This window comes from Nocardia carnea (assembly GCF_029868855.1).
Lineage (GTDB): Bacteria > Actinomycetota > Actinomycetes > Mycobacteriales > Mycobacteriaceae > Nocardia > Nocardia carnea_A.
In genome coordinates, this window is record NZ_JARWOV010000209.1 from 1 (window position 1) to 57188 (window position 57188).

A 57188-nucleotide genomic window follows, 5' to 3' on the forward strand; every position below is an offset into this window, starting at 1 on the left:
CCGGGCGCCCGGTCGGCTCCGCCCCCCCCGCCCCCCCGCCCCGGCGCGCCGGCGGGCCGCGGGGGCGCCCCGCCCCCCCCCCCCCCGCCGCATATACCGACGGCGACGCCGTCTTCGTCTCGGCGGGCCGATCCCGTGCCCGTCAGCGCAGCGAAATACTGGTGCAATGCGCTCTGCTCCGGGCGGGAAGTCTGGACCCACGGGTGGTCAAGGGGCTGCGGGGACGTCCGCGCGTCGCGCGCCGCTATCTGGCGCTCGAGGGCGGGCGGGCGCTTACCCAGCTCGGGCGCGACGTTCCGCTCGCCGCCGCACTCGTTCCGGACGGGTCGGCGACAACCGCCTCCGCCGACGAATCACTCGCCCTCGCCAGAAGTAAGGCGGTGGTAACCGATCCACCGGAGTGGTTCGGCGTCATCGACTCCGCACGATTACTGAAGTCCGGCACCGGGCCCAGTGCTCGCGCGACCGATAAAGACCTGCGGCTGGAATTCGATCTCCCCGGCGAGCTCGAATCCGAGGACGACGAGGACGGCAACGGGGATGGAGCCGGCACCAGCCGCATCCTGAAACTTTTCGAGAATCCGCTGACCAACTCGGAGAAGCTCGCCGATCTGCTGCGGAAACTGCTCGGCACCTCGCGTGCCCCCGGCGACAGCGACGCCGGTGCCCAGATGCGGGTTCGAGCCGCCCGGCGGGGCCGCACGGCCGGTGGCGATGCCCGGCCACTGCCCACCCCGATCGAATTCGTCGTCGACGGAAAACCCGGTGCCGTCACCGGAACAGGCGGAGCGTGGTATCCGGAATGGGACGTCCACGACAACCGGTACCGGCCCGAGTGGTGCCGGGTCGTGGACTTCCCGCTGACCACCGACGCCGATATCGCCGCCGCCGGTATCCCACCCGACGACGTGCTGCGGCGCCGCCTGGCCCGAGTCGGCCTGGGCCCCAAGGTCCTGCGCCGGCGTGCCGACGGAGACGAACTCGATATCGACGCCCTGCTCGATCTGGTCGTCGATATCCGGTCGGGCCACTCACCAGCGGAGAACGTGTACGCCGAATCCCGCAAAGTGGCCCGGAATCTCGGTGTCCTGATCCTGCTCGACGCGTCCGGTTCCGCCACCGATACCGATCCCGACGGCCTCGCCGTCCACGAACACCACCGCCGGGCGGCCGCCGTCCTCGCCACGGCGCTCGAGGAACTGGGCGACCGCGTCGCTGTCTACGCGTTCCGCTCCGACAGCCGCCACGCCGTGCACCTGCCGGCGATCAAAACGTTCGGCCGGCGGTTCGGTGCGGTCGAGCGGGCGCGACTCGCGCAGCTCGAGCCCTCCGGCTACACCAGGCTCGGCGCCGGTATCCGCGGCGCCGGCCGCATTCTCGACACCGAAGCGGGCACACCGTATCGCCTGCTGCTCGTCCTCACCGACGCCCTGCCGTACGACCACGGCTACGAAAGCCGCTACGCGGAAGCCGACACCCGCAAGGCGGTCGAGGAACTCCGCGCCGAAGGGATCGCGAGCCTCTGCCTGACCATCGGCGCGGCCACCACCACCGACACGCTCGAACGCGTCTTCGGTCCGGCCGGGTACGCGAACGCCGCGACATTGTCGGGCCTGAGCCCGCAGATGGACGAGTTGTTCTCGGCCGCGCTGCGCGAACTCAGCGCGCCGAAACCACGAGGCAGGTGAACAAGCACCAGTTCTCGCCCCTCGAAAGGAAAACAGCAGTGGACACAGCACACCCATCGACAGACTCCGGCCGGGAACGCAAGCTGTATCACTTCGACCGCCACACCCCGGAGTACCGGGGCCGGTTCGCCGCGATCACCCGCGAAATGCACGAGCGATGCCCGGTGGCCTGGACCGACACTCACGGCGGCCATTGGGTCGCCGCCGGCCACCGCGAAGTGTTCGAGCTCGCGCGGTGCCCGCATGTATCCAACGATCGCGACTACAAGAACGAGCGCCGGGGATATCTCGGTATCACCATTCCGTTCGCCGAGACCCCGATGCCCATGCGCAACGGAATCCTGGAAATGGACGATCCCGAGCACCGGCTGTTCCGGGCGGTCCTCAACCCCTACCTGTCGCCGAGTGCCGTGCGCCGGTGGGAGCCCTTCATCGACGAACTGGTGCGCGCGTGCCTCGACGAGAAGATCGAGTCCGGGCGGATCGACTTCGTCGACGATCTCGCCAATATCGTCCCCGCTGTCGTGACGCTGGGCATGCTCGGAATACCGCTGGCGAAGTGGGTCGTCTACAACGAACCCTCACACGCGGTGGTGTACACCCCACCGGATTCACCCGATCGGGAGCGGGTCCAGGAACTCAACATGGCGATGGGCCTGGACCTGCTGGCGAACCTGCACGAGATCCGCGAGAACCCGCGGCCCGGGCTGATCGACGGGCTGGCCCGACTGGAAATCGACGGTGAAAAGCCCGAGGACATCGATCTGCTCGGCATGCTGGGGCTGCTCATCGGCGGCGGGTTCGATACGACCACCGCGTTGACCGCGCACTCACTGGAATGGCTGTCCGAGCATCCCGCCGAGCGGGAAACCCTCAGTCGCGAACGCGATCTCCTGCTCAATTCCGCGACCGAGGAATTCCTGCGTTACTTCACCCCCGCGCCCGGCGACGGCCGCACGATCTCCGCGGACTGTGATATCGCCGGCCAGCACTTCGAGGAAGGTGAGCGGCTGTGGCTGTCCTGGGCGATGGCGAACCGGGACCCCGCAGTCTTCCCCGACCCCGACACCGTGGTCCTGGACCGTAAAGGCAATCGGCACACCAGTTTCGGGCTCGGCATCCACCGCTGTATCGGGTCCAATCTCGCGCGCACGGTATTCAAGCGGATGCTGATCGCAGTGCTGGACCGCATTCCGGACTTCCACTGCGACCCCGAAGGGACCGTCCACTACGACACCATCGGGGTGATCCAGGGGATGCGTAAACTGCCCGCGACATTCACCCCGGGCCGCCGTTCGGGGCCGGGCCTGGACGACACGCTCGTCGTACTGGAGCGGATGATCGACGAACAGGGACTCGCCGCCCCCGTTACTGCGGGATCGTGATCGCATACCCGGTTCGGTGCGCAACCGGCCGGGCCCTTGCTCGCCTCCCCGGGGGTCTCTTTTCGCCTGCCCGTGCTGATACCCGCCGATGCCATGGCGTGGCCGACGTAGCTGCTGTGCCGGCAAGGCGGCCGAGTGTCCGCTCGCAGCGGTATGACGCGGACCCGTACACCGGTTCTGCGGCGCCCGTCCCCGATTCCGGAGTGCGTCGCTCCCTTCTGACCGGCTCCTAATATGGGGCACTAGCGCAAAACGTCTCATATAAAGCAGACTGGGCAGAGACGGAGCGCCGGTAGTACGGCACCGGTGGCAGGACCGAGGAGAGGCGAATCGATGACTCGCGACGAAAATGACCTACCGGCCGAGTCGGGCGTCGCCGCCGGTATCGATATCGAGCGGGTCACCGCCTGGTTTGCCGAGCACATCCCCGGGACCACGCCTCCGCTGACGTTCGATCTGATCACCGGCGGCCGGTCCAACCTCACCTATCGCGTACACGACGGGTCGGGCGCGGGCTGGGTGCTTCGCCGGCCGCCCACCGGGAACATCCTCGCCTCCGCACACGATGTCGTACGCGAGTTCCGGATCCTCGACCTGCTCGCAGCGACCCGGGTCCCCGTACCCCCGGTTCTCGGATGCTGCACCGACCACGCCGTGACCGGCGCCGATTTCTACGTCATGGAGTATGTCGACGGCATCGTCCCCGACGACCCCGCGTCCGCCGCCGCGATTCCCCGGGCGAGCCGGGCCGCCGCCTCCCGCAATATCGTCGATACGCTCGCCGCCGTCCACGCCGTCGACACCACCACCGGACCGCTGGCCGAGCTGCGCAGACCCGGTAGCTATCTGGAACGCCAGCTGCGCCGGTGGCACCGACAGCTCACCGCCGGCGGCGTCGGACCCGGGCCCGTCTGGGAGGTTCATGAGCTGCTCACCCGGCGGATGCCCGGCGAGCGCTGGACCGGGATCACCCACGGCGACTTCCGTCCGGGCAATCTGCTGATCGGTACCGACGGAACCGTGCGAGCAGTACTGGACTGGGAGCTGTGGACCGTCGGCGATGTCATGGCCGATATCGGCTGGCTCACCACCGCCTGGACCTCGGCCGAGCCCTTCGGCTGGGCTCCGGACCCCGCCGAGGGCTACCTCGACATCGACGCAGTGCTTTCCCGCTACGCCGACACCACCGGCCGATCCCTCGACGACCTGCCCTACTACCGGGCCTTCGCGCTGTGGCGGCTGGCAGCCATCGCGGAGGGCGTGGCGGCGCGTTTCCGCGCCGGAGTGATGGGTGAGCAGGATATCGACGTGACGGACCTGTCGGAGCGGCCCGTCCGGCTCGCCGAATCCGCCCGCGCGGTACTGAACGGCTGAACGATCAGCGGGTCACGCCCGAGCCCGGCTTGTAGACATCCGGCCCCAGCAACGGGATGACTCACGAATCGCAGCTGCTCGAGCCGAAATATTCCGGCCCGGCCGCTATGAAACGCCGCAGTTCGGCGGCGACGTCCGGGCCGCTGGGTGTGTAGATGATTTCGCCGAAACCCCGCTCGGCGATCCGGCCCAGCCGCTGAGCGACCTGTCTGTCCTCGAGTGCTCTACGCCAGTTCTCGCCGCCCGGCAAGGCATCGACAGCCTCCTCGTCGCCCCATGTGTAGGCGTTGTGCCAGTCGATGACACGCCATGGGCCGATCGCTGCGCGGACACGGTCGGAGTCCGGGTCTTCGCCGGCAGCGAGCACAGTGCCGGAAACCAGTATCGCACTGGGTAACTCGGTACTCATCGCACCGATCACGCCGTCCGTGGGGGATGCGGCGAGGGCTGTTCCTCTGGGGCCGAACGCGCTCAGCCACAGCGGCACATCGACCGGTCGTGGGGCGGTGAGCCCGGCGGCGTGCAGCATCCGGACCGGCTTACCGTCCACGACGGCCGTCCGGCCGGCGAGAAGTGCGCGCAACGCCGTGAGGTAGTCGCCGAGTGCGGTAATCGTCATGGGGCGCTGCCCGATCGCGAGGCGGGCGGTGAAACCGGTGCCGAAACAGGGACGGAACCTCTGTCGTCAGGCGGGGGTTTGTGTGGAGGGTGTCTCGGTACCGGCTTCGTCGTGGTCGGGCAGGCCGAGGCGGAGGTGTTCACTGTGGTAGACGGCTTCGTCGAGTAGTTGAGCTACGTGGTTGTCGTAGAGGCCGTAGACGATGCTGCGGCCCGACCGGGTGCCGGTGACCAGGCCGAGGTTGCGCAGCAGTCGGAGCTGATGGGAAACGGCCGACTGTTCCATACCGACCGCTTCGGCGAGTTCGGAGACAGCGCGCGAGCCCTGGCGGAGCTCGGTGAGGATCAGCAGCCGGCTCGGGGTGGCGAGCGCTTGGAGTGTGGTCGCCACGCGCGCGGCGGACTCGGCGTCCAATCGCGCGGCGGGCCGGTCGCGGCCTTCGACCCCATGTCCCATGAGCGTGGAGTCTAGCTCATCGATTCTGAACAGATGAATAGGTGTTCATTTATTCTGTTATCGTGAGGCGGTCCTGCTCCGAGCTTTGGAGGTTTCTCGTGGTTGCGACCACTGTCACGCCCAGTCGACCGGCTGCCACGCTGCGTGCACCGCTGCGGCGGACCGGGGTGTTCGCACTCCCCGAGGCGCGCTGGGCCGGCGCGGCGCTGACGCTGTTCCTGCTCGGTCTGGTCGCGCAAGGGCTGGGGGCACCGGTATGGCTGTGGTGGGCGCTGTATCTGGCCTGTTACGCCACCGGCGGCTGGGAACCGGGCCTGGCCGGCCTGCGTGCCTTGCGGGAGAAGACCCTCGATGTCGATCTGCTGATGGTGGTCGCGGCGATCGGTGCCGCCGCGATCGGCCAGGTTCTCGACGGTGCGCTGCTGATCGTCATCTTCGCGACTTCCGGTGCCTTGGAAGCGCTGGCCACCGCGCGGACCGAGGATTCGCTGCGCGGTCTGCTGGACTTGGCCCCCGATACCGCCACCCGGCTCACCGGCGATGGTGGTGAGGAGACGGTCAGGGCCGCGGATCTGGCGATCGGCGATGTGATCCTGGCGCGGCCGGGTGACCGGATCGCCGCGGACGGGACGGTGACCGCCGGCGCCGGCGAGGTGGATCAGGCCACGATCACCGGTGAATCGATGCCGGTGGAGAAATCCACCGGCGACGAGGTGTACGCCGGAACCCTCAACGGCACCGGTGCCTTGCGGATCCGGGTGGACCGCCGCGCCGAGGACTCCGTCGTGGCGAGGATCGCCGGGCTGGTCGAAGAAGCCAGCCGTACCAAAGCGAAAACCCAGCTGTTCATCGAGAAGATCGAGCAGCGGTACTCGGTGGGCATGGTCGCGGTCACGCTCGCTGTTTTCGGTGTGCCGCTGCTGTTCGGCGCGGATGTGCAGTCAGCGCTGTTGCGCGCCATGACCTTCATGATCGTCGCTTCACCGTGCGCGGTGGTCCTCGCGACGATGCCGCCGCTGCTCGCGGCCATCGCCAACGCCGGGCGCCACGGGGTGCTGGTCAAATCCGCCGTGGTGATGGAACGGTTGGGCACCACCACTCGCGTCGCGTTCGACAAGACCGGCACGCTGACCCGCGGCGTCCCCGAACTCACCGAAATCCGGCCGCTGTCCGGGAGCCCGTACACCGAGGAGCAGATCCTGCGGCTGGCCGCCGCCGCCGAACACGGCAGCGAACATCCGCTGGCCGCCGCCGTCGTGCGTGCCGCGCGCCGCCGCCACTTGTCACTGCCTGCCGCCGATGAATTCAGTGCCCGACCCGGCCGGGGCGTATCGGCGCTCGTCGACGGTCGATTCGTCCAAGTCGGTTCGCCCGCCGCACTACTCGCCGCTCACGACCCGGCAGCGCCCGCCGCGGCCGGCATCGTCGACGAACTGCAACAGCGCGGGAACACCGCGGTGGTCGTCCTGTGCGAACGGAACCCCGTCGCCGTTCTCGGACTCACCGATCAACTGCGCCCCGAGGCTGCCGCCGCCGTCTCCCGAATCACCGGATCGACCGGAACCGCACCGGTTCTGCTGACCGGCGACAACGCGGCGACCGGTGAACAACTGGCTGCACAGGTAGCGATCACCGACGTGCGCGCCGGGCTGCTGCCCGAGGACAAGGTTGCCGCCATACGGGGGCTCGAGCGCGCCGGCGAGCGGATGACCGTCGTCGGGGACGGTGTGAACGACGCACCGGCCCTTGCCGCCGCGCACGTCGGAATAGCCATGGGCGGTGCCGGATCCGATCTGGCCCTGCAGACCGCCGACGCGGTCGTGGTTCGCGACGACCTGAACACCATTCCCACCGTGATCGCTCTGGCCCGGCGGGCCCGCCGCATCGTGCTCGCCAACCTCGCGATCGCCGCCACCTTCATCACCGTCCTGGTGCTGTGGGACCTGTTCGGCCACCTTCCGCTACCGCTGGGCGTGGCCGGCCACGAAGGTTCCACGGTGATCGTCGGACTCAACGGCCTGCGTCTGCTCACCCGCCGGGCCTGGAACCGGGCCGAACGGAGCGCCCGGGCGGGGGCCGCGGCGCCTGGCCGAAAGTCGTGACCACCGGCGCCGGCCGGTACGGTGGCAGTACCGATGTCCGCCGGTGGGCGCACTAGCTGCTGCCGGACGTGCCGAGATTCGCGACCAATCCGTCGATGATGTCACGAACGGCCTTCCCCGTGTCGTAGCTGTCTGCCACGGTGGTCCACTGCGGTACCAAGCGGGCGACGTACGGCAGATCGTCGAGTAGGTCCGGGGTGGTGGATTCGGTCCAGTGTGCCGGTGCCCGCCCGCGCCGGACGGCGGCGGAGCGTTCGTCGGCCGCCCGGCGGGCGCTGAGTTCACCGAGGGTGAAACGCCACATCACCGAGTACATGTACAGCGCCTGCGTATCTGTGGCACCCAAGGACGCGGCGGTGGCGACGAACTCGTCGAGGATCCACATCGCCGCCCGGCCGTAGGTTTCACCGGTGACGAGGATGTCGACCACCCAGGGCAGCTCGTACAGGGTGTCGATGAGGTAGGTGACGATCGCGGCCAGCCGGGCCCGCGGCTCCGCGGGGAGTTGCGGGCGCTGGAGTTCGTCCGCGCGGGCGTTGAGAACGGCGAAGAACAGCGCGCTTTTGGTGGGGAAGTGGTGGTAGATCGCGGCCGTGCTGACGCCGAGGTGACCGGCGAGACGTCGCATGCTGAACGTCTTCGCCCCGTCGGTGGTGAGCATCCGGTCGGTCGCGGCGAGGATTGTTTCGCGGTCGAGGCGAACCGGTCGGCCGCGTTTGCGGGGTTCGGGGTTCGGCACGATCATCCATTCTGCGTCGAGTGGTCTCGACCGCCTCGGCCGGGTGGGCCGGCCCATCGAGTCCACGGGTGCTTCGATCCTGATCCGCCACGTCGAGGTCATCCGGATGATCGCCGCCGATCGGCTCGGCGTTCCCATCGTAGGTCGGCACTGTCCCGTTGCCGGCGCGGGTTCGCAGGCAAGGGTTTTCACCGATGGCAGGAGCTCCTGTCCGCGGCCGCTCTCGACAAGGGGGTAAGGCTGTGCTAACCATATTAAAAACACACGTTACTAAATATGGAGTTCGTGGTGTCCGCCGCGCGGAACGGGGCATCACGACGCGCGTCCCGGCACCCGAAACGCAGCTCTGCGTCGACGGAAACCGCTGAGGTGCCGTCGATCCAGGATTGTGGAGAATAAGATGTCGCCGACGAACGAGCCGGCCGCGGTGCCGGTGACGAACAAGCCGGCCGCGGTATTGGCAACCGTGGTGATCGTGCAGTTCATGGTCTCCCTGGACCTGTCCGTCGTGAACGTGGCGCTCCCGGCGATCCGATCCGAGTTCGAGCTCTCGGCCGCCGCGCTGCAGTGGATCGTCAACGCCTACGCCGTGGTCTTCGGCGGCTTCCTGCTGCTGGGCGGACGGCTCGGCGATGTGATCGGCCGCCGTCGCACGATGCTGGCCGGACTGGCGATTTTCGGGATCGCCAGCCTCGCGGGTGGTCTGGCCACCGACCCGGCTCTGCTCGTTGCCGCCCGGGCGATACAAGGCTTGGGCGCCGCGGCACTGTCGCCGTTGTCGTTGGCGCTGATCACCGTGACCTTCGAAGAAGGTCCCGCGCGAACCAAAGCGGTGGGCCTGTGGGCCGCGGCGACCATGCTCGGTGGCGCACTCGGTGTGGTCGCCGGTGGTCTGCTCACCGACTTCGTGGACTGGCGCTGGGTTTTCCTGATCAATGTGCCGATCGTCGTCGCCGCTGCGTTCACGGCCGCGACCGGAATCGGCGGGGCGCGCCGAGGCGAGCGGCCCCGGCTCGATATCGCCGGTGCGCTCCTGGTCACGGCGGGGATGCTGTTGCTCATCCTCGGCGTCGTACGGACCGACGAGTACGGCTGGGCATCCGCCGTGACCATCGGGACCATCGCCGTCGCCGTGGCGCTGCTGGCCGCGTTCGTCGCGGTCGAAACACGGGTCCGCGAACCGCTGATGCGGTTGCGCTTGCTCGCCAACGGAAGTGTCGCGGGCGCCAACGTGTTCGGTTTCATGATCACCGCGGGCCAGTTGACCGCCTTCTACTTCGTCTCGCTGCATATGCAGACCGTGCTGGAGTTCTCACCCGCCGAGGCCGGTATCGCATTCGTTCCGTTCGCGCTCGGCGCCGTCGTGGGGATGCGCCTCGTAGCTGTTGTCGTGAACCGGTTCGGCCCCCGCGCCGCCCTGGTGACAGGGGGGCTTCTCGGCGCGCTGGGTATCGCCTGGTTCGGGCTGGGCGGGCCCGGCGGATCGTTCCTCACCGATATTCTCGGACCCTCCGTGGTGGCGAGTATCGGTATCGGCGCCAGCTTCGTGATCATGGGAACCATCGCCATGCAAGGAGTTCCGGCCGAGGACGCGGGGATGGCTTCCGGGCTGCTGAACAGCTCCCGCCAGCTCGGTGGCGCCCTCGGCCTGGCCGTCCTGGCGACGGCGGCTGCCGCGGCAACGGGAGACGACCGGTCGCCGGAAGCCCTCAGTGACGGCTATGCCACGGCCTTCCTGCTGGGTGCCGCACTCATCGCGGTCGGCACGGTGGTCGCGGGAATGCTGATCCCTGGATCGGGGAAGAAGGTCTGACCGCACGGGTCCCGGACCGCGATCGCGTCGGTATGCGCTGACCGTCACCGCATTTCATCTGTTCATCGAACCCACCGGGGCCTGCGCAGCGGTAAAACGCTGTTGCAGGGTGGCTGCGTAGTTGCCGGGTGAGTTCGGGCCGGTATCGAACGGGGCGCAGGCTGCGGCCTCGTTGCGCCCCCGGCCGAGGAGATACCGGCGAACTCGGAGCTGGGGCCCGCGGCGCACAGTTACCGGCGGCTTCGAAAATCTTTTGCCGTTTTGTCACACCCCCGCCCTATGTAGAATATGATTCTACCCAGTGCGCGACCATGAATCTCTATGAGAAGAATCCAATTCTCATCGTGGTTGCGTGAGCCCGCATCAGACCGTTAATCGCGAGCCGGGCGCCCCCCGGGCGCCGGGTCGTACGGTCGCGCGCTCCGGAAAGGCGAAGGTGGATGATGTTCTCCATCGTGAGGCGACTGGGCAGAGGTCTGCTGGTGGTCCTGCTGGTCACCCTGGCGGTCGTGGTGCTCCTGAGTTTCGCACCGGGATCGGTGGCGCAGGTCATCCTCGGTGACGCCGCCACACCGGAAGCCGTCGCCGCACTGAACAGCAAACTCGGGCTGGACGAACCACTATGGGTGCAATACCTCAACTGGGTCGCCAACGCCGCCCAAGGTGATCTGGGCACCTCACCGCTCACGGGACAATCGGTGACGACGGCGATTACGGAGCGGTTGCCGGTGACATTCCAACTGGCCGCGATGGCACTCGTCATCGCACTGGTCAGTGCGGTTTTTCTCGCCGTGATATCGGCGATGCGGCCGGGAAGTCCGGTCGACCGGGGGACCGCCGCGCTCTCCTCCGTATTTCTCTCGGTGCCCGCGTTCGTCGCCGGCCCGATACTCATCTACTTCTTCGCAGTAGAGCTGGGCTGGCTTCCGGTGACCGGATGGAACCGCATCGGCGACGGCATCGGGCTGAACCTGCAGTCTGCTCTGCTGCCCGCCATCGCGATGGCGCTCATGGAGATCGCCGCATTCCACCGGTTGCTGCGCACGGACCTGATCACCACGCTGCGTGAGGATTTCATCGGGGCGGCCCGCGCCAAAGGAATGAACGAGTGGTACGTGATGTTCCGGCATGCGCTGCGGCCGTCGTCGTTCTCCTTGATCACCTTGGCGGGAATCAATCTCGGGCGTTTGATCGGCGGGACGGTGATCGTCGAAACGCTGTTCTCGCTCCCCGGACTCGGCCAATTGCTCGCCTCCTCGATCGTGTCCCGGGATCTGATCATGGTGCAGGGAATCGTGGCATTCATGGCGGTCGTCTATGTCGTCATCAACATCCTGGTCGACTCGAGCTATGAGCTGATCGACCCCCGGGTCAGGAAGGTGGCCACGATATGACTCGAGCACAAGTCGAGATCGAGCGTAGGCAGCGGGTCGAGGCGCCGGAGAAACCGGTAGTCCCGCGGGTGCGCAAACCTCGCTCGATACTGGTGTACCTGTCCTACGCCTGGTTGGTCGTGATGATCTCGGCGGCGATCTTCGCCGATCTGCTGCCCTTGGCGTCGTATTCGATCCCCGTCGGCCCACCGCGGCAACCTCCGCAACTCGGATCGCTCGACCTTCTCGCCGGCACCGACAATCTGGGGCGGTCGATGTTGTCCCGGTGCGTGTACGGCGCCCAGGTGTCGTTGTTGATCGGTACGGTCGCGACCCTCATCGGGTCGGCGCTCGGGTCGAGTATCGGGATGCTGGGCGGCTATTTCCAGAAGCGGACGGACGCGGGGATCCGGTTGCTCAGCGATACGATGCTGGCCTTCCCGCCGCTGATCCTGCTGATGGCGCTGACCGCGGTCTTCACTCCGGGACTGCCCACCCTCATGGTCGGCCTCTCGCTGATCATCATCCCGTCGTTCATCAGGCTCGCCCGGGCGAACACGCTGACGTGGACGGCCCGGGAGTTCGTGCTCGCCGCCCGGAACATGGGTGCCGGGCACGGCCGGATCCTGGGCCGGGAAATCCTGCCGAATGTGCTGCCACCGTTGCTGGCCTATCTGCCGATCGTCATGGCGGCGCTCATCGTCGCGGAAGGCTCCCTGAGCTTTCTCGGGCTCGGCATCCCGCCCCCGACACCGAGCTGGGGAGGCATGATCTCCGACGGCAAGGACAGTCTGGCCACCGCACCGCATCTGGTTTTCGTGCCCGCCGCAGTTATCTTCTGCACCGTTTTCGCGTTGAACCAGGCGGGTGACCACCTGCGTGGCCGGTTCGATCGCACGATGCGTGACTGACGCCCGTCCACTCCCGAACTGCCATCCTGTGTCTGCACCGAGGTACCGAATGATGATCCGACGCTGTTGTCTGCTCGTCGCAGCTCTTGTCTGCCTGGCATCGCTGCTGACCGCGTGCAGCGGTGCGAACAGTGAAAAGCCGGCCGGCGACCTCCCGGTACCCGGCGGCACCGCCCGCATCGTCCAGATCACGGAGCCACGCGGCCTCGACCCGGCAACGCTGAGCAATCAGTGGGTGCTCAATGCCATGCTCGGCAACGCCTTGTTCGGAACATTGATGATCAACGATCCGGAGACCGGTGAACTGCGATTCACCATGGCGCAGAGTTTCGCCACCCGTGACGGGGGTGCCACGTTCGAGTTGACGTTGCGCCCGCATCTGCGGTTCTCCGACGGCGGCCCATTGGATGCGGCGGCCGTGAAATACAACTGGGACCGGATCAAGGACCCCGCCAACGGATCGGCCTACCTGCAGGAAGCATCGATGGTGGCCGCGACCGAGGTCGTCGACGACACCCGGCTGAGGGTAACGATGGCCGAGCCGGTGCCGAACTTCGCGGAGGCGGTATACGGGACCTCGCTGAATTGGATCGCTTCGCCCGCCGCGCTGGCGGCGGGCAGACAACAGTTCGACGCACATCCGGTCGGGGCCGGTCCTTTCACGCTGACGCGCTGGGCCCGCGGAGACGCCATCGAACTGGTGAAGAACCCCGCGTACTGGGATGCGCCCAAACCCTTTCTCGACGCGATCACCCTGCGCGCCAACGCCGATACCGCCCAGCGGATCAACACCTTGATCAGTGGGGGTGCCGATCTGGTGATCGAGACGAATCCGGCGAGCCTCTCCGAGGCGCGCGCGGCCGGATTCCCGACCGACACAGTGCCGTTGCACGGCGGCCAGACCCTGACCATGAACACGCGCAGGCCGCCCTTCTACGACGTGCGCGCACGCCGAGCGGTCGCCGCGGCGATCGACCTCGAGGCGATCAATGTCGCCGTCTACCACGGCGAAAGCCGGGTCCCGAAGACTCTGTTCGGCGAGTCTTCGCCGTTCCACACGGATCTGCCGCTCCCGCGGCCGGACCGAGAAACCGCGCAACGACTCTTCGATGAGCTGGCGGCCGAGGGTAAGCCGGTATCTTTCACCTTCACCAGCGGCCCCACCGCGGAGATCAGGGCACTCGCGGAGAACGTGCAGGCGCAACTCAGCGCGTTCGGCAATGTAGAGGTCGCGGTCGTGGTCGCGGATATCACCCAGGTAGTGGAACTGCGCCGGACGAACGACTTCGATATGACGACGAGCTCGGCGAACTTCACCGATCCGGAACCGGCGTTGTGGTCGGTGTTCCACCGGAACTCCCGGCGCAACTTGTCAGGGGTAGCCGACGCGGAGTTGAGCCGGGCACTGCAGGACGGCCGGACCGGAACAACGAGCCGGCAACGCGCGGACGCCTATCGACGGGTGCAGGAACGGCTGAATGCGCTTGTCCCGGTGATCTTCCAGGTCAGTAATGAACCCAGCGTCGTCACCCGCAGAAACGTCGGTGGTGTCGTGCAGTACGGCTACGGGTCGCTGCTACCGGAGGAACTCTGGGTCGAGAACTGACTGCCGCAAACCTTCCGGATACAGAAACCGCCACCGATTCACTTCTCGCTTCTCCTCTGAGAGGAACAATGATGTTCCGAGCATCGCTTTTTCGTTCGATCGCTGTGTGTTGCACCGCTCTCGCCCTGGCCGCCTGCGGCGGTACCGGAGCAGGAACGGGCACCGGCCCCGGTGGCGACCCGGTGGCCGGCGGTACCGCACAGATTCTCCAGATCAGTGAACCCCGCACCCTCGACCCGGTGGCCCTGGGAAACCAATGGGTGATCAACGCCGTCCTCGGCAACGCCTTGTACGGGACATTGATGGTCAACAACCCGGATAGCGGAGCGATCGAATACTCCATGGCGACCGGCTTCGCCACGCGAGACGGGGGTGCCACCTTCGACCTGACGCTGCGGCCGGATCTGCGGTTCTCCGACGGGACCCCGCTGGACGCGGCGGCCGTGAAATTCAACTGGGATCGTTTCGCCGACCCGGCCAACGGATCGTCCTATGTCGAGGATGCGGCGGTGATCGCGGCGACCGAGGTCGTGAACCCGACCACGCTCCGGGTGAAGATGCGGCACCCGGTACCGCATTTCGCCTACACCATCGTGGAGAGTTCGATGAACTGGATTGCCTCGCCCCAGGCGCTGCAACCGGGGCGCGCGGCCTTCGACGGCAACCCGGTGGGTGCGGGCCCGTTCACCCTCCAGCGATGGGCCCGGCAGGATGTGATCGAGCTGGTCAAGAACCCGCAGTACTGGGATGCGCCGAAACCGTATCTGGACCGGATCGAGCTACGTACCTCCGGTGACTCGGTTCAGGGCTACAACACGCTGGTCAGCGGTGGTTCGGATGTGATCATCAGCTCCAACTGGGGGAGTATCGAAAAGCTGGAGAATCAAGGTTTCCCGACGGCGGTGTCGCCGCTGCACGGTGGACAGCACCTGTCGATGAACACGCGGCGCGCGCCGTTCGACGATATCCGGGCCCGCCGGGCCGTGGCGGCCGCCCTCGATGTGAACGCGCTCAATCTGACCATCTACAACGGAAGCGGGGAACTCCCGACCACCCTGTTCCGCGAATCCTCCCCGTACTACGCGCCGGATCTGCCCTTGCACACGCACGATCCGGCGGCCGCGCAACGGTTGTTCGACGAGCTGGCGGCCGAGGGCAAGCCGGTGAAGTTCACTTACACCACCACCGCGCAGACGGAGAACCGGCTGCTGGCGGAGAGCGTCCAGGCGCAGCTGAGCGCGTTCGACAATGTCGACGTCGAAGTGCGGGTCATCGATATCATCGACCTGATCAAGCTCCGTTATACACACGATTTCGACGTGATGACGGGCGGCGCGTTCTTCGATGATCCCGAGCCGCGGCTGGGAACGGCCTTCCACGGGGATTCGAGTCGCAACACCGCCGGTATCGACGACGAGGCCCTGAACGAGGCACTCGACACCGGCCGGACGTCGACGGATGTGGAGCAGCGCAAGGCGGCCTACCGTGCGGTTCAGGAGCGGTTGATCGACCTCGTGCCCGCCGTCTTCTACACCCGCACTGTCGCGGGTGCCGCAACCGGGAAGAACGTCGGCGGCCTCACCATGTACGGCGCCGGCTCCGTCCGGCCCGAGGAGCTGTGGATCGCCGAGTAGCGGGCCGGACCGGAGGAGAGCTGAGACCATGAGTGCTGAACCGAATCTGCAGGTGCGAAACCTGCACACCTATATCAGTACCGAACGCGGTGTCGTACGAGCCGTGGACGATGTGTCCTTCGATGTGGACCGCGCTCAGGCCCTGGGCGTGGTGGGTGAATCGGGATCCGGCAAGTCGGTGATGGCCCGGGCGATCATGGGCCTGTTGCCGCCGCGCGCCGGATGTTCCGGTGAGGTGCTGTTCCGGGGCAGGAACATCCTCGCGCTCTCCAAGAAGGAGAAGCTCGACATCTGGGGAAAGCAGATCGCCATGGTCTTCCAGGACCCCGGACGGTCGCTCAATCCGGTCGTGCGTGTCGAACGCCAGCTCACCGAGGGCATGCGCAAACATCTGGGAACCGGCCGTTCCGAAGCGAGAACTCGCGCCCTCGAGCTCCTTCGCGAGGTCGGGGTCCCGGATCCGGAACGCCGGCTACGCAACTACCCGCACGAGATGTCCGGTGGGATGCGGCAACGAGTGATGATCGCCATCGCCCTGGCCTGCGAACCCGACCTGCTGATCGCCGACGAACCGACCACCGCTCTGGACGTGACGATCCAGCGGCAGATCCTCGATCTGCTGCGCCGCGTGCAGCGGGACCGGGGGATGTCGCTGATGTTGATCAGCCATGACCTGTCGGTGGTCGCCGGTCGCACCGACCGGGTCTCCGTCATGTACGCCGGGCGGCTCGCCGAATGTGGCGCGACCCGCCAGGTCTTCACCGCCCCTCGCCATCGCTACACGCGGGCCCTGATGGGCGCCACTCCGACGATCGAACACCAGCGGTACGCGCCACTGCGATTGATCGAGGGTGGTTTGCCGGATCCGGTCGCACCGCCTACGGGCTGCCGGTTCGCGCCCCGGTGCAGTCACGTCGCCGATGTGTGTCGTGAGGATCCCGGTCCAGCATTGATCGAAATCGCCGCCGACCACCTGGTGGCGTGCGCGCATCCTGCTCTCGAACCCGTAACAGCCCGTTCAGAATCCGGTGGTGATACCCATGGCAGGTAGCGGAACCGCGCATCTGCGCGACGAGGCGGCGCTGCTCAGTGTGCGCGACCTGGTGGTCGAGTACGAGACCGACGGCGGGACCGTTCAGGCGGTGTCCTCGGTCAGTTTCGATGTCCTACCCGGCGAGACCCTCGGAATCGTCGGGGAATCGGGATGCGGGAAGTCCACGACCGGCCGGGCCGTACTCCGCCTGGACCGGCTGACCTCCGGCCGGATCGCCTTTGCCGGCGAGCAGATCGACGAGGCCGACGGCCGCCGCATGCGTAGTCTGCGGCGGGAGATGCAGATGATCTTCCAGGATCCGGTGGCCTCGCTGAACCCGCGCAGGCCGGTCCGCGAGATCGTGGTCGAGGGCTTGGCCGTGGCCGGAAAGCCCGCGGCAGAACGCGAGTCGACGTCCGAGGAAGTGCTGGCGAAGGTCGGGATAGACGAGCGGCTCGCCGGCTCGCTACCGCGGCAACTGTCCGGTGGCCAGGCCCAGCGTGTCGCGATAGCGCGGGCGCTGGCGGTCGATCCCCGGCTGCTGATCTGCGATGAACCGGTATCCGCGCTCGATGTCTCGGTGCAGGCGCAGATCCTCAATCTCATTTCCGAGCTCAAGGCCGAATACGACCTGACCGTGGTGTTCATCAGCCATGATCTGGGTGTCGTGCGCACGATCAGCGATAACGTCATGGTCATGTACCTCGGCAAGGTGTGCGAATTCGGCGATGCCGTCGAGGTGTACGACCACCCGGCACATCCCTACACGAGGGCGCTACTCGATTCGGTACCGCTCGCCGACCCCGACGAGGGTTTCGCGGGTCCGGCACTGGCCGGCGATATTCCCTCACCACTCGCGCCACCCCGGGGCTGCCGGTTCCGGACCCGCTGTCCGCGCGCTCAGCAGCGATGTGCGGAGGAGGAACCCGAGGTCCGGGAAGTCCGGCCAGGACAGTACGCCGCCTGCCACTTCCCGCTGACCGAAGCCTGAGCCCGAAAGGCACGCAGTCTCACGCGGTGTGCTCCCATATGAGTTTCGAGAACCCTCCCGCGGAGCCTCACGAGGTCGTGGTCGAGACGTTGGAGCGGGCTCTGTGTGACCGCACGGCTGCGGGGGAGGCCGCGACTGTGCTGGTCGGAACCGCGTTGTACGACGACGACGTCGAGTTCGTCGAGCACTGGTGCGTGCAGGTCGGGACGCGGGCTGCGCCGGGTAGCCCTTTGCTGGGGCTGGCCGGCCTGTGCCTGGGGCACACCGCTCGGCGTTTCGGGCGACTCAGCGAAGAAGCTCTCGCACTGGCGACGTCGCTGGCGGCGCGTGCCGAGGCCGACCCGTCGGACGTGGACGGCCGGGCCGTCGACGGGTATGAGGACGTCCGGAGCTTCCTGCACCTGTGGTGAGAGGCCCCCGGTCCGGTCGGGTGGCGTTGCCTGCTGCGGCACCCGGCCGTGCGTGGCTACGACACGACCGAAAGAGGGCAGCCACCGCTCTCCCCACTTTCAGAACGCGGTCCGGGCGCGGCGGTCGTGCCTTCCGTCGACGATCACGCCGGCGGCCGCCTCGAGTGGTTTCACAATGGTGGTGAAATCGGAGTCCGGGCCCTCGGACGCTGTGGTCTCCTCCCATCGCTGGGCGACCGTTTCGGCGAGTTCGGTCGGAGTGTCGAGCTGCGCGGCCTCCTGCAGGTAGAGCCGGACGTCCTTGGTCATCAGTCCGGTGGCGAAGCCGAAGTCGAAGGTGCGGGGGAGCACCGCGCGAGGAAACTTGTCCCGGCTGGCGTGGGTGGCACCCGAGCCGGCGTTGAGTACATCGATCATCACGGTGGGGTCCAGGCCGGCCTTCACACCCATGACCATCACTTCGGCAGTGGCGGCCAGGGTGGTGGCGGCCATCAGATTGTTGATCAGCTTCATCGTCTGGCCGGCACCGGGCTCGGTGGCCACCAGAAACGGCCGGCCGAGTACCTCGAGAAGTGCTGTGCTGGAGGCGAACTCGTCCGCCGGCCCGGAAGCCATGATGGCAAGCGTGCCGTGACGAGCCCCCGCGACACCGCCGCTCACGGGACAGTCGAGCATGGCGATACCGCGATCGGCCAGCAGCGCCGACAGCTGCCGGGCAGCGTGCGGACCGATGGTGGAGAGTTCGACGACCCGGCGCACCCGGGAACCGTGGATGATGCCCTGGCGTCCGGTCGCGACCTCCAGCGATGCCTGCGGGGTCGGCAGGCTGGTCAGCACCGTCTCGGCGCGGTCGGCCACGTCCGCGGGGGAGGTCGCGGCCTCGGCGCCGAGCGCGACGGCCCGGCCGATCGACTCGGCGCGGGCGTCGAACACCACGAGCCGGTGGCCGGTTTCCCGCAGCCGCGCGGCCATCGGGAACCCCATATTGCCCAGGCCGATCAACCCGATATCCATGGTGCCCATTAGCCTTTGTCCGTTTCGGCGAGTACTTCCCGGGCGATCCGGAAACTGTCGACGGCAGCCGGGACACCGGCGTACACGGCGATCTGCAGCAACACCTCACGGATCTCGTCGCGGGTCACACCGTTGTTGAGCGCCCCTTTGACGTGGGTGCGCAATTCGTGCGGCCGGTTGAGTACCGAGAGCATGGCGAGGTTGAGCATGGAACGCGTTTTCGGCGACAGGCCGTCGCGACCCCATACCGCTCCCCAGCAGTACTCGGTGACGAGATCCTGTAGCGGCTGGGTGAAGTCGTCACCGGCGGCGTTGCGGACGTAGTCCGCGCCGAGCACCTGGGTGCGGATTCGGCGCCCCGTGTCGTAGGTGTCCTGGTTCATGGATGTTCTTCCTGCCTGTCGCGGGGCGGGTGGCCGTGGTCGGGGATCAGTTCCATGCCTCGTCGCCGGCGATGGTCGTGCGGTGCATGGTCCGCTCGGAGGCCGGATCGTAGGGCAGGGCCCGGTGCAGCATGCCGGTGTTGTCCCAGATCACCAGGTCACCGACCGACCATTCGTGGGTGTACCGGAAACGCTCCTGGGTGGACCACTCCAGCAGTTCGTCGAGTAGTTCGCGGCTGCTGTCCGGGTCCATGCCGACGATATGGTCCGCGGTGGCGCCGATGACGAGTGAGCGCCGGCCGTCCCGGCGCCGCCATACGAGCGCGCTCTCGTGGGTGGGGATCCGCCGCCACTGAGCGAGTTGCCGTTCGGTGGGATCGGGGTTCACCGCACGCTGCGCCGCCTCGAGGCTGTGGACCACACGCAGGTCCGCACAGCGTTTACGTTCGGGCTCCGGCAGATTCTCGTAGGCAGCGTAGGTGCTGGCGAATTCGGTACCGCCGCCGATCATTGCGACGTGCCGCGCGGTGAGCATGGTGGCCTTGGCCGGTATCCGGTTCGTGGTGTCGTCGATATGCCAGCAGAAGGTTCCCTTGAGGTACTCGGCCGTGGGATTCTTGCCGGGATCCAGCGACACGGTGAAGATTTCCCTGCCGCCGGGAGCCAGCACGGTACCCAGCTTGCGACTCAGCTCGAGCTGAGCGGAGTCGTCGAGATGGGCGCCGCGAATCAGCAGTACGCCGCGCCATTTGATCGCCTCCCGGATCCGGGCGACGGTGGCATCGGACAGCAGATCGTCGGCATCGATCAGTTCGGCTCCGAGTTCGGGACTCAAAGCGACTGTTTCCGTCATCGGAACATCTCCTGACATTGTTGTGTAGCGCGTCTCTCGCAGCGGCGGACGCGGCCGGTCGGTGCGCTGAGTGGTCCGGAGCCCGGCGGGGCGCTCACAGTTTCACCACAACGGTTTTGGTGGCCGTGACCGCATCGAGGGCGGCCAGGCCCTTCTCCCTGCCGTACCCGGATTTCCGGAAACCGCCGAACGGCAATTCGACACCGCCGCCGGCGCCGTAGGTGTTGACGTAGACCTGTCCGGCGACGACCTCGGCCGCCAGCCGGTGCGCGCGGGAGAGGTCCCGGGTCCACAGCGCCGCCAGCAGGGCGTACTCGGTGCCGTTGGCCAGGGCGACTGCTTGGTCTTCGTCGGCGAATGTGTTGACTGTGAGCACCGGTCCGAAGATCTCCTCCTGCGCGATGGTGGCCACCGGATCGACCCCGTCGATGAGCGTCGGTGGGAAGTAGCACCCCTCGGCCAGGTGGTCCCCGGTGGGAACCGCTCCGCCGCAGCGGATTTCTCCCCGAGTGAGCCCGGCCACCGATGTGGCGACCCTCGTCTGCTGCTTCCGGGAGATCAGTGGTCCCAGGCCGGGATCGTCCCGGCCCGGACCGATGGTGACCCGGGCGAACCGCTGGAGCACCTTGTCCACCAGCGCATCGTGCACCGATTCCTCGACCAGCAGCCGTGAACCCGCCGAACAGGTTTGTCCGGCGTTCTGCAGGATCGCCCGGGTGACGAATTCCGCCGCGGTATCCAGATCGGCGTCGGCGAAGACGATCTGCGGGGATTTGCCCCCTAATTCCAGGACCGCCGGAACCACGCGCTGTGCGGCGGCCGCGGCGACCTCCGAGCCGATACGGGTGGACCCGACGAAACCGAGGAAATCGACGCCGGGGTGAGCAGTCAGTGCGGCACCGGCCTCGGCGCCGATCCCGGTGACGACGTTGAAGACGCCCGCCGGCAGGCCGGATTCCACGGCGATCCGGGCGAGCGCCACCGCGGTGCGCGGTGTTTCGTCGGCGGGTTTGGCCACGACGGCATTACCCGCGGCGATCGCGGGCGCCACGGCGCGGGCAATGAGCTGGATCGGATAGTTCCACGCGACGATATGTCCGGTGACCCCCAGCGGTTCGCGGCGGGTGTAGACGTGCAGGTCATTGCTCAACGGGATGGTCTGCCCGTAGTAGGTGTCGATCGCGTGCGCGTAGAAGCGGAAATACCGGGCTGCGACGGTGACGTCGGTGCGGGCTTGACTCACGGGTTTGCCGGTGTCCTCGCACTCGTACCGGGCGAGCTCCGCATGATGGGTGTCGATCGCGTCGGCGATCCGGCCGAGCACGGCCGACCTGTGTTCGGGCGCGCTGGTTCGCCACCGGCGTTGTGCGCGCCGGGCCGCCCCGACCGCTCGGTCCACCTCGTCGGGTCCGCCGCGTGCCACCGGCCCGAGGGAACGGGACGTCGAGGGGTCGATGTTGTCGTACACCTCGGGAGAGGACACGGCGGCACCGTCGATGAACGATTCGGTAACGGACATGGGGATTCACCTCGCGACTCTGCGCTACGGCCAAGAGATCTGCGCGGCCGTCACCGTGCCGAGGCCTACGCTATAAGTATCCGTAGTCGTATATTTATGTCAAGTGCTGCGATTGCGCTCGATGAGCTGGCGGGCGATCACGGTGCGCTGAACCTCGTTCGTACCTTCGCCGACGATCATCAGCGGTGCGTCGCGGAAGTACCGCTCCACGTCGAATTCCGTGGAATAGCCGTACCCGCCGTGGATGCGCACCGCGTTCAGGGCGATCTTCATCGCGGTCTCGGAAGCGAACAGCTTGGCCATCCCCGCCTCCATATCGGCTCGTGCGCCGGAGTCGTAGCACCGCGCGGCATGGTGCACGAGCTGGCGAGCGGCCGTCAGTTCGGTGGCCATATCGGCCAGGTAGTTACCGATCGATTGGTGCTTCCAGATGGGTGTGCCGAAAGACTCGCGTTCCTGTGCGTACCGGATCGAGTCCGTCAACGCCGCGCGGCCCACCCCGAGGGCGCGCGAGGCCACTTGGATCCGCCCGATCTCGAGTCCGCGCATCATCTGCCCGAACCCGCGGCCCTCGATGCCCCCCAGCAGTGCGCCGGCGGGTACCCGGAAATCGTCGAAGGTGAGTTCGCAGCTTTCCACACCCTTGTATCCGAGCTTGGGCAGATCCCGGGACACCGTGAACCCCGGCCCGGGTTCCACCAGCAGGACGCTGATGCCGCGGTGGGCCGGGACCGCCGCCGGATCTGTTTTGCACAGCAATGCCACCAGGCCGGATCTGCGCGCATTGCTGATCCAGGTCTTCGACCCGTTCACCACGTAGCCGTCGCCCTTGCGGCGGGCCACGGTGCGGATGGCCTGCAGATCCGAACCGCCGCCCGGTTCCGTCAGCGCCATCGTCGCCCGCAGTTCGCCGGTCGCCAGCCGGGGCAGATAGCGATCGCGCTGTTCGGCGGTTCCGTAATCGAGCAGCAGTTTCGCCACGACCGTATGGCCGCCCATCGCCCCGGCCAGGCTCATCCAACCGCGCGAGAGTTCCTCGGTGACCAGCGAATAGCAGGTCGTGGAGACCTTGCCGTCGCCCCACGGCGGCGGGATCGCCAAACCGTATATGCCGATCCGCTTCATCTGCTCGATCAATTGCTCCGGATAGATATCGGCCTGTTCGAGCCGGTGTACCACCGGTTCGACCTCGCGGTCGACGAAATCCCGCACCACGGCGACGAATCCGGCCTCGTCTTCATCGATTCCGTAGCCGTGCACGGCCTCTCTCGTCATTTCACCGGCCAATCGGTGCGGACCAGATCGCGACCGTGCGGTGCGAACCGGGAGGTGATGCCGGTGCGGAAATTCTCGGTGGGTGCTACGGCCCCGGCCTCGCCGCGGACGACCCGCAGCGCCTGTTGTTTGAAGACACGGGCGGCGTGACTGAGCCGGTGTGTGGTGGATTCGGTTCGGTCACCGGCTTCCTCGGCAAACTGCCGCCCCCAGATCGAGACCTCGATCAGCCCGCGGTCGAGGCATTCCTGAACTCGTCCGCGCAGCCGGTCCTCGCCGGCCATCAGCGCCGCCGAAATCGCCACTGCCTGTGGCCGGAGTCGTCGATGCCGGTGAGTGAACGCGGAGTCCAGATCGAGTGCCTCCGCGCCCAGGATCCGGGCAGGCCGTGGACTGCCGAGGTCGCCGGCTACCACAGTGACCTCCCAGCCGGCCATCGAGAGATCGAATATCCACCCGCCCGCGGCGCTCACTGCATCGTCCATGCTCGTCCCGAGCACCACCAGTCGCGGCCGCAGGGTCCGGCGGGCCGGGCTGTGGAGGTACGCGAGGGTGGCGACCTGCGCCATGTCGTCCTGTGGTGGTGGGAGCGTCGAGGCGGATGGCGTCATGAGTTCTCCCTCGTTGTGAAGCAGCCGGAACGGCGGGCGCCGACGAGCGGTACCACTATAAGTATCCGGAGTCGTATACTTTTAGTATAGGGCCCGGACGGTGCGGGAGTGATCGTTTTCGGGTGATGTTTCAGCGGGGCGTCGCACCGCGGAGGAACAGTCGAACGGCATGCCGGAGATGGCGTTCCTCCTGTTGCTTCGACCGGAACAGGCCGAAATCGGCCATCCGGCCGGGAACCAGCTCCACCATCGCGAGGAACTGTTCGGCGGCCAGTTCGATATCTTCGACATCGACAGTGCCCTCGGCGGTGCCGCGACGCAGTACCTGCACAACCGCCCGTTGCCGTCCGGACCACATCATCGAATCCGTGCTGATCGCGAATTCCGGAAACCTCGCCGATTCGTTCATCGCGATCCGCATCAGCCGGACATTCTCCGGGTCGAGTGCGCGGTCGAGGGCCACCTGCCCGATCTCGAGCAGCGCTGTCTCCAGGTCCTTCTCGTCGACGGCGGGATCGTCGCCGGGTGAGACGTATTTCGACAGTGCCCACGGTATGACATCGGCGAACACGGAGCGTTTGTCCGGGTAGCGCGCGTACAGTGAACGTTTCGTGATCCCGGCCTTCCGGGCGATGGCCTCCATCGTCGCGCCGTCGTAGCCGGACTCCAGGAACGTGGCGACCGCGGCCTCGCGGACTGCCTGGTTCAGCTTCTTGGCCTCGGCCTGTGTGGGGCGGCCGCGTCTCGTCTCCACCATGGGGGCAGCCTATCGTCCGGCAGGGATATAATATCCGTAAAAGTATACTTATTTACGAGGCCGTTCCGCTTCGCCGGCGCGGTATGTATTCCCGCACCACCTGGATCGGAGTGCCGATGACGATTCCGCCCACGACCGACAGCGCGGGGCCCGGTGCGCGGCCCACCGCCGCGGAGATCGTTTCCGGATCGGACCTGACCGGCCGCACCTGCGTGATCACCGGGGCCTCCGCCGGGCTCGGCCGGGAATCCGCTCGCGCCCTCGCCGGCGCCGGTGCCCACGTCATCCTGACTGCCAGGCGCGATGACGTCCTCGGGGCAGCCGCTGACGATATTCGCCGGGAGATACCCTCGGCGCGGCTGTCCACCGTCGTCCTGGATCTGGCCTCGCTGGACGGAATCCGGGTCGCCGCCGCACGCATTGCCGAACTCGCACCGGTGGTCCACGTGCTCATGAACAACGCCGGAGTGATGTTCACGCCGTTCGCCCGCACCGCCGACGGGTTCGAACTGCAGATCGGCACGAACCATCTGGGCCACTTCGAACTCACCCGATTACTCCTCGACCGGTTGCGTGCGGCCGAGGGAGCCAGAATCGTCAACCTCGCCTCGGAGGGGTATCGGATCGCCGACGTCGACCTGGACGATCTGCACTGGGAGAAACGGGACTACGACAAGTTCCGTGCCTACGGCGCCTCCAAGACCGCGAATATCCTGCACGCCGTCGAACTCGACCGGCGGCTACGCGATGACGGAATTCGCGTCTGCGCGGTGCATCCCGGCCGGGTCGCCACCCGGCTGGCCCGCCATATGACCCGAGACGATGTTGCCGCGATGCCGGTCGAGCGGGCGGGTCCGCCCCGCCGGTCCGATCCCGATCCGGGCATTCTCACACCGCAGGAAGGTGCGGCGACCCAGGTGTGGGCGGCCGTGCACCCGGAGCCGCTCGGTCTCGCCGGCGTGTACTTCGCGGACTGTGCGGCCGAGCCCGCTGTCGCGGGCTATGCGGTGGACGCCGATCGGGCCGCGGAGTTGTGGGAGCTCTCCGAACGGCTGTGCCGGTAGGCGGTTCAGCGCGGCCGCAGGCCGTCGAGTAGCAGACGCACCATGAACAGCACGCGCTGTTCGAGTTGTCCGGCACTCGGCGCGCGGCCCGCTTCGATACTGCGGACCTGGGTGCCGACGACCATGCTCATGAACGCGCGCGCGGCGAGATCGGTATCGGTGGTGGTGATCTGTCCGGCGGCCGCCGCGCGGTCCAATACCTCGGCGACGAATGCGACGACCGGGCCGGTGTTCAAGGTGTTGCTGAGGGTGAAGATCTCGGGGAAGCGCACGTTCTCCAGGGCGAGGATCCGGTGCAGCCGGCGGCCGTTGGGGGTCATGGCCTGATCGATCCGCAGGCGCGCGACCGCCCCCAGCGTCTCGGCCAGATCGCCGTTGTCCAAGCTCTCCAGAACTTCTCGCGGGACGGCCTGTGCTTCGACCGCGCGCCGGACGGCGGCGAGGAACAAGGCGGCCTTGTCGGTGTAGCGGGCATAGACGGTGCGCTTGGCCATATGGACTTGGGTGGCGATGAGCTCGATCGTGGTCTGGTCGTAGCCCCGTTCGAGGAACAGGTCCAATGCCGTGTCCAGCAGTTCTTGCTGTCGCGCACGGGCTTGTTCCTGTGTCGGACGGCCGGCTCCCCGCGGCCGCTCGCGTCCTTCGCTCGTCGTCTCCACGGATGTCAGTTCATCGCATTCGGGTCATGGGTGTCGAGCGGGGTGCTACATTAATGACACCTGGCAGGTGCTATTAATCGCGGGGGATACGTGATTCTCGAAGGGGTGGCCCATGATTCCGGCCATAGAACGACTGACCGAGCTCGCCGATGATCCGAACCGGTTCGATCACTCCGCCGCCGAGTTGCACGACGTGCAGATCGCGGCACTGAACGAGCGGTTCCAGCAGCGGCGGGAGCGCATCGGACTACTGAAACACCGCGCGGGCGAAGCAGGCATCACCGAGGTCGGCCGGTTCGAAGATGCGGTCGCGCTGTTGTTTCCGCATTCGGTCTACAAGAGCTACCCGGAGAGTTTCTTGACCGAGCACCGGTGGGACCGGCTCGGCACATGGCTGGGCACTCTCTCCTCGCATGCAATCACGACGATCGAGACGGCGGATATCCCCGGCATCGATGAGTGGATCCAGCGGCTGCACGAGGCGGGTCACTCGGTGTCCTGTTCGAGCGGGACAACCGGGAAACCCGCCATGCTGCTCGCTTCCGAGGCCGATATGGCCTGGTCGCGTCGCGACACCGTCAATCTCTTCGCCTGGGGCTCCGGGGTCCCACCGGCCCGGGACAGGCGAATGATGGGGCTCGGCCTGACAGCCGCTGTGCCCAAGAACATCGTGATCGGCAAAGCGCAGCAAGCGGCGTACGGCGATCCGGAGAAGGAAATCTTCCGCTTGCCGGTATCGCCTCTCACGGTCGAGGCGATGATCGGGCAGGTGCGGTTACGTCGCAAGATCACCGACGGCACCGCGTTGCCGGACGAGCTGGCCGCGTACGAGCGGACATCGGCGCAACGCCAGGCCGAACTCGACCGAGCGCTGATCGCCGGCGCCGACGCGATGATCGAACACCGCGCGGAAAAGCTCTATGTCTCGGGTATGTGGAGCACCCTGTACCAGGTCGCGGCGCTGGTCCGGGAGCGCGGGTGCAGTGCCGCCGATTTCCATCCCGACAACTGCATCTACGTGGGCGGCGGCCTGAAACGGGCCCAACTACCCTCCGACTACCGGCAATTCGTGTACGAAACATTCAACATTCCGCCCGGCCGCGAATTCCAGAACTACTCCATGCAGGAGCTCAATTCCGGAATGCCGAAGTGCCGGGGCGGGAACCGCTATCACGTCCCGCCATGGGTGGTGCCCTTCGTCCTCGACGACGCCGGCGAAAACCTGTTGTCCCGCGGCGCGGGAGAAGTGGAAGGGCGAGCCGCCTTCTTCGACCTTTCACTCGACGGACGCTGGGGCGGAATCATCACCGGAGACCGGATCGTCGTCGATTACCGGCCGTGCGCCTGCGGCAACAAGGGGCCGTCGATCGCCGACTCCATCGTCCGCTACGCAGATATGGCCGGCGACGACAAGATCGCGTGCGCCGGCACCGCCGACGCCTACGTACGGGGACTGGTATGACCGCCATCGAATCGCAGCAGGCCGCCGGCGCGGTGCTGTCCGCACCGTTCATCTTCCGCGGCGAGGTGGTCGAAGGCGCCGCCGCCGTACACCGGTCACGGGATCTGGGCGTATCCTTCGCGACGCCCGAGCTCGCCTTGGACCGGGCGGTCCCTCCCCGCAGTATGGTTCCCCCGCTGCTCGACGTACCGCTGGACGAGATCATCGACTTCCTGGTGGAGGCCGGACGGCGGATCCGCGACCCGCACAACCCCTTCGTCCGCGACTGTATCGAGCGTATGTCTGCGACCCACACCTTGCCCCGTGCGCTACTCGAAGCGCAGGTCACCGGCGCTGCCGCCTACCTCGACAAGCGGGTGCTGCATGCGGTTGTCGAGCAGAACTTTCCCGACCCGAAAGCGCTCGACGGATGGATCCCCAAACGGGATTTCCTCGGTCGCAAAAGCTTCGTCCGGGCCTTCGCGCCCCGGTTGATCCACGTGCTGCCCGGGAATTCCCCCGGTCAGGCGGTGAAATCCATCGCCCAGGGCGCGCTGGTCAAAGCGATCAACCTGTTCAAGATGTCGTCCAGTGATCCGTTCACGACGGTGGCCATCCTGCGCGCCATGGCGGATATCGATCCGGATCACCCCGTGGTGCGGTCGATGTCGGCCGTCTACTGGCGTGGTGGGGACGCGGCTGTCGAGCGGGTCCTCTTCCGCCCGCAATATTTCGACAAGATCGTTGCGTGGGGCGGTGGCGATGCCATCGACAATGTCGTCAGATATCTCGGCCCGGGATTGCAGTTGGTGTCGTTCGATCCGAAAACGTCGATTTCGATGGTCGGCCGGCAAGCCTTCGAAACCGAGGCGACGCTCGAGCACGCCGCCGGGCTCGCCGCCGAGGACGTCATGGTGCTGAACCAGGATGCTTGTGTCGCGAGCAGGTTCGTCTTCCTGGAGGCGAACGAGCGGGACGCGGACCGATTCTGCGACCGGCTGTACCGGCGGATCGCCGAACGTGCGACCGCGTCCGGCGACAACCGTCCGTTGGGCGCCGAGTTGAAGGAGGAGATCCGCACTCTCGTGCTGCTCGACGACGAGTTCCGGGTATGGGGCGCAACGGACGGTACGGGCGTGGTGATCCGCTCCGGCGCCCCGGTCGATTTCCATCCGGTCGGCAAGACCGTGAACGTGGTCTCGGTGGCATCGCTCGACGAGGCGATTCGCTATGTCACCGTCGCCACCCAGACCGTCGGATTCTTTCCTTTCGACCGGATGCCGGATTTCCGCGATCGACTCGCGGCCGGGGGCGCGCAGCGCATCGTCCGTCTCGGGGAGGCGGGGCCCAGCACGGTCGGCAACCCGCACGATGCCATGTATCCCCTGCACCGCTTCGTGCATTGGATGGTTCACGAGGACGGGGTAGTCGCGACAACCTCGTGATCCGCGTGCCGGTTGTACGAATAAGACGAAACCGCCTCCATAAATCAGAATGTAATTCTACTCTTTGGTAGAGCCGCATTGCGCGCTCGTGGCCGGGGCCCGCCCGGCTTCCGACGACACTGTTCTCCGGCACCGCCGCCGTATGACACCGGCGAATACGTGCCGGGCGGTTGGAGTTCCCCATGTGCACAATTCCCCCAGCTCTGGTCGGCTGCAACGATTTCGAGCTCGCAGCACATCACTCGGGCGCGGCATCGTGGCCCTGTGGAACTGCCGCGTGCCGGCTCGCGATCGGCTGAGAAGGTCCCAATTTGTAGCGGGCCGGCAAGTGATCCGGCGACCGAGCCGGAGTCCGTGGTTAGGAGTTGGAGCAGTGCGCCCACCGACCATCTACGATGTCGCGGCCGCGGCGGGAGTTTCCCCCTCGACGGTCTCGCGTGCGTTCTCCCGGCCGGGACGCGTCAGTGCCGAGACCGCATCGCGTATCCATCGGATCGCCGCAGACCTGGGGTACCGAGCGAACGCCCTCACCGGAGTATCGGCGAGAGAACGGACTTCCGCGGTGGCCATGGTGGTGCCGGACGTCACGAATCCGGTCTACTTCGGTCTCATCCACGGCTTCGAGGCCGCCGCGACGAGCGCCGGGTACACGGTGGTCCTGGCCGATACGCGATGGTCGATGAGGCAGGAACGAACGGTGCTGGACCGCATTCTGCCTGCCGTCGACGGCCTGGTGGTAACCGGTTCACGGCTGTCCGATCGAGGTATGCGGGCGGCCGCCGGTCATCGGGCATTGGTCATGCTCAATCGAATCGTGCCCGGGACGCGCACCGTGCTGGTCGATACCGCGGCCGGGGTCGACGCGGCCCTGCGGCATCTGGCCGGACTCGGCCACCGCTCGGTGACCTACGTCGGCGGCCCGCCGGCGTCCTGGGCCGAGGGTATGCGGTGGCGTTCGCTGCTCGACGCGGCCCCCCGGTTCGGGCTGAAGGTGTGCCGGGTCGGGCCGTACCCGCCGACCATGGCAGGCGGTACCGCGGCCGTCGACGAGCTGCGACGCGACCTGCCCTCCGCTGTGCTGGTATTCAACGATCTCGTGGCGATCGGAATACTGCACGGTGTGAAGGAAGCCGGTATCAGGGTGCCGGACGAGATGAGCGTCATCGGATTCGGGAATGTGGTCGGGGCCGATTTCTGCACGCCGCCGCTGACCACGGTCGGCACCCCGATGCGCGCAATGGGTACCACCGCCTTCGAACAACTACAGCGCGCGATGAGCGGCGAGCCGATGGATAACCATGCGATCGTCTCCTTGACCGCGCATCTGGTGGTGCGGCGATCGACCGGAGTCGTGAAGGTGCGCAGGCCGCGGCCGGGGATGGACGCTGTCCGGCCGGTCGGTTCCCGGCCGCGGGCACCGAGGACGCTGGCGGCCGAATCGTCATAGCGGCCGCATGCGCAACGCAGTACCGGTGTTCGGACCGACCGGCCGGCGTAGAACATTCGACCATCTCGCGGGAACGAAGGCATTCGTGCGGGGCGGAATCGGCCACCGGGGTGAGGGAGGACAGGATCGGCCGGTGGGCGGGGTGAAGGGTGGAATTCGCGCCTATCGGTTCAGCCGCCGGGGCGATCGGGCAGGAGTTGGGCCGCGAGGGATCGTGCCGTGGCGGCGAGCGTGGCGGTGTCCAACCCGGTCCGGCCCATGAACACGAGCCCTTGTTGCGCGGCCAGGAGGGCCCGTGCCAGTGCGATCGGATCCGCCTCGGCCGCCACGTCGCCCTCGCGTTGCGCGCGGGCGACGCAGTCGCCGATCAGTGCAGTGGATGTCTCGTAGGTGCGGCGGGCGTGGGCGAGAACGTCCGGATCGGCATGACCGAGCTCGTAGGTGCTGTTGGCCATCAGGCAGCCACGCCGCGTATCGGCGTCGGTCGGCGCCACGAGGAGCATGCGAAGTGCATCCAGTGCCCGTGGAGTCTCGGTGAGTGCTTTCCGGAGGCGATCATGGCCGGCGTCCGTGTAGCCGCGCAGCGCCTGGAGGAAGAGCCGATGCTTGTCCCCGAACGCTGCATAGAGGCTGCCTTTGCCGAGCCCGCTGACCCGCATCAGGTCTTCCAGCGAGGTCGCAGCGTAACCGGCGTCCCAGAACTGATCACGGACGGCGGTCAGCACCTGCTTCTCATCGAACGATCGCGGGCGTGCCATGCAATCCAGGTTACGTATTTTTGACCGCGTGGTCCACTATGGTTATTGTGGACCGTGCGGTCAAAAACTCCGCGGAAGATCGGACCTACCAGGAAGCGGGAAGCGCATGGGAAAGCTGGACAACAAGGTCGCGATCGTGACCGGCGGTTCGCGGGGGATCGGGGCGGCATCAGCGCTGGCGCTGGCCGACGAGGGCGCCGACGTCGCGATCAGCTACTCGTCCTCGGCGGATCGGGCCGAGGCCGTGCTCACCGACCTACGCGCCAAGGGTGTACGTGCGGAGGCGTTCCGGGCCGACCAGGCCGATGCCGAACAGGCTGCGGGTCTGGTGCGGCGCGTGGTGGAGCATTTCGGAAAATTCGACATTCTGGTCAACAACGCGGCCGCCTCGGTCACCGGCCCGATCGACAGCGAGCTCGCCGACGTCTCTGCCCTCGACCGCCAGCTCGCCATCAACTACACCAGCGTGGTGGCGGCCATCCGGGCCGCGATCCCGCTGCTGCCGGACGGCGGGCGGATCGTCAGTATCAGCTCGGGCGTGGGAACGCGAGTGGGCTTCCCCGGGATGGCCGACTACGCGGGGTCCAAGTCCGCCCTCGAGGGCTACAGCCGCGGCGCAGCCCGCGATGTGGCGCACCGGGGCATCACGGTCAACATCATCCAGCCCGGGTTCGTCGACACCGAGATGAACCCCGCCGATGGCCCGGCCGCATCCACATTCCTTCCGGCAACCGCGATGGGCCGTTACGGCAGGCCGGAGGAGATCGCCGCGGGCGTCGTCTTTCTCGCCGGTCCGCAGGCATCCTACGTCACCGGCGCAGTGCTGAGGATCGACGGTGGATACAGCGCATAGGTGCACCGGCTCGAGTGGGGCGCCACGGGCAGGGATACTGCCCGCCCCGGCTGATGGCGGTAGTCGCCGAGACCGACGCCGGCTGGTGAGCCGCGCGAACATGTCGATCCCTGTATCGGTGCGGTCAGGTGCCGACCGGCAGGGTCGAGCAGCCGGGATGAACGCCTCCACAGGACATCCCGGCTGCTCGGGTGCTGCAGGCGTTCAGCCGAGTCCGAAGGGTTGACCCCAGAGGGTCACGATCTCTTTGGCTTTCGACGTTTCGACATCCACCTGGACGAATGCGCGAGCTTGCGCGTAACCGGCGCAGCCGGCGAGGCTGATGGTGCTGTTCTTCCAGGTGACGCTGCCGGTGGGGGATTTGACCCGGTTGAAGGGGCGGTGGCTTTCGTCGCCGAAGGCGTCGGGGGCTTCGACATCGAGCAGGTAGTACTTCTTGGCCTGGCCGGGTCCGAGGGTGAGATTGCCGCCGGTGCTGGTGGACAGGTCGGGGGTGTCGCTACCGGCACGCTGGGAGGCGCCGGCCCCCGCATTGACACCGCCGCCGGCGATATTGACCTGGCAGCCCACGACGTAGCCGGGGCGGATGGACATGCTCCGGGGCGGCTGGGAGGCTTCGGCGCCGGCGCTCGCGGAAACCCAGGCGTTGCGATGCAGGGGTGTCGAACCCAGCGATGGGCTGATGACGGCGGATTCGCCGGTGAGCCGGACGGTGACGGTGGTGCCGTCGCCCAGGGTTTCGGTGATCTGCCCGCCAGGCAGCGGAACGAAGGTGTCGGCGTGTGCCGTCGTCGGCAGAAATGCCAATGTGGCGGTGGCGAGCAGGGTGCTGCCGGCCGCGGCGAAGAGGGTGCGCAGGGATTGTGCGGTGTCGGTCATTGTCGGTGAACCTCGTCGTTCTGGTGGTCGTCGGCCCGTGCAGGTGTGCTGGTGAGCGGGTCAGCCGATGCTGAACGGCGCGCCGTAGAGGGTGGTCTTGGAGTAGTGGTCCCCGATGATCTCGACGACGGTGTAGGAGCGGGCCTGGGCATAGCCGCCGCAGCCTTGGATCTCCATTTCGTAGTCCCGGTAACCGAGGGTGTAGATGCCCGGGGCGGGAATATCCTTGATGCCGATCTGTACGAATCTGACCTCCCCCGGACCGATTTGGATCCCGGCGGAGCCGCTGACACCGATCTGTGTGGTGGAGACGCTGGCGCTCGCGCCGAGTGAGAACGCGCGGTCGCCGATGCTGACCTGGCAGCCGACGATGTAGCCGGTATTGACCTGGGATACGCCGTGGGTGGAAGAGTTGTTGGTACCGGGCATGTTCTCCGGAGTGCTGTAGGGCCCCGGTTCGGTGACAACGGGGGTGTGGGTGACATCGGCGGTGACGGTGCCGGACACCCAGGTGACCCGCCCGGCGCCGTTGGCGGCCATGGAGGGGGAGACGAGCGCGCTTTCGCCGGTGCGGGTGATGGTGAGGCCGGGGCCGCTTTCGGTGCCGTCGGGCAGTGGGACGAAGGCGTCGGCGTTCCCGGTGGCGGTGGTGAGCAGGCCGAAGGCGGCGGTCAGTGCGGCGACACTGGTTCCGGTGCGGCCGAGGGCAGCGGGCGCGCGAAACAGGGTGGTGCGTTTCATCAGGGGGTTCCTCATCTCGATCGGCCTGTGCGGGCATCCACGTACTCCGATGTGTGGGCGGGGTGGTCGAGGTCGGCCGCCGGGTCCGGCTGTTGCGTTTCGCCGACCGGTGCGGTGCGAACGAGTCGGAATCGCACCTGCGAGCGAGGAAACCGATCGGGTTCCTCGTGGCCTCGGTGATGCCGGTCACACAGTGGGGTCATGGTCGGCGACCGGCCGATCCGGTGGCAAACGTATTGCCGTGAGTTGGCATGGGTGGCACCGACCGGAGTGGCAGCCGATTCGGCGAAAACTCGAAATCTCCCACGAAAATGAGAATGTGATTCTACTCTGGGGTAGAGTCGCGTTTCGCGCTCGTGGCCGGACACCTCCGGCTTCCGACGGCCCTGTTCTCCGGCAACGCCGCCGCACTACACCGGCGTACGCGTGCCGGGTGGTTGGAGTTCACCATGCGCACAATTCCCCCAGACCTCGCCGGACGGTATGAAGAGCAAGGGTGGTGGACCCGCGACAGCCTGGGCGATCTACTGGCCCGCGGTCTCGCCTCCGCTCCGGACAGCACCTTCCGTGTTCATTCGGATATCCGGCCCTACGCGGGCACCTTCCGGGATGTCGAGCTGGTAGCGCGCCGGTTGGCCACGGGCCTGCGGGACCGCGGTGTGGAGCCCGGAGATGTCGTCGCGCTCCAGCTACCCAACTGGATGGAGGCCGCGGCCGCGTTCTGGGCCGCCTCGCTCCTGGGCACTGTCGTGGTGCCGATCGTGCACAGTTACGGTTCGCGGGAAGTCGGCCATATCGTGGAGACGGTGCGGCCCAAGGCATTCTTCGGCGCCGAACGGTTCGGGAGCCTGGTGTACGACCCCGCGGTCTACGCGGATGTACCGACCGTGGGTGTTGTCGGCGGGAGCGACCCTCGCTACCGGTTCGACGCCTTGCTCGCCGACGAACCCTTTTCCGGTGTGACACAGGTGGATCCGGCCGGCCCCGCGGTGATCGCCTTCACCTCCGGCACGACCAGGGTGCCCAAGGGGGTGGTCCACAGCCATCAGACGCTCGGTTGCGAGACCCGGCTGATGGCGAAGCGCTTTCCGGACGATCTGGGACCGTTGATCAACGCCGCGCCCATCGGCCATTTCATCGGTATGCTCTCGGCTCTGCTCGTCCCGGTCCTCGAGGGTGTCTCCATCGACCTCACCGATGTCTGGAATCCCGGACGCATCCTGGAGGTGATGACCGCCCATGGCGTCAGCCTGGGCGGTGGTGTGCCGTACTACGTCACCAGCCTCATCGACCATCCGGACTGCACCCGGGACCACCTGGCCCGGCTGAAATACCTCGGTATGGGCGGCGCGCCGGTCGCCGCGCCGGTGGCCGAGCGGCTGACCGGCCTGGGCCTGACCGTCTACCGGTCCTACGGCAGCACCGAACACCCGTCGATGACCGCCTCCCATTGGAACGCGCCTCGATCCAAACGGCTCTACACCGACGGCGCTCCGCAACCCGGTGTCGAACTCCGGTTGACCGAAGACGGCGAGATCCTCAGCCGCGGCCCGGATCTGTGCCTCGGATACCTCGACGACGCCTTGACCGCGGCAGCGTTCGACGACGACGGCTGGTACCACACCGGCGATATCGGAACCCTCGACGCCGACGGCTACCTCACCATCACCGACCGCACCACGGACCTGATCATCCGCGGCGGGGAGAACATCAGCGCGCTCGAGGTCGAGGAAGTGTTGCTGACCGTGCCCGGGGTGACCGAAGCGGTCGCGGTCGCGGCGCCGGACGCGCGACTGGGCGAACACGTCGCGGCAGTACTACGGCTGCAACCCGGTACGACCGCGCCGTCGCTCGAGGATCTGTGCGCCTACTTCGCCGACGCGGGGCTGGCGAAACAGAAGTGGCCGCAGGAGGTCCATGTGGTCGACGATTTCCCGCGCAGCCCCAGTGGCAAGGTGCAGAAATACAAGATCCGGCAGAGTCTGGCCACGAACTGATCCGGGCGGCGTTCCGGGGGACCGAACAGATTTCGGCGCCCGGAACTCCGCGTCGTATTCAGACCTCGAGGAGATCGAGGCTTTTGTGCCGCGCGACCGCCGTGCCGAGTCGTCCGGTGAGGTGCTCGATGATCGGCCGGTCGACCGCGCGGGTCATCGACCACAGGTACAGCCCGTACGGCAGATGTGCTCGATACAGCCACCAGGCCTGTTCTCGATCCGGCGGTTCGACCCCGTGTGCGGCCAGCCGGTGCAGATAGTGCTCGAGCAGTTCGCGTTCGGATCGGGCGAGCTCGTCCGGGTGCAGGACGGTCGCCAGATGGTAGGCGATATCTTGGGCCCAGTGGCCGCTCTGTACCACCTGCCAGTCGATGAGACCCGGGCTTCCGTCGGGCATTTCGTAGATATTGCCGGCGTGCAGGTCGCCGTGGACCAGGCACCGCGCGGAAGAGCTGCCCAGGGTGTCCATGGCCGCCATCGCCGCCAGCAGCCGGTCCGCGCGCCGCACATCGGATGGGATGCCGGCCGCCCGGCCGTCGTCCAGGAGCGGTTGGAGCTTCTCGACGGTCATATGCCCCGCCAGTGAAGCCAGACGTGGTGGAAACAACCCGCTCGCCTCCGGTCGCTTGCCGTCCCAGGTCGCCGCGTGCAGGGCGGCGAGCTGATCGAGGGTTTCCGCGGCCTGGGTGGCGCCGTAGCCGACCAGGGGGTCGAGGAACCGGGCGCCCGCCGCCACCAGGTCGTGCATGAGAACCAGCGCGTGTCCGGTGTCCTCGTCCACGGCGGCGTGCACGCACGGCGGGGTGCGCACCGGAAGATCGTGGGCGAAGTCCCGGTAGAAATCCGCTTCGGCCCGCGAACCGCGGCGGTGCTGCGGGTTGAAATAACCCTTGGCGCACAGTGCCGGGGGAGCGCCGGCCTGATGCGCGTAGGTGACGCGGAAACGCAGTTTGGTGGCCACCGTCTCGATCCGCTCAACCACCTCGGTCGCCGTCGGAACGACGCCGGGACAGCCGGATTCCAGCACGGCGGCCAGCCATTCGGGTGACAGTACGACCGCTTCGTCGAACGGTGCGGGCTCGGCCGGTGTCGTCACAAGCCCTCCTGTGGTTCGGGAATCCCCACCAGCTCGCAGGCGTGCCGCAGGAAGGAGTACCGCCGGGTGCCGGTGTCGACCGGCGGCAGCCGGAGGACACGGCGGGTACGGAGGCTGAGCAGACCCGCTTTGAGGCAGGCGAACACCTCGTGCCACCGCAGATCGTCGGCACGCAGTCCGGTCAGGTCCTGCCACAGGTCGATCGTCTCGTCCCGTGTTCCGAGCCCGTCGAGCCGGGGGACACCCAGGCCGGTGCTGTGTGCTTCGTCGAACACCAGCCACCAGGCGAGGTCGGCGACCGGGCCGGCCATCGACGCCTGCTCCCAGTCCATGACCGCGGAGACGCGGAAGTCCGGAGCGAACACGATGTTGCCGATGCGGGCGTCGCCCCAGGACAGTCCCGGTACGGAGTCGGCCGGCTGATTGTCGGTGAGCCACTGCAGCAGAGTGTGGACCGTCTCCGGAATGTTCTCCTCGAGCGTCCAGTGTGCGTGGGCGCTCCAATAGGCGAGTTGCTGCTGGTTGCCCGAGGCCCCGTATTCGGGCCGGTCGACGAAACCGACGATGTCGACGGGAACCCGATGGATCGCGGCGAGTTGGCCCATCGCGTCTTCCCACAGCGTCCGCCGCTGCCCCGGGGTGGCGTCCGCGAGGAACCCGGACAGGTTGTACACGGGCATACTCACCGGCACCGAGCCGGTGACCCGCCGCATCAGATAGAACGGCCGGCCGAGCACCGACGGATCCTCCTCCAGCCACAACGGTTCCGCGACCCGCACGTCACTGTGTTGCCGCAGGGCCACGAGAATCTGATGCTGCATACGGAACTTCGGGTCGAGAAACATCTGGTACTCGGCCGCCGGCGCCACTCGCAGCACGAGTTGCTCGATCCCGCGCGCGGAGTGCACCCGGACGAAAACGGTCTCGTTGGACACCCCGGCACCCTGCGGGTAGGCCGGATCGTCGATTTCGACGGCGGTGACCTCGTGCCGTGCCGCCAGCCACGAATGCAGAACAGTGGCGGTGGTATCCAGATCACGACCTTTGGGAAATACAGGTGCGTGCTTCATTGCTGTGCCCCGTTTACTCATCAGGTGGACGACCGCCGAAAGCGGTCGAACAGAATGTCCACAATTGTTCGGTGACGGCTTCGATGTTCTCGCGCGGCGCATACGCGAAATGGTGGTAAACCGACGTCACCAGGTTCACCGCCAGCCAGGCATCGGCGGCCGGGTCGTTCGGGCGCAGCAGTCCCGACTCGGCCGCCGCCCGCAATTCCCGCTCGATCATCCCGGCGAAAGGCATATTGACCTGCGCCATCTCCTCCGGAAATATCTGGTAGAGCCGCCAGTGTTCGGACGTGATGAATTGCCGTGCGGTTCCGCCCTCGTCGGTGCGCAGCGATCGCAACGCCGCGAGGATGTAGAAACGTAAGCGCGCCACCGGATCCGGTAACTCGCTCGCGGCCGCGGCCATCTCGGCCATCCGATCGGAGATCACATCTTCGAGGACGGCGAGGAGGAGATGGTCCTTACTGGGGAAATGCCGGTAGAAGGTCTGCAGGGCGATCCCCGCCTCCTTCGACAATTCCTGCGTCGTGAAGGCGGACCCCTTGACCTCGATCAACCGCTGCGCGGCCGCAACGATCCCCTGCGCCTGCTCGATGGTGCGAGCCCTCGATCGCCGGACCGACTGCGATTGATCCGCGGCGCGGTCGGCCCATCCGGGCGGCGAAGTGCTCGGGGCGTCGGGTCGGGCGGGCCTCTTGGGTGTGGACACGCCTGAAGTCCTATCACGACCGGCTGAGCACGACGAGCGGGATGACGCGGCTGGTACGGGTCTGATAGACGTCGTAGTTCGGCCAGTATTCCGTGGCCAGCTCCCACAGGCGCGGCCGTTCGGCCGCGCCGGCCGTGCGGGCCGTCACCCGGAACCGCTCCGCCTTGACCTGGATCACCGCCTCGGGGTTCGCGCGCAGATTCAGGTACCACGCCGGATGCTTCGGGGCGCCGCCGGCCGAGGCCACGACCAGGTAATCCGCGCCGTCGCGCCCGTAGATGAGCGCCGAGGTGCGGGGCCGGCCGGTTTTCCGGCCGGTGGTCGTGAGCAGCAGGATATGGGTGCCGTTCCATTCGTATCCGATTTCGCCGTCGGTCTCCTCGTATCGGGCGACGTGGGTGGCCCCGACCAGGCCGAGGTCGGGCGGCCGGTAACCGGGTTCGTTCATCGACTTCCTCCTCTTTCAGGGACCGCTCGGCTCAGCCGAAAACCACCGGAATCTCGGTCGGCCCGCGCTCGTACATTCCGATGAAACGGGTGGGTTCGGCATCGGGGTCGGTCCGTAGATTCGGCAGCCGGTCGAGCAGGGCGCCGATCCCGGTCGTCATTTCGGCCTTCGCGACATGCATGCCCAGGCAGGCGTGGGCTCCACCGCCGAAGGCGAAGGAGGGCCGCAAACGCCGGGTGATGTCGTATTCGTCCGGGTTGTCCCAGCGTGCGGGGTCCCGGTTCGCTGCCCCGATGCACAGGTGCAGGACCGATCCGGCAGGCAGTGGCACACCCTGTAATTCGGTGTCCCGGGTGACGTACCGGGAGAACATCGGATCGGTCGGTGTCCAGCGCAGCGCCTCGTCGATGGCCGGCCGCAGCAGAGATCGGTCCGCCGCGACCGCCGCGAGAACGTCGGGCCGCTGCAGCAGCGCCGTCAGGGTGATCCCCATCTGTTTCCAGGTGGTGCCGGATCCGGCGGCCAGCAGCAGGACCACGAAGGAGTGGATCTCGGCGTCGGTGAGCCGCTGGGTGGTGCCGTCCTCACCCTTCAGTTCGGCCTCGACCAGCACGCTGATGAGGTCGTCCTGCGGTTCGTTCCGGCGCTTCGCCACGATAGGCCGGATCAGCTCCACCACGGCGTCCGGCCGTCCGAGCGCCGCCCGGAACTCCAGCGCCTGCTCGATCGGAACACCGAAGCTACCCGTGATCGTCAGCACCGGGATGGCCGCACAGAAATCGACGTTCAGTTCGGCGCGGCCGTCGGCGGCGAATCCGTCGATCAGTTGGTGCACCGTCTGCTCGATCCAATTGCGTATCCACCATTCGGCTTTGGCGGGTACGAAGGACGGCTGGACCAGTGCCCGGTAGCGCCGGTGCTGCGCCCCGTTCATGGAAATCATGCTGTTGAGGGCGTCGAGTCTGCCCCTGTTCGGGTCGACCGGTTCCGGCGCGGACGCGAACAGATCGGGGTTGCGATAGGCGGTATCACAGGCGGCGAAGCTGAATGCGGAGAAGTGCGGGCGGTCGGGCTGCGGCAGCCCGCTGAACGCCGCGGGGCCCGGGTATCCGGTCAGTTCGTGCACCGTACCCGGATGCACCTCGGCCTCGGCGCGCAGCCGATGCCAGACCGGGTAAGGGTCGTCCCGGTACCCGCCGCCCGTTTGGGCGAGGTAGGCGCCGCGTAGGTCGAACAGTTCGCGCACGCGGTCGCGATCCAAGGTTTTCGCTGGATTCATTCGTTCACCTCGCCACGTAGCCGCCGTCGACCGGAAACAGGACTCCGGTGATATTCGCGGCGCGATCGGATACCAGGAATACGGCTGCCTCCGCGCAGTCCTCCGCCGTGATCGGGCGGCCGAGCGGATGGTTGGCCGCGGTGCTCTCGGCCAGTTTCGCGGTCGTCTCCGCACTGTTGTCGAGCCCGCCGGCCGCCATGAAGCCGGTATACGGCATTCCGGCCGGGCAGAGAGCGTTGGCGCGGATCCCGAAGGACGCACCCTCGATCGCGACTGCCTTGGTGAGCTGGTGCACGGCACCTTTGGTCGCGGCGTAGACCGCGCCACCCCAGGCGACCAGGCCCGCGACCGACCCCGTGTTGAGGATGACGCCGGCACTGCCCTGTCGTTTGAATTGGAGTACCGCATAGGTGCAGCCGAGGAACACCCCGCCGATATTCACCGATACAAGGCGCTGGAAATCCTGGAAGGTGTGGTCCTCGAGCGCGGCACCCAGACGCGGTGTCGGGATGCCCACATTGTTGAAGACGATATCGACGTGACCGAACCGGTCGGCGGCGGTGGCGATCATCGCGGCGACATCTCGCTCACGCGTGACATCGGTTTCGACCGCGACGGCCACCCCGCCGGCGGCCTCGATCCGGCGGACGGTTTCCTTCGCCTGATCGAATTGGATATCGGCGCACACCACCGAGGCGCCTTCCTCGGCGAATCGCTGGGCCGAGGCGGCACCGACGCCGGATCCGGCGCCGGTGACCACCGCGGTCTTTCCTTCGAGCAGCACGTGGCTCACCTTTCTCGTTCGATGGTGGCGATATCGGTGATCGCCAGGCTCAGTGCCCCGGTCGGACAGCTGTCCACGGCCGCGCGGACCTCGTCCAGCGGATCGGCCGGCGGGTCGCGCAGAACCGCGAGTCCCTCGTCGTCCTGGGTGAAACTGCCCGGGGCGTAGGCCGCGCAGACCCCACAGCCGAGGCAGCGTGTTCGATCGACCTGGACACTCCAGCCCGGCATCTCAGCCCGCTGCCCGGACCGGCGGTTCGGCCGGAGTGAACCGGTAGAGCCGCTCGGCGTTGCCGCGCAGGATCTTGTACTGCGTCGTCTCCGGGAGGTGATCGATCTGCTTTTTCACGGCGTCGATGCAGTTCGGCCAGGTGGAATCGGAATGCGGGTAGTCGGTTTCGCACATGATGTTGTTCTCGCCGATTTCGGCGATACTCGCGATACCGTGCGTGTCCTCGATGAAGCAGCCGAAGATGTGGTCGCGGAAGGTCTGGCGGATATCGAGCGTGTCGAGGTCGACGCCTTGACTGCCGGCGTGATCACCCCAGTTCATTCCCCGTTTCACCCAGTGCCGCTGTTTGTCCAGGACCTGCTCGGCGCGCTCCAGGAAGTACGGCATCCAGCCGATCTCACCTTCGGACAGGGCGATCTTGAGATTCGGGAAGCGCTGGAACATCCCGCTGAACAACCAGGACAGCATCGCACCGGAGGTCCGGGTCGCACCCCAGGCCAGGTTGGCCAGGAACGGGGCATCCTTCGAGATCTGCGGAACCGTCGAGGACGAACCGACATGCATGGAGACGACCAGGTCCAGATCGTTGGCCGCGGCCATCACCGGGTCCCAGTAGCCGTTCGGGTCGTGGATCGTCGGCAGGCCCAGCGGCGCGGGGTTCTCCGAGAACGCGAAGGTGGTGGCGCCTTTCGCGGCGCAACGTTCCAGTTCCCGCACGGCCAGTTGCGGATCCCACAGCGGGATGAGGACCAGCGGGATATAGCGACCCGGTGCCGCGCCGCACCAGTCCTCGATCACCCAGTCGTTGTAGGCCTTCAGGCAGACCAGGCCGAATTCGCGATCGCCGGCCTCCATGAACAGCTGGCCGCAGAACCGGGTGATCGTCGGGAAGCAGAGGGAGGCGAGGATTCCCGCCCGGTTCATATCTTCGATCCGCGCGACCGGGTCGTAACATCCTGGCCGCATTTCACTGTAGGACAGGGGTTTCGGACTGAATTCTTCTTTCTCCTTACCCGCCACCGCACTCAGGCCGGAACTGGGGAAGCGTTTACCGTCGTAGACCCAGCAGTCCACGCCGTTGTCGTCGAATTCCATATGCGGTGCGCGATCCCGGTCGGCGCGCGGGACGCGGTCCACCCACAGATTCGGCGGTTCGAGAATGTGGTCGTCGACCGAGATCAACCAGTCGAGTGCGAGTTCAGTGGACATGATTACTCCTTCGGGTCGGGCGGTCGTTCACCGGAGTTCGCCGATGACGAGGTGTTTGACTTCTTGGAAGGCCCGGATACCGTCCGGGCCGCGTTCGCGGCCGAGCCCGCTCTGCTTGTAGCCGCCACTCGGGGCGTAGGCGCTGAACAGCGTCGTGTTGACATTGACGGCGCCGGTGCGCAGCCGGCGCGCGACGGCCGTGGCGGCGGCCGGATCACTGCCGTACACCTGGCCGGACAGGCCGTACCGGCTGTCGTTGGCGATGCGGACCGCGTCGTCGATATCCCGGTAACCGAGGACCGACAGGATCGGGCCGAAGATCTCCTCCTGCGCGGCCGGGTTGCCGTTGTCGGGAACATCGAGCACGGTCGGTTCGAAGTAGTAACCGCGGGGGAAGCCGCTGGGCCGGCCGCCGCCCTGGACGACGGTCGCACCCTTGTCGACCGCGCGTTCGACGATCTCTTCGCATCGCTGCCGTTGCGCGGCACTGATCAGCGGGCCGATCGTGGTCGACGGATCGGCCGGTGCGCCGACGACGAGACCGGCATAGGTCCGGGAGACCAGCTCGAGGACTTCGTCTTTGTGCTCCCGGGGGACGAGCATCCGGGTCGCGGCGACACAGGCCTGCCCGGCGGTACCGCCGATCACGGCGGCGGCGCCGGTCGCGACCTTGCCGATGGCGTCGTCGAGATAGATCTGCGCCGATTTACCGCCGAGTTCGAGCGCGACCCGTTTGAGGGTGGGTGCCGCCTGCGCCATGATGTGCCGCCCGACCGCGGTCGATCCGGTGAACGACACCATATCCACCGCGGGGTGCGCGGTGAGCAATTCCGCACCGGCAGAACCGGACTCGACCACAACACTGAGCACACCGCGGGGGAGTCCGGCGGCTTCGGCGGCCGCGCCGAAGACGAGCGAGGAGATCGGGGTGAGCGGACTCGGGCGCAGGATCACCGAGTTACCCGCCATGAGCGCGGGAACGAGCTTCTGCAGCGCCATGATGAGCGCCGCGTTGTACGGCGTGATCGCCGCGACGACGCCCACCGGCTCATATCTGCGGAGACTGAGTGCCACGCGCCCACGGATCAGTTCCCCGACCGGCACCGGATTGGGTTCCTCGTGCGATAGGGACAGGTAGAGGTCGATCATGCCGCGGGCCATGGCCAGCCCCGAAAGGAACTGGGAGCGTTCGGCGAACATCCGTGGCTGCCCCGCCTCGCCGATCATGGTCGCCACCAGCGGTTCCCGCATCGTCTCGAGATGGGACAAGAGCGCACGCAGCACCGCGGCCCGGTCCTCGGCCGGTGTATCGGCCCACACACCGCTGTCGAAGGCGCGCCGCGCTTCGAGTATTGCGCGTTCGATCTCGGGCAGTGGTGTGGCCGGGATCTCGGCGAGGCGGGACTCGTCGGCGGGGTTCTCGACGGTGATGGTGTCGACGCCGGTCACCCAGTCGCCGGCGATGTACGAGCGGTGGTCCGGGAGAATATTTTCCATGTGTCGGGCTCCTGTAGCCGCGCTGCGGCGTATGGTCTCGGGGCGATTCAGCCGGGTTCGGTGGTGTAGGCGACCACGCCGCCGTAATGGGGCGAGGATTGACAGGCCAGGGCGGTGGTCACACCGGTCCGTGTGCGGTCGCCGGCGCGACCGGCCAATTGCAGGTAGCACTCGAGCATCTGCGGTATGCCGTGCATGCGCCCGTTACCCAGAGCTCCGCCCCCCGACAGCGCCGGTAGGCGCCCGGGTATATCGCTGTCGATACCGCCGTCGCGGACGAAACTGTGTGCTTCTCCGCGCGGGCAGAAGCCCAGCGCTTCGAGCCAGAAATACACGAACGGCGAGAACCCGTCGTAGAGCTGAGGTAGATCGACGGTGGCGGGGTGTAAGCCCGTCGCATCCCGGAGACGCCGGGCCACGACCTCGCCCCCGGCCATGATGTCGTCGAGCGGCCAGTGCAGCGCCACCCGGTGCGGCGGAGGTGGGCTCTGTGTGTAACCCGCCACGTACACGGGCCGGTGCGGAAGGTCGCGGGCCCGCTCGGCGGAGGTGAGAACGAACGCGGCGGCTCCGTCCACCGGTAGATCGCAATCGAAGCGGCGGACCGGGTCGCTGACCATCGGCGCGGCCAGGTATTCCGCTGTGGTGAGCGGTTTTCCGTACCAGTGCGACCACGGAATCCGCGCGCCGTTCTTCCGGGCCTCGACCACCACCGCGGCGAGCGTGGCGGGATCGGCCCGGTACCGGTTCAGGTACTCCCGATAAGGGAAGGCGATCATCGGCAGCGGGCCCCCGAAACCCTGCGGGGCCGTCCACTGCTGTGCGCCTTCGGCTGCTGTCATCGGATTGTCGTGATAGCCACCGGACGGGTTGTGCAGGGCGCGGTGCACGACGATGTAATCAGCGGCACCGGCGACGATCGCGTTCACCGCCAGCGCTATCGCACCGGGAACCTGGCCGATACCGCTGAACCCGGCGATATATCGGGGCGAACCGCCCATCCGCGCCGCCAGCCAATCCGCCGAGACCGTACTCACACCGTCGGTGACGCGGTGCCCGCCGGCGGTGGGGAACAGAGCCGAGGTGACGAACCCGTCGATCTGCTCGGGCCGCAACCCGGCGTCCGCGACGGCCGCTCGCGCCACCTCGACGGTGAGGGCACCCAGCGGACGCTCGCTGTGCCGGCGGATGCTGCTGTGGGCGTATCCGACGACAGCGACCTGCCCGCGCCCGTGGAACCGGCCGGTCACGACGATTCCCCGGAGGCCAGGGCGAATGCCGGGACGGCTGTTCCCGGTGCGATGTCCTCGAATGCCACCCGTACCGGAATGCCCTCGCGCAGTTCGCTGTCCGGGCCGTCGAGGAGCCGTCCGATCATTCGCAGTCCGGGCTGTTCGGCCAGTTCGACATCGACCAGCAGATAGGGCACGTCGCGAGCGAAGCCGAGTAAGGAGGCGCGGTGGATCACCGTCCAGGACCGGACGACGCCCAGACCGCTGACCGGCTCGAAACGGAAGCCGGGATCTGTTGTGCCACAGTGCGAACAAATCGTGCCCGGCGGCATCTCGAATCGGTCGCAGCCGCCACAGCGGGCGATCGCGAGCTCATGCCGTGCCGCCGCGGCCCAGTACGGAGCCGCGTGCGCATCGGGAACAGGGCGCGGGCGGGCCGGCGTCGTCACGGGACCACCCCGGCATCCTGGAGTTCGGCGATATCGCTCCAGGAGTAACCCAGCTCCAGCAGCAGGGCCTCGGTGTGCTCGCCGTGTTCGGGCGCCCGCCGCAGGACCGGTGGCCGCTCGTCGAATTGCACCGGCCCGGTCGGGAGCCGGTACGCCGGACCGTTTTCGGGTTCGACGCCGCCGAGATAATCGTTGGCCAGCACCTGTGGGTCCTCGAGGAGTTCGCCGATGGATTGCACCGGGGCCCACGGTGCGTCCAGCCGGGACAGCAATTGCTTCCACTCGTCGAATGTGCGGCGCGCGAATTCCGTGTCGAGTTCGGCCACACATTCCGCGCGGTGCGCCGCCCGCGCCGCCATATCGGCGAAGCGTGGATCACTCCGCAGATCGGCGCGCTGCACAAGATCGCAGAACGGTGCCCAATACCGGTCGGCCTGGAGAAAGACCAGTTGGATATGCCGGCCGTCCTTGGTGCGATACGCGCCGACCAGGGGATTGGCCGAACCGCCGCGCCCGGAAACCGCAACCGGGGAGTTGCCCGCCAAAGCCGCGAGTACATCGGAGGACAGCATCCACATCGCGGTCGCGAGCAGCGAGACATCGACGACCGAACCGCGTCCGGTGCGTTCCCGTCGCAGCAGTGCGGCAGCCATCGCGAACCCGAGCGCCATCGCGCCGTTACGGTCACCCATCGCGCCGCGCTGGCTGATCGGATAGTCGCGGTCGCCCGGGGTCAGGACGTAGGCGGGACCGCCCTGAGCCCAGAACGCCGAGGAATCGTAACCCGGTTTATCGGCCTCCGGGCCGCGCACTCCGTAGCCGTGCCCGCGGGCATAGACCAGACGCGGGAACCGCTGCGTGAGTTGTCCGGCATCGAGTCCCAGGCGGCGTAACGCCGCGGGCCGGAAATTCGTCAGGAAGACATCGGCCGTCGCGAGTAGTTCGTCCAGCAACTTCCGGCCCCGCTCGGTCCGCAGATCCAGCGACACCGAACGTTTCCCTCGATTGGCCAGGGCCACCGACAGATTCACCCCGCCGCTGTCGGAGCCGATGCCCTGCGTGGCGAGGTTGCGGTAGGGGTCGCCGTCGGGGCGTTCGACCCGGATGACATCCGCGCCCCAGTCCGCCAGCAGCGCGCCGGCCACCGGGACGAAGACCCACTGCGCGAGCTCCACGACGCGGATCCCGCTGAACGCGTCATTGTCCATCGTTACCTCCGCGTGTAGAACTGCAATCTACCTGATTGTAGAATCATATTCTCGTTTGCGGACGATAATTATGGCGCTATGAAGAAATGCCGTTCTGTGTGGGATGGGACGAAAATATTTACGGTGCACTCGCCTGGGTGGCGCTTGTTGTATCGCCGGAAGCCGGTTTTACGGTGTCGCCCTCATGGAGGGCTCGATGACCGCCCGGCGAATCACAGTGCCTGCGCGACCGCGGGCGTCATCCGGACGCGCGGCACCCGCGTTCCGGTTGCTGCGCGCGCCGGTCCACGGCCGAGTGCGAGGAATGCTCAGCACTGATCGACGACCGGGCGGGGTTTCTCCGGGGCCACGGTCGCGTTGTCACCGCCGTCGCGCAGGACGGCCTGCACTGCCTCCGCGGCGACCGCACGGTAGGAACGGCGCGGCCGAAACTGCTCCACCGTCACCCGCGGGCGTACCCGGGTTGTATCCCGGGGCGGAACACTGTGTCCACGTGCTCGGCCCGGCTTTCGCCGGGGGTCTCAGGGAGCAAGTGATCGGATGGATTCGGTCACCGAGGCCAGTGCCATCAGGCGGACTGTATCGATATCGGCCCCGACCTCGCCGGTCGCCACCGCGATGAACCCGTCCCCGTCGAACCGGGTGTGCGGGGGCGTCAGCGCTCGTGCCAATCCGTCGTGGGCGCCCTGCGCGGCGATATGACAGCCCATTTTGTCGAGCCGGGCATTGGTCACGACCACACCGATGGTGGTGTGCGTACGGGATTCGGCGAACTCGAAAGGTCGAGCCAGCACGGCCACCGCGTCCAGCGAGATATCGGAGGTCCCGTCGTCGATATCGCCGAAGGCGTTGACGACGCACAACGCGCCGACCACGAGATCACCCAGTTGCCTTTGGGCATAGGCGATTCCGCCGGGACGGCGCTGCTCCGGTCCGCGCCAATGGGCGGTGTAGGCGCCGGTTCCGGCACCGATCCGGCCATGGGTCACCTGTTCACCCGTGCTCGCCCGCGCCGCCGCGTAACCGTGTTCGGCCGTCGGACGGGCGGTGCGGTCACCGGCCCCGAGATCGAACAGGGCCAGCGTGGGGACAATGGGTACTCGGCCGCCCGGAGTCATCACTCCGCGGCCCTCCTCCTCCAGGTACCGCATCACCCCGTCGGCCGCGGCGAGTCCGAAAGCCGAACCGCCGGTGAGCAGGACGGCATCGACCGACGACAACGTCTTGTCCGGGGCGAGGGCATCGAGTTCCCGGCTGGCGGGCGCGCCGCCGCGCACTTCGGCCGAGCCGACGGTGCCTTCCGGAAAAATGAGGACGGTGCACCCGGTCTCGCCCTCGGTATCGGACCAATGTCCGAGACGAACGCCGGCAATTCCGATCGCCATATCAGCACCTCGAGTCGTCCGGGATCGATATCCGTCCACCGGCCGCCATTATGGCTCAACGCCTGTCGACGCGGCGCGGCAGCCCGAGCGGGTTGCGGTGCTGCGCTCACCGATCTACATCACCACCGCACGATGCGGTCTGCCGGATCCGGCAGACCCAGCGGGGTCGCTACCGGATTCTGTCCGGCGTGGGACAGTGCTTCGCTGCTCCGCCTTTCACCGGCTGATCACCTGCGGGGAAAACGAAACCCCGGCACCGACCTCGCCGCATTCGGGTACGCCACCGCGGGCTCGAATGCGTTCCGAGATCATCACAGTCCGGCGGCCGCTGCGGTTCAACGGTCGACGATCTCGACCGAATTCCGGTAGAAGGCGACGTAGTTCTCGATCTCGGCCGCCCGCGATTTCGGTGCGGGGTAGTACCAGGCGGCGTCGACCAGGGGCTCCGCGTCCCCCACTTTCACTGTGTAGTAACTCGCTCGGCCCTTCCACGGGCAGGTCGTATGAGTTTCGGTCGGTTCGAAATACTCCTTATGCAGCGAGCCGGGCGGAAAGTAATGATTACCCTCGACAACGATGGTGTCGTCACTGGACGCGACCGTGACACCGTTCACCACTGCTTTGGTCATATCTCCATTCTGCGTCGGCGGCGGCGTCAATCGTGCGACGTCCGGAACCTCGCGATCACTTCCTGGACCTGCTCCTCATCTCCCTCGTGCGAATCCAGCCGCTCAACGGCCTGCAGCACGTCCCCGAGCTTGGACATCTGCCGTTCGACCTGCTCCCGGTAGGTGGCGATCGCGCTCAGGATCTCGTCGACCTCGGTCGCCACGTCGGCGGCACCCAGCTCGGCGAGCCGGTCGCGGACCGCGGTCAGGTCTCCGCTGTGGGCGAGGAGTTCGTCGGGTTGCCGGCTGTACAGGTGGTTGTAGTGTCCGCCGCTCATGTTCCCTCCTCGGGTCTCCGTTCAGCCCCGGTATTCCCAGCATTCCGGCCGCCAACCGGCGACATGTTCTGTGCGGTGGTCCGGGCGAACCGTTCAGGATCCGCGAGCACCCGGGTGACGTGCCGAATGATGTCACGGCGTTTGCCCTCGAACGATGCCGGCCAGAATCAGGTCAGTGGCCGCGGGCGATCCATTCGGCGAGGTGGGGGGCTTCGGTGCCGATGGTGGTGCCGTCGCCGTGGCCGGTGTAGACGCGGGTGTGTTCGGGGAGGGTGAGCAGGCGGTCGCGGATGGAGCCGATGATGGTGGGGAAATCGGAGAAGGAGCGGCCTGTGGCTCCCGGTCCTCCGGCGAACAGGGTGTCGCCGGAGAACAGGGCGGCGGCTTCGGGGACGTGCAGGCATACCGATCCGGGTGAATGACCGGGGGCGTGGATGATGTGCAGTTCGGTGCCCGCGACGGCGATGCGCTGGGTGTCGGTGAGTGGCCAGTATTTCTGGCCTGGATGGGTTTGCTGCCAGAGGGGGTCGTCGCCGGGGTGGACCAGAACCGGTGCGCAGGTGTTCTCGCCGAGTTGCGGGGCGAAGGTGATGTGATCGTTGTGGGCGTGGGTGCAGACGACGGCGACGACATTGCGGTCGCCGATGGCTTCGAGGACGGGTCCGGCCTCGTGTGCGGCGTCGACCACGACGACCTCGTCGTCGTTGCCGACGACCCAGACGTTGTTGTCGACCTCCCAGCTTCCGCCGTCGAGTTCGAAGACTCCGGAGGTCACGACCTGCTCGATGCGGAGCCGCCCGGTCACAGTATGACCACCGAGCGCAGCACGTTGCCTTCGTGCATGGTGTGGAATGCCTGCTCCACCTGGTCGAGGCCGATTCGTTCGGTGACGAACTTGTCCAGCGGCAGCCGGCCTTGCTGGTACAGGTCGATCAGCATGGGGAAGTCGCGTTCGGGCAGGCAGTCGCCGTACCAGGAGGATTTCAGTGCTCCGCCGCGGGAGAAGAAGTCGATCAGCGGTATGTCGAGGCGCATATCGGGGGTGGGTACGCCGACCAGGACGACGGTGCCGGCGAGGTCGCGGGCGTAGAAGGCCTGCCGCCAGGTCTCGGGGCGGCCGACGGCGTCGATGACGATATCGGCGCCGAATCCGCCCGTGAGTTCTTGTACGGCGGCGACGGTGTCGGTGGTGGTGGCGTCGACGGTGTGAGTGGCGCCCAGTTCGCGGGCCCAGGTGAGTTTCTTCTCGTCGCGGTCCACGGCGATGATCGTGGACGCTCCGGCCAGGCGGGCACCCACGATGGCGGCGTCACCGACACCGCCGCAACCGATCACCGCGACCGAATCGCCCCGGCCGACGTTGCCGGTGTTCACCGCGGCGCCGAGCCCGGCCATCAGCCCGCAGCCGATCAGACCGGCCACGGCCGGATCGGCCGCGGGGTCGACCTTTGTGCATTGGCCCGCATGGACAAGGGTTTTCTCGGCGAAGGCGCCGATACCGAGTGCAGGTGTGAGTTCGGTGCCGTCGGTCAGGGTCATCTTCTGGGTCGCGTTGAAGGTGTCGAAACAGTACTGCGGCCGGCCCCGTTTGCAGGCACGGCAGCTACCGCAGACTGCCCGCCAGTTCAGCACCACGAAATCACCGACCGCGACGGCCTCGACTCCCTCGCCGACGCTGTCGACTGTGCCGGCCGCTTCGTGGCCGAGCAGGAACGGGAACTCGTCGTTGATGCCGCCCTCGCGGTAGGTGAGGTCGGTGTGGCACACCCCGCACGCGGCCACCGACACCACGACCTCTCCCGGGCCGGGGTCGGGAATGACGATATCGGTCAGTTCGACCGGTGCACCGGGCTTCCGGGCGATGACTCCGCGGACCTGCTGTGGCATGTCGGGTTGATCCTCCGATGACGTCGAACGAGGGCAACCATGCGCTGTATCGCATGGCGGATCGACGGTATCGGCAGGCGACCGTACGTGGACCTGGCCGGAAGGCGGGGAAACCCTATCCTGTTGGATAGGTCTGTCTCGTACGCGGCGGTTGCTCCCCGAGGAGTTCATCCACGTCTCGATACCGAGTGCGGTACACCGTCCGCGGGTACGCAGAGCCGCGGACCGAAGTTCACCGGCCTCGAAACCTCTGGCGGTTCTACAGTGAGGATGGTGAGTGATGTGGCGGTAGTGCAGCCGAATGTGGGAGCGTCGGTTTTGCCGGGGTTGCGGGAGGTCGTGGACGGCCCCCTGGTGGGGATCGCATCCCGGCTGTCCCGCTTTCTGGCCGGTGACTGGCCGCATCGGGCGCTGGTGATCTTCACCCGCGAATGTACCGGCCGGCCGCGCAAGGTGGCCGGCGCCGAGGAAATCGTCGACCGGATCACCATCGCGGAGCTCGAGGAACTGAAATCAACTGTCGAGCCCGCCGGCTGCTACGCGGGCGAGGCAGCGTTGACCGGGGGCCGGCTGTGGGTCTGGGCAGTACGGGACCGCGCGGACACCCTCCTGGTCCTCGTTCCGCCGCATCCCCGGCAGCTGCCGTGTCCGGTCGAACTCATGGCCGTATTCGGGATGGTGGCGACCTCGATCCGGCAGCAGGTGGTGCAGGCCAGCCCGGAATACCTGGCGGAGTCACGGGCAGCGTCCACCGCGCGGGCCCACGCGGTGGCCGAACTGACCGCCGCCCACGAAGCCGTGCTCGGCAGTCTGCTCCTGACACTGCGCTCGCCCGGACTGGACGACCAGCGGGCACGCACCACAGCGGCGTCGGCTGCCTCGGATGCGCTGATCGCGCTGCGCTCGGCGCGCGAGACCGATCAGGCACTCACCGAAGAGGCACCGGTCGCGGCTTTCGAACGATTGCGCCGAGACCTGGGACCACTGCTGCACCATCGGCAGATAACCGCCGAATTCGTCGCGCCGCCGCTCGACGGCCGGCACCTGCCGGGCGAGGTCGCCCACGGCGCTCGCGCGATGACGCAATCCGTCGTGCTCGCCTTCGCGGCGCAAACCGACCTCGAACGCCTGCGCATCGCCTGGAGCTGTGCCGCGAATCGGCTCGTGGTCGACATCCGCGACGATGCGGCGGGCCGCCTGGATTCGGCCACCGTACGACACAGTCTCGAAGGCAGAGTGCACACGCTGCACGCCGAATGGGATATCGAAGTACTACCGGGCTGGGGCAGCAGGGTAACCATCGGCCTCCCGCTCGACCCGCCCGCCGCCCCTGCCCCCGGACACGAGCTGACGAGCTTGAACCGCCGCGAACGAGAAGTGCTGGCGCTCATCGCCGCGGGCATGCGCAACAAAGCCATCGCGGCCGAACTGGGGGTCGCCGAGAGCACGATCAAATTCCATGTCGCCGGATTGCTGAAAAAGCTCGACGTGTCGTCGCGTGGCGAGGCCGCCGTGATCGGGATACGGGCCGGACTACCTGGTTAGCGTCTACGTCCCCGGCCAGGCTTCTTCGCGGCGGGGGCCGGTTTCTCAGAGATACGCGGTCGTTTGCGCGGTGGATGCGGCTTCCGCGACTCGGTTTCGGGGCGTTTTCCGGCGGGGGACCGGGAGCTGTGTTCGGAGCGGCCGCGCACTACGCCGATGAACTCCTCCGTCAGATCGGTGGTCCCCGCCGAGGGCCAGGCCAGGGCGATTTCGGTGTCGTCGGTGTCGGTCACCGTGCGGTAGATGAGATCGCGCCGGTGGTGCAGGCGGGCGATCGAATGGGGCACGATGGCTAGGCCGACGCCGGCGGCGACGAGTTCGATGGCGGATCGGACGGTGTCGATATCGGTGGTGTCCTGCAGGCGCTCGTCCGCGAGATCGGCCATGCCGACCTCGTCGACCAGTGAGATCTCGTGGTCCTTGGGTGCCACGACGACGGGCAACTCACGGTAGAGCGGGATCGCGTTCATACCGGCGCGGTCGATCGGCAAGCGGACGAAGCACATGTCGACGCGGCCCTCGCGCAGCGCCGCCTCCTGATCGGCCTGGGCGACAGCTACCAGCTCGAGCGGGGTATCAGGGAAGCGCCGGCCCCAGATCCGCTGCCACTTGCCGACGGTGACGCCGGGCACGAACCCGACCCGCAGTACGGCGGGAGCAGCGCCCGCAGCGCTGCCCACCTCGTTCTCGGTACGCGCGATGATGTCGCGCGCCTCCCGCAGCAACTCCCGGCCGGCATCGGTCAGCTGGGTCGGTTGTGCTCCCGGCACGAACAGTTTCGTATCGAGCTCGGTCTCCAGGTCGATAACGGTGTGGCTGAGCTTCTGGCGGGAAATGTGCAAAGCCTTCGCGGCGCGTGCGAAGTGCAGTTCCTCCGCGACCGCGGTGAACCACCGCAAGCGTTGCACATCGATCGAGGAGAACCGGCTCATACCGGCAAGCGTATGGCACCGCGGAGTCCGGACCCGCTCGGCGGCCCGATACGCTGGTCCGGTGAGCCAGGACAAGAAACCGCAGATGATGAAGCCGTTGACCGCGGCGAACAAGCTCGGCATCTATCTTCCGGCGGCTCCCGAAGAATTCCGGAACGGCCCGATCTCCCGGACCGAGCTGGACGAGCTCCGGGCGAACCCGCCGCAATGGCTCACCGAGCTGCGCCGCACCGGACCGTTCCCGCGCGATATCGTGGCCCGTAAGCTCGGCATCTCCAATAGCGGCCTGACCCGCGCCGGCGTCTCCGATTCGCTCACCGCCGAAGAGATCGCCGCTTTCCTCGCCGATCCACCGGAGTGGCTTGTCCGCGAACGCGAAAGCTATGCCGCCGTGCGCGCCGAGGAGGAACGAGCCCAGGCCAAAGAGGCCGAACGCCGGGCGGCGACCAACCGGGCGGCGAAGGGCTACTAGGTTTTCGGTGCTCGATATCGCGTCTCGGCGCTATTCGTGGGTGCTGTCGTAGTCCTGCTGCGCGGCAGTGATTTCGGCGATATTGGCTTCGAGTACGCCGATCAGTCCGAGGAGATGCTCGGCGACGCGCGACCCCAGCGGTGTGAGGCTGTATTCCACTTTGGGTGGGATGGTGTTCTCGGCCCGGCGGGATACCAATCCGTCGCGCTCGAGTTGCTGCAATGTCTGTGCGAGCATGCGCTCGCTGACGCCGTCGACATGCCTGCGCAGTTCACCGAACCGGTGCGGGCCCTCGCCCAGTGCGGCGAGTGCGAGTACGCCCCAGCGGCCGGTCGCGTTCTGTAGCACCTGCCGGGACGCGCACGCACGTGCGAACACATTCGCTTCGAGTGCGGGTTGCGACGTCACGCACGTCAGGATACACGGACGAACGCAACATAAGTAACTTACTGAAAGGCTTGCACTTACTATTAGTAAGTGATTTGATGGCGACGTATCGGACCTTCACACTCGAGGAGCTTCATGACTATCGCTGTCACCGGTGCCACCGGCCATCTCGGACGCCTGGTCGTCGCCGCGCTGATCGAGCGCGGCGTCGATCCGTCCACTGTCGTCGCGGTCGTTCGCGACGCCGCGAAGGCCACCGATCTCGCCGCACAGGGCGTGCAGGTGCGCGTCGCCGACTACACCGATCGAGACGCCCTCACTGCCGCGCTCGACGGTGTCGAAAAATTGCTGTTGATCTCCGGTAGCGAGGTGGGGCAACGCGTCGCGCAGCACACCAACGTAATCGAGGCGGCGAAGGCCGCCGGTGTGCGGTTCGTCGCCTACACGAGCCTGCTCGACGCGCAGCGCAGTCCGCTGTCGTTGGCTGCCGAACACAAGGCCACCGAGGATCTGCTCACCGAATCCGGGCTGGACGTCGCGTTGCTGCGCAACGGCTGGTACTGGGAGAACTATGCCTCCGCCGTCGACACCGCCGAGGCCACCGGTTCGCTGTTCGGTTCCGGCGGGACCGGCCGCGTCGCCGGGGCCGCTCGCAGGGATTACGCCGAGGCCGCGGCGGAGGTGCTGCTCGCCGACGACCAGGCCGGCAAGGTCTACGAACTCGGTGGCGACGAACGACTGACCTACAAGGAATTGGCCGAGGTCCTCTCGGGCATTGTGGGCAAGTCCGTCGCTTACCAGGACCTGCCGAGCGACGAGTATGCGAAGGTCCTCGAGAAGGGAGGAGTGCCCGCGCCGATGGCCGCCTTCCTCGCCGCTACCGACGCCGGCATCGCTGCCGGCGCCCTCGACACCGACAGCGGCGATCTCCAGCGACTCCTCGGCCGCGCCGGCACCCCGGCGGCAATGGTCCTCGCTCGCTGACCCGAAGATATGCCGCGGAGGGCAGCACGGGCGCTGCTCTCCGGCCGACGGCGACGCCGTGACGGATCGAGACGGGCAGTTCCGCTCGCCACCCCGGACCCCCGGTGTGCACAATGCACTGATAACCGTCCGAATTATGTCCTTTCGGGGCATTTCGTCATCCGCGCCCCCTCATTAACCTCGGAATATCTCTGTGCGGAAGTAGATCATGGCTCGGGCGGATCGGCCCGGTAAGGCTCGGCGGCGTCCACCCGGCACGACGCGCGGACGCCTGATCCGGCTCGAAAGGATGTCGATATGGACCGGAACCACTTCGAACACTTCGGTTCGGCCGCTCGTGATATGCGCTCGCGGATGCACGAAATACTGGATGCCTACGAGCAACAGCAGACACAGGTCGGTGAGGTGCAGCGGCAGTTGGCCGATTTGCGGGTTCAGGCCGCAACATCCGACGGCTCGGTGCACGTGACCGTGGATTCGGCCGGGGCGGTACTCGAGGTCTTCGTGACCCCCGCAGCCATGCGCGGTACCGCCGGACAGCTGAGTGGGCTGCTCACCGATACCGCGCGTGAGGCCGCCCGGCTGGCGAAAGAGCAGGCCGCTGCCGTGGTGGCGCCGCTGGCCGGCCTCGCCGGCGGTATGCCCGAGCTATCCGAGCTCGTTCCGGGAACCTCGGCAGCAGGCCATGAGGTCACCGTCGAATCCTGACACCGCAACCGGCAGGATGACGTACATCCCGGCTCGTCCACCCATCGGCCGGATCGGCGCCACTTGTCCCCGCAGCAGCCGCAGGCGTCGAGGGCCGTGGGTTTCTCATTGATGGGTGGCCGGGGTGCGGTGTGAGACCTTGTGCCCCGCCGATGTCGAGTCTGTTGTCGGGTCGATGGTCATGTCGAGGTGAGTCGGTTGGTCGCTCTGCCGGAAGGCTTTCCGTGGGGGGTGTGCGAGCCGATACTGGGCCCGTTTCCGCGAGGCAACCCGGAGGCGTTGCGAGCGGGGGGCGATGCCTGGGAACGGGCGGCACGAAGGTGTCTTTCGGAGGCCGAAGGGCTCGAGGGCGTGGCATCCTCCGTGCCGGAGTGTTCGACCGGGGACACAGCGGCCGAGGCGCAGCGGGCTCTGGTCGGAGCGGCGGCCCAGAAGCGTGATCTGGCTGTGTATTGCGAGAGCAAGGCGGTCGAGTGCCGCGAGACGGCCAACGCCATCGAGCTGGGACAGTTCACCTGGATTGTCATGGGTTCGGCGCTGGTGGTGGAGTTGCTGGCGTCGCTGGCGATGCCGGTAGGCGGGATGGCTGCGGCCGCCGGGGTACGGGCGGCCGCACGAAAAGGTTGGCAACTGGCGTGGTTGCAGTTGATCGAGTCGGTGATGGCGCTGTGTGCCCGGTTGTCGGCGTCGCGTGCGGCATTGATCGGTCAGGGAATCGTGGTGGGTGGAGTGTTCGGCGGTGGCGTCACCTGGGCTGGGCAGGTGTGGCAGCAGCATCGGGGGGATCGGGACAGGATCGACTGGGAAACGGTGACGGTGTCCGGAGCCGGGGGTTCGGCCGGCGGTTTGGGCGCGGGAGTGCTGTACACGCGGCCGGTGGCGGGGGCGTTGGCGCGATTG

57 protein-coding genes (1 of these 57 running past the window's edge) are annotated in these 57188 nt (G+C 67.2%); 23 read left to right on the top strand and 34 right to left on the bottom strand.

Translation table 11 applies throughout. The annotated features are described in order from the left end of the window. From QH195_RS19885 to QH195_RS19895, 3 genes are all read left to right on the top strand, one after another. Window positions 1-1688 (top strand): nitric oxide reductase activation protein NorD (locus QH195_RS19885; protein WP_280436522.1); only part of this gene is annotated, 1688 nt, incomplete at its 5' end. A 38-nt stretch (window positions 1689-1726) separates the two neighbouring features. Then, complete coding sequence (locus QH195_RS19890) at window positions 1727-3073, top strand: cytochrome P450 (protein WP_280436523.1); 1347 nt, start codon at window positions 1727-1729, stop codon at window positions 3071-3073. A 333-nt stretch (window positions 3074-3406) separates the two neighbouring features. Then, complete coding sequence (locus QH195_RS19895; RefSeq protein WP_280436524.1) at window positions 3407-4447, top strand: phosphotransferase family protein; 1041 nt, start codon at window positions 3407-3409, stop codon at window positions 4445-4447. Between the two features lie 61 nt (window positions 4448-4508). On the opposite strand, the gene QH195_RS19900 is transcribed toward QH195_RS19895, so the two are convergent. Together QH195_RS19900 and QH195_RS19905 are read right to left on the bottom strand one after the other, a co-directional pair. Further along, window positions 4509-5066 carry a hypothetical protein gene (locus tag QH195_RS19900; protein WP_280436525.1) on the bottom strand — a complete coding sequence of 186 codons (558 nt, stop codon included), beginning with the start codon at window positions 5064-5066 and terminating at the stop codon, window positions 4509-4511. Window positions 5067-5132: 66 nt separating this feature from the next. Continuing rightward, window positions 5133-5522 (bottom strand): ArsR/SmtB family transcription factor, encoded by a 390-nt coding sequence (locus tag QH195_RS19905; RefSeq protein ID WP_280436526.1) that lies wholly within the window; start codon window positions 5520-5522, stop codon window positions 5133-5135. 98 nt (window positions 5523-5620) lie between these two features. On the opposite strand from QH195_RS19905, the gene QH195_RS19910 reads away from it, so the two are divergent. Further along, window positions 5621-7624, top strand: coding sequence for a heavy metal translocating P-type ATPase (locus tag QH195_RS19910; protein ID WP_280436527.1), 2004 nt, complete (start codon window positions 5621-5623; stop codon window positions 7622-7624). A 52-nt stretch (window positions 7625-7676) separates the two neighbouring features. Here the strand turns inward: QH195_RS19910 and QH195_RS19915 are convergent, their stop codons facing one another. Further along, entirely contained in the window at window positions 7677-8369 is a 693-nt protein-coding gene (locus QH195_RS19915; RefSeq protein WP_280436528.1) for a TetR/AcrR family transcriptional regulator, read from the bottom strand. A gap of 394 nt (window positions 8370-8763) precedes the next feature. Here QH195_RS19915 and QH195_RS19920 point away from each other — a divergent pair, with 394 nt between their 5' ends. The 8 genes from QH195_RS19920 to QH195_RS19955 all read left to right on the top strand — a co-directional run bounded on the left by QH195_RS19920 (window position 8764) and on the right by QH195_RS19955 (window position 18134). Beyond that, a complete protein-coding gene (locus QH195_RS19920) occupies window positions 8764-10176 on the top strand; it encodes an MFS transporter (RefSeq protein ID WP_280436529.1) in 1413 nt (470 codons plus the stop codon). Between the two features lie 443 nt (window positions 10177-10619). Further along, window positions 10620-11570, top strand: a complete 951-nt coding sequence (locus QH195_RS19925) for an ABC transporter permease (protein ID WP_280436530.1) — start codon at window positions 10620-10622, stop codon at window positions 11568-11570. After that, a complete protein-coding gene (locus QH195_RS19930; RefSeq protein WP_280436531.1) occupies window positions 11567-12460 on the top strand; it encodes an ABC transporter permease in 894 nt (297 codons plus the stop codon). Before QH195_RS19925 ends, QH195_RS19930 begins: the two co-directional genes overlap by 4 nt. 49 nt (window positions 12461-12509) lie before the next feature. After that, complete coding sequence (locus tag QH195_RS19935; protein WP_348536807.1) at window positions 12510-14066, top strand: ABC transporter substrate-binding protein; 1557 nt, start codon at window positions 12510-12512, stop codon at window positions 14064-14066. Between the two features lie 104 nt (window positions 14067-14170). Continuing rightward, window positions 14171-15700 (top strand): ABC transporter substrate-binding protein, encoded by a 1530-nt coding sequence (locus QH195_RS19940; protein WP_280436532.1) that lies wholly within the window; start codon window positions 14171-14173, stop codon window positions 15698-15700. A 28-nt stretch (window positions 15701-15728) separates the two neighbouring features. Beyond that, window positions 15729-16751 (top strand): ABC transporter ATP-binding protein, encoded by a 1023-nt coding sequence (locus QH195_RS19945; protein WP_280436533.1) that lies wholly within the window; start codon window positions 15729-15731, stop codon window positions 16749-16751. Further along, complete coding sequence (locus QH195_RS19950) at window positions 16741-17724, top strand: ABC transporter ATP-binding protein (RefSeq protein WP_280436534.1); 984 nt, start codon at window positions 16741-16743, stop codon at window positions 17722-17724. Before QH195_RS19945 ends, QH195_RS19950 begins: the two co-directional genes overlap by 11 nt. A 38-nt stretch (window positions 17725-17762) precedes the next feature. Further along, a complete protein-coding gene (locus QH195_RS19955) occupies window positions 17763-18134 on the top strand; it encodes a hypothetical protein (RefSeq protein WP_280436535.1) in 372 nt (123 codons plus the stop codon). A 99-nt stretch (window positions 18135-18233) separates the two neighbouring features. Here QH195_RS19955 and QH195_RS19960 read toward each other — a convergent pair whose 3' ends face one another. The 7 genes from QH195_RS19960 to QH195_RS19990 form a co-directional block, all read right to left on the bottom strand. Beyond that, complete coding sequence (locus QH195_RS19960) at window positions 18234-19148, bottom strand: NAD(P)-dependent oxidoreductase (protein WP_280436536.1); 915 nt, start codon at window positions 19146-19148, stop codon at window positions 18234-18236. 8 nt (window positions 19149-19156) lie between these two features. Next, entirely contained in the window at window positions 19157-19531 is a 375-nt protein-coding gene (locus tag QH195_RS19965) for a carboxymuconolactone decarboxylase family protein (RefSeq protein WP_280436537.1), read from the bottom strand. 46 nt (window positions 19532-19577) lie between these two features. Further along, entirely contained in the window at window positions 19578-20384 is an 807-nt protein-coding gene (locus tag QH195_RS19970) for a TauD/TfdA dioxygenase family protein (protein WP_280436538.1), read from the bottom strand. A gap of 94 nt (window positions 20385-20478) precedes the next feature. After that, a complete protein-coding gene (locus tag QH195_RS19975; RefSeq protein WP_280436539.1) occupies window positions 20479-21903 on the bottom strand; it encodes an aldehyde dehydrogenase family protein in 1425 nt (474 codons plus the stop codon). Between the two features lie 99 nt (window positions 21904-22002). Beyond that, on the bottom strand, window positions 22003-23178 hold the full coding sequence (locus tag QH195_RS19980; RefSeq protein WP_280436540.1) for an acyl-CoA dehydrogenase family protein: 1176 nt from the start codon (window positions 23176-23178) through the stop codon (window positions 22003-22005). Then, window positions 23175-23789, bottom strand: coding sequence for a hypothetical protein (locus QH195_RS19985; protein WP_280436541.1), 615 nt, complete (start codon window positions 23787-23789; stop codon window positions 23175-23177). The genes QH195_RS19980 and QH195_RS19985 overlap by 4 nt, the downstream gene beginning before the upstream one ends. Window positions 23790-23919: 130 nt before the next feature. After that, a complete protein-coding gene (locus tag QH195_RS19990; protein WP_280436542.1) occupies window positions 23920-24546 on the bottom strand; it encodes a TetR/AcrR family transcriptional regulator in 627 nt (208 codons plus the stop codon). Window positions 24547-24662: 116 nt separating this feature from the next. Between QH195_RS19990 and QH195_RS19995 the strand changes: the two genes are divergently transcribed. Continuing rightward, window positions 24663-25610, top strand: a complete 948-nt coding sequence (locus QH195_RS19995) for an SDR family NAD(P)-dependent oxidoreductase (RefSeq protein WP_280436543.1) — start codon at window positions 24663-24665, stop codon at window positions 25608-25610. Between the two features lie 5 nt (window positions 25611-25615). Here QH195_RS19995 and QH195_RS20000 read toward each other — a convergent pair whose 3' ends face one another. Further along, window positions 25616-26269, bottom strand: a complete 654-nt coding sequence (locus QH195_RS20000; protein ID WP_280436544.1) for a TetR/AcrR family transcriptional regulator — start codon at window positions 26267-26269, stop codon at window positions 25616-25618. Between the two features lie 112 nt (window positions 26270-26381). Here QH195_RS20000 and QH195_RS20005 point away from each other — a divergent pair, with 112 nt between their 5' ends. The 3 genes from QH195_RS20005 (at window position 26382) to QH195_RS20015 (ending at window position 30602) form a co-directional block, all read left to right on the top strand. Continuing rightward, window positions 26382-27731, top strand: coding sequence for a hypothetical protein (locus QH195_RS20005; protein ID WP_280436545.1), 1350 nt, complete (start codon window positions 26382-26384; stop codon window positions 27729-27731). Then, window positions 27728-29155: an acyl-CoA reductase gene (locus QH195_RS20010; protein ID WP_280436546.1), complete on the top strand. Its 1428-nt coding sequence runs from the start codon at window positions 27728-27730 to the stop codon at window positions 29153-29155. Before QH195_RS20005 ends, QH195_RS20010 begins: the two co-directional genes overlap by 4 nt. Window positions 29156-29528: 373 nt before the next feature. After that, window positions 29529-30602: a LacI family DNA-binding transcriptional regulator gene (locus QH195_RS20015; protein WP_280436547.1), complete on the top strand. Its 1074-nt coding sequence runs from the start codon at window positions 29529-29531 to the stop codon at window positions 30600-30602. A 170-nt stretch (window positions 30603-30772) separates the two neighbouring features. On the opposite strand, the gene QH195_RS20020 is transcribed toward QH195_RS20015, so the two are convergent. Next, entirely contained in the window at window positions 30773-31360 is a 588-nt protein-coding gene (locus QH195_RS20020) for a TetR/AcrR family transcriptional regulator (protein WP_280436548.1), read from the bottom strand. A 106-nt stretch (window positions 31361-31466) separates the two neighbouring features. Between QH195_RS20020 and QH195_RS20025 the strand changes: the two genes are divergently transcribed. Then, window positions 31467-32213 carry an SDR family NAD(P)-dependent oxidoreductase gene (locus tag QH195_RS20025; RefSeq protein ID WP_280424295.1) on the top strand — a complete coding sequence of 249 codons (747 nt, stop codon included), beginning with the start codon at window positions 31467-31469 and terminating at the stop codon, window positions 32211-32213. 204 nt (window positions 32214-32417) lie between these two features. Here the strand turns inward: QH195_RS20025 and QH195_RS20030 are convergent, their stop codons facing one another. After that, window positions 32418-33092, bottom strand: a complete 675-nt coding sequence (locus QH195_RS20030) for an MspA family porin (protein WP_280424296.1) — start codon at window positions 33090-33092, stop codon at window positions 32418-32420. A gap of 60 nt (window positions 33093-33152) precedes the next feature. Then, on the bottom strand, window positions 33153-33833 hold the full coding sequence (locus tag QH195_RS20035) for an MspA family porin (RefSeq protein WP_280424297.1): 681 nt from the start codon (window positions 33831-33833) through the stop codon (window positions 33153-33155). Between the two features lie 449 nt (window positions 33834-34282). On the opposite strand from QH195_RS20035, the gene QH195_RS20040 reads away from it, so the two are divergent. After that, window positions 34283-35830, top strand: coding sequence for an AMP-binding protein (locus QH195_RS20040; RefSeq protein ID WP_280436549.1), 1548 nt, complete (start codon window positions 34283-34285; stop codon window positions 35828-35830). 58 nt (window positions 35831-35888) lie between these two features. On the opposite strand, the gene QH195_RS20045 is transcribed toward QH195_RS20040, so the two are convergent. From QH195_RS20045 to QH195_RS20130, 18 genes are all read right to left on the bottom strand, one after another. Beyond that, a complete protein-coding gene (locus QH195_RS20045) occupies window positions 35889-36926 on the bottom strand; it encodes a phosphotransferase (protein WP_280436550.1) in 1038 nt (345 codons plus the stop codon). After that, window positions 36923-37996 (bottom strand): phosphotransferase family protein, encoded by a 1074-nt coding sequence (locus QH195_RS20050; RefSeq protein WP_280436551.1) that lies wholly within the window; start codon window positions 37994-37996, stop codon window positions 36923-36925. Before QH195_RS20050 ends, QH195_RS20045 begins: the two co-directional genes overlap by 4 nt. 13 nt (window positions 37997-38009) lie before the next feature. Further along, window positions 38010-38705 (bottom strand): TetR/AcrR family transcriptional regulator, encoded by a 696-nt coding sequence (locus QH195_RS20055; protein ID WP_280436552.1) that lies wholly within the window; start codon window positions 38703-38705, stop codon window positions 38010-38012. 13 nt (window positions 38706-38718) lie between these two features. Continuing rightward, the gene (locus tag QH195_RS20060) at window positions 38719-39153 is read right to left on the bottom strand and encodes a nitroreductase family deazaflavin-dependent oxidoreductase (protein ID WP_280424302.1); all 435 of its coding nucleotides are present in this window, start codon (window positions 39151-39153) and stop codon (window positions 38719-38721) included. Window positions 39154-39184: 31 nt separating this feature from the next. After that, entirely contained in the window at window positions 39185-40432 is a 1248-nt protein-coding gene (locus QH195_RS20065) for a cytochrome P450 (protein WP_280436553.1), read from the bottom strand. Window positions 40433-40436: 4 nt separating this feature from the next. Further along, on the bottom strand, window positions 40437-41216 hold the full coding sequence (locus tag QH195_RS20070; RefSeq protein WP_280436554.1) for an SDR family NAD(P)-dependent oxidoreductase: 780 nt from the start codon (window positions 41214-41216) through the stop codon (window positions 40437-40439). Between the two features lie 5 nt (window positions 41217-41221). Then, window positions 41222-41446 (bottom strand): ferredoxin, encoded by a 225-nt coding sequence (locus QH195_RS20075; RefSeq protein ID WP_280436555.1) that lies wholly within the window; start codon window positions 41444-41446, stop codon window positions 41222-41224. Window position 41447: 1 nt separating this feature from the next. Next, a complete protein-coding gene (locus QH195_RS20080; RefSeq protein WP_280424305.1) occupies window positions 41448-42656 on the bottom strand; it encodes an amidohydrolase family protein in 1209 nt (402 codons plus the stop codon). A 27-nt stretch (window positions 42657-42683) separates the two neighbouring features. Continuing rightward, window positions 42684-44153, bottom strand: a complete 1470-nt coding sequence (locus tag QH195_RS20085) for an aldehyde dehydrogenase family protein (protein WP_280436556.1) — start codon at window positions 44151-44153, stop codon at window positions 42684-42686. 47 nt (window positions 44154-44200) lie between these two features. Then, window positions 44201-45403: a thiolase family protein gene (locus tag QH195_RS20090; RefSeq protein ID WP_280436557.1), complete on the bottom strand. Its 1203-nt coding sequence runs from the start codon at window positions 45401-45403 to the stop codon at window positions 44201-44203. Continuing rightward, entirely contained in the window at window positions 45400-45834 is a 435-nt protein-coding gene (locus QH195_RS20095) for a Zn-ribbon domain-containing OB-fold protein (protein WP_280436558.1), read from the bottom strand. The genes QH195_RS20090 and QH195_RS20095 overlap by 4 nt, the downstream gene beginning before the upstream one ends. Then, on the bottom strand, window positions 45831-47042 hold the full coding sequence (locus QH195_RS20100) for a CaiB/BaiF CoA transferase family protein (protein WP_280436559.1): 1212 nt from the start codon (window positions 47040-47042) through the stop codon (window positions 45831-45833). Before QH195_RS20100 ends, QH195_RS20095 begins: the two co-directional genes overlap by 4 nt. Before the next feature lie 308 nt (window positions 47043-47350). Beyond that, window positions 47351-47482 carry a hypothetical protein gene (locus QH195_RS20105; protein WP_280436560.1) on the bottom strand — a complete coding sequence of 44 codons (132 nt, stop codon included), beginning with the start codon at window positions 47480-47482 and terminating at the stop codon, window positions 47351-47353. Between the two features lie 81 nt (window positions 47483-47563). Then, complete coding sequence (locus QH195_RS20110; protein ID WP_280436561.1) at window positions 47564-48427, bottom strand: P1 family peptidase; 864 nt, start codon at window positions 48425-48427, stop codon at window positions 47564-47566. Between the two features lie 335 nt (window positions 48428-48762). Next, on the bottom strand, window positions 48763-49056 hold the full coding sequence (locus QH195_RS20115) for a DUF427 domain-containing protein (RefSeq protein WP_280425969.1): 294 nt from the start codon (window positions 49054-49056) through the stop codon (window positions 48763-48765). A 26-nt stretch (window positions 49057-49082) separates the two neighbouring features. After that, window positions 49083-49373 (bottom strand): hypothetical protein, encoded by a 291-nt coding sequence (locus tag QH195_RS20120; RefSeq protein WP_280436562.1) that lies wholly within the window; start codon window positions 49371-49373, stop codon window positions 49083-49085. Between the two features lie 172 nt (window positions 49374-49545). After that, the gene (locus QH195_RS20125) at window positions 49546-50178 is read right to left on the bottom strand and encodes an MBL fold metallo-hydrolase (protein ID WP_280436563.1); all 633 of its coding nucleotides are present in this window, start codon (window positions 50176-50178) and stop codon (window positions 49546-49548) included. Then, complete coding sequence (locus tag QH195_RS20130) at window positions 50175-51260, bottom strand: S-(hydroxymethyl)mycothiol dehydrogenase (RefSeq protein ID WP_280436564.1); 1086 nt, start codon at window positions 51258-51260, stop codon at window positions 50175-50177. The genes QH195_RS20125 and QH195_RS20130 overlap by 4 nt, the downstream gene beginning before the upstream one ends. A 273-nt stretch (window positions 51261-51533) precedes the next feature. Here QH195_RS20130 and QH195_RS20135 point away from each other — a divergent pair, with 273 nt between their 5' ends. After that, the gene (locus QH195_RS20135) at window positions 51534-52805 is read left to right on the top strand and encodes a helix-turn-helix transcriptional regulator (protein ID WP_280436565.1); all 1272 of its coding nucleotides are present in this window, start codon (window positions 51534-51536) and stop codon (window positions 52803-52805) included. On the opposite strand, the gene QH195_RS20140 is transcribed toward QH195_RS20135, so the two are convergent. Beyond that, window positions 52802-53737, bottom strand: a complete 936-nt coding sequence (locus QH195_RS20140; RefSeq protein WP_280436566.1) for a LysR family transcriptional regulator — start codon at window positions 53735-53737, stop codon at window positions 52802-52804. The genes QH195_RS20135 and QH195_RS20140 overlap by 4 nt on opposite strands. 61 nt (window positions 53738-53798) lie before the next feature. Between QH195_RS20140 and QH195_RS20145 the strand changes: the two genes are divergently transcribed. Next, the gene (locus QH195_RS20145; RefSeq protein ID WP_280436567.1) at window positions 53799-54209 is read left to right on the top strand and encodes a DUF5997 family protein; all 411 of its coding nucleotides are present in this window, start codon (window positions 53799-53801) and stop codon (window positions 54207-54209) included. Window positions 54210-54239: 30 nt separating this feature from the next. On the opposite strand, the gene QH195_RS20150 is transcribed toward QH195_RS20145, so the two are convergent. Beyond that, window positions 54240-54617 carry a winged helix-turn-helix transcriptional regulator gene (locus tag QH195_RS20150; RefSeq protein WP_280425962.1) on the bottom strand — a complete coding sequence of 126 codons (378 nt, stop codon included), beginning with the start codon at window positions 54615-54617 and terminating at the stop codon, window positions 54240-54242. Between the two features lie 114 nt (window positions 54618-54731). Here QH195_RS20150 and QH195_RS20155 point away from each other — a divergent pair, with 114 nt between their 5' ends. From QH195_RS20155 to QH195_RS20165, 3 genes are all read left to right on the top strand, one after another. After that, on the top strand, window positions 54732-55580 hold the full coding sequence (locus QH195_RS20155; RefSeq protein WP_280436568.1) for an SDR family oxidoreductase: 849 nt from the start codon (window positions 54732-54734) through the stop codon (window positions 55578-55580). A 297-nt stretch (window positions 55581-55877) separates the two neighbouring features. Beyond that, window positions 55878-56288: a YbaB/EbfC family nucleoid-associated protein gene (locus QH195_RS20160; RefSeq protein WP_280436569.1), complete on the top strand. Its 411-nt coding sequence runs from the start codon at window positions 55878-55880 to the stop codon at window positions 56286-56288. 351 nt (window positions 56289-56639) lie between these two features. Continuing rightward, window positions 56640-57188 carry the start of a zeta toxin family protein gene (locus tag QH195_RS20165; protein ID WP_280436570.1) on the top strand. 3690 nt of this gene lie beyond the right edge of the window, so only the first 549 of its 4239 coding nucleotides appear in the window; its start codon is at window positions 56640-56642; the stop codon falls past the right edge of the window.

Bases quoted from the DNA above. Each gene is read 5' to 3' on its own strand.
- QH195_RS19975 (WP_280436539.1), bottom strand. From the start codon at position 21,903: ATGTCCGTTACCGAATCGTTCATCGACGGTGCCGCCGTGTCCTCTCCC.
- QH195_RS19925 (WP_280436530.1), top strand. From the start codon at position 10,620: ATGTTCTCCATCGTGAGGCGACTGGGCAGAGGTCTGCTGGTGGTCCTG.
- QH195_RS20140 (WP_280436566.1), bottom strand. From the start codon at position 53,737: ATGAGCCGGTTCTCCTCGATCGATGTGCAACGCTTGCGGTGGTTCACC.
- QH195_RS20050 (WP_280436551.1), bottom strand. From the start codon at position 37,996: ATGAAGCACGCACCTGTATTTCCCAAAGGTCGTGATCTGGATACCACC.
- QH195_RS19930 (WP_280436531.1), top strand. From the start codon at position 11,567: ATGACTCGAGCACAAGTCGAGATCGAGCGTAGGCAGCGGGTCGAGGCG.
- QH195_RS20130 (WP_280436564.1), bottom strand. From the start codon at position 51,260: ATGCCACAGCAGGTCCGCGGAGTCATCGCCCGGAAGCCCGGTGCACCG.
- QH195_RS20085 (WP_280436556.1), bottom strand. From the start codon at position 44,153: ATGGAAAATATTCTCCCGGACCACCGCTCGTACATCGCCGGCGACTGG.
- QH195_RS19990 (WP_280436542.1), bottom strand. From the start codon at position 24,546: ATGGTGGAGACGAGACGCGGCCGCCCCACACAGGCCGAGGCCAAGAAG.
- QH195_RS20115 (WP_280425969.1), bottom strand. From the start codon at position 49,056: ATGACCAAAGCAGTGGTGAACGGTGTCACGGTCGCGTCCAGTGACGAC.
- QH195_RS20030 (WP_280424296.1), bottom strand. From the start codon at position 33,092: ATGACCGACACCGCACAATCCCTGCGCACCCTCTTCGCCGCGGCCGGC.
- QH195_RS19965 (WP_280436537.1), bottom strand. From the start codon at position 19,531: ATGAACCAGGACACCTACGACACGGGGCGCCGAATCCGCACCCAGGTG.
- QH195_RS19945 (WP_280436533.1), top strand. From the start codon at position 15,729: ATGAGTGCTGAACCGAATCTGCAGGTGCGAAACCTGCACACCTATATC.
- QH195_RS19980 (WP_280436540.1), bottom strand. From the start codon at position 23,178: ATGACGAGAGAGGCCGTGCACGGCTACGGAATCGATGAAGACGAGGCC.
- QH195_RS19960 (WP_280436536.1), bottom strand. From the start codon at position 19,148: ATGGATATCGGGTTGATCGGCCTGGGCAATATGGGGTTCCCGATGGCC.
- QH195_RS19985 (WP_280436541.1), bottom strand. From the start codon at position 23,789: ATGACGCCATCCGCCTCGACGCTCCCACCACCACAGGACGACATGGCG.
- QH195_RS19950 (WP_280436534.1), top strand. From the start codon at position 16,741: ATGGCAGGTAGCGGAACCGCGCATCTGCGCGACGAGGCGGCGCTGCTC.
- QH195_RS20100 (WP_280436559.1), bottom strand. From the start codon at position 47,042: ATGGACAATGACGCGTTCAGCGGGATCCGCGTCGTGGAGCTCGCGCAG.
- QH195_RS19920 (WP_280436529.1), top strand. From the start codon at position 8,764: ATGTCGCCGACGAACGAGCCGGCCGCGGTGCCGGTGACGAACAAGCCG.
- QH195_RS19955 (WP_280436535.1), top strand. From the start codon at position 17,763: ATGAGTTTCGAGAACCCTCCCGCGGAGCCTCACGAGGTCGTGGTCGAG.
- QH195_RS19900 (WP_280436525.1), bottom strand. From the start codon at position 5,066: ATGACGATTACCGCACTCGGCGACTACCTCACGGCGTTGCGCGCACTT.
- QH195_RS20035 (WP_280424297.1), bottom strand. From the start codon at position 33,833: ATGAAACGCACCACCCTGTTTCGCGCGCCCGCTGCCCTCGGCCGCACC.
- QH195_RS19905 (WP_280436526.1), bottom strand. From the start codon at position 5,522: ATGGGACATGGGGTCGAAGGCCGCGACCGGCCCGCCGCGCGATTGGAC.
- QH195_RS20155 (WP_280436568.1), top strand. From the start codon at position 54,732: ATGACTATCGCTGTCACCGGTGCCACCGGCCATCTCGGACGCCTGGTC.
- QH195_RS19895 (WP_280436524.1), top strand. From the start codon at position 3,407: ATGACTCGCGACGAAAATGACCTACCGGCCGAGTCGGGCGTCGCCGCC.
- QH195_RS20060 (WP_280424302.1), bottom strand. From the start codon at position 39,153: ATGAACGAACCCGGTTACCGGCCGCCCGACCTCGGCCTGGTCGGGGCC.
- QH195_RS20005 (WP_280436545.1), top strand. From the start codon at position 26,382: ATGATTCCGGCCATAGAACGACTGACCGAGCTCGCCGATGATCCGAAC.
- QH195_RS20160 (WP_280436569.1), top strand. From the start codon at position 55,878: ATGGACCGGAACCACTTCGAACACTTCGGTTCGGCCGCTCGTGATATG.
- QH195_RS20110 (WP_280436561.1), bottom strand. From the start codon at position 48,427: ATGGCGATCGGAATTGCCGGCGTTCGTCTCGGACATTGGTCCGATACC.
- QH195_RS20120 (WP_280436562.1), bottom strand. From the start codon at position 49,373: ATGAGCGGCGGACACTACAACCACCTGTACAGCCGGCAACCCGACGAA.
- QH195_RS20025 (WP_280424295.1), top strand. From the start codon at position 31,467: ATGGGAAAGCTGGACAACAAGGTCGCGATCGTGACCGGCGGTTCGCGG.
- QH195_RS19995 (WP_280436543.1), top strand. From the start codon at position 24,663: ATGACGATTCCGCCCACGACCGACAGCGCGGGGCCCGGTGCGCGGCCC.
- QH195_RS20080 (WP_280424305.1), bottom strand. From the start codon at position 42,656: ATGTCCACTGAACTCGCACTCGACTGGTTGATCTCGGTCGACGACCAC.
- QH195_RS20010 (WP_280436546.1), top strand. From the start codon at position 27,728: ATGACCGCCATCGAATCGCAGCAGGCCGCCGGCGCGGTGCTGTCCGCA.
- QH195_RS20040 (WP_280436549.1), top strand. From the start codon at position 34,283: ATGCGCACAATTCCCCCAGACCTCGCCGGACGGTATGAAGAGCAAGGG.
- QH195_RS20020 (WP_280436548.1), bottom strand. From the start codon at position 31,360: ATGGCACGCCCGCGATCGTTCGATGAGAAGCAGGTGCTGACCGCCGTC.
- QH195_RS19970 (WP_280436538.1), bottom strand. From the start codon at position 20,384: ATGACGGAAACAGTCGCTTTGAGTCCCGAACTCGGAGCCGAACTGATC.
- QH195_RS19915 (WP_280436528.1), bottom strand. From the start codon at position 8,369: ATGATCGTGCCGAACCCCGAACCCCGCAAACGCGGCCGACCGGTTCGC.
- QH195_RS19935 (WP_348536807.1), top strand. From the start codon at position 12,510: ATGATGATCCGACGCTGTTGTCTGCTCGTCGCAGCTCTTGTCTGCCTG.
- QH195_RS20075 (WP_280436555.1), bottom strand. From the start codon at position 41,446: ATGCCGGGCTGGAGTGTCCAGGTCGATCGAACACGCTGCCTCGGCTGT.
- QH195_RS20065 (WP_280436553.1), bottom strand. From the start codon at position 40,432: ATGAATCCAGCGAAAACCTTGGATCGCGACCGCGTGCGCGAACTGTTC.